Below are 56,189 nucleotides of genomic sequence, written 5' to 3' on the forward strand. Positions count from 1 at the left end.
TCCGGCGTGCTCGCGGCCGTATCCGCCGGCATGACGATGAACTACACGAGCGTCGCGCACAAAGGACCGGTGTCCACGCGCGTGCGCGCAACGAGCACGTGGTCGATGATCGAGTTCGTCTTCAACGGCATGGTGTTCACGCTGCTCGGCCTGCAGTTCCCGGGCATTCTCGGCAAGGCGCTGCTCGACGCGCACCACACGAGCAACGTGCAGATGCTGCGCCTCATCGGCTATATCGCCGCCGTGCTCGCGGCGCTCTACGCCATGCGCTTTGGCTGGGTATGGCTGCTGCGCTGGGTGGCGAGCCGCGGTGCGGCGCGTCACGGCGTGGCGAACGCGGTGCCGGGTTTGCGCACGGTGGCAATCACCACAGTGGCGGGCGTGCGCGGCGCAGTCACGCTCGCGGGCGTGCTCTCGCTACCCGTGGCGCTTGCCAACGGCAGCCCGCTGCCGGGGCGCGACAGCGCCATTTTCATCGCGACGGGCGTGATCCTCGCTTCGCTGCTGGTGGCGATCGTCGGCCTGCCGCTCTTGCTGCGCGGCGTGCGGCGCGGCGCGCAGGGGCCGCACGCGGCCGAGGAGCGCCAGGCGCGCATCCAGGCGGCGCAGGCGGGCATCCGCGCCGTGGACGCGGTGCACGAAAAGGTGAGCGAAGATCTCGACGAATCGCAGGCCACCTACGCCGCCGACACGACCGCGCGTGTGATGGACACTTACCGCCGGCGCCTCGCCTCGCTCGACGCCGACCGCGACCGCAGCGCGCACGCGCGCCGCTCGGACGCGCTGGAGCTGGAAATGCGCCTCGCGGGCATGCGCGCCGAACGCGCGACGCTGCTCAAGCTGCGCAACCAGATGCAGATCAACGACGAAACGCTGGCGAAGCTGATGCGCGAAGTCGATCTCTCGGAAACGGCGATGACGACGCGCGGACGCAATCGCAGCTAAGCGCGAGCCTGATGAGAGTGAGGAAAACGCGGCGCCGAGGACCGGCGCCGCATTAGCGGGGAATAGCGGTGAAGCTTAGACCGCCGCTTCCTGCGCCGGCTTGCGGCGCAGCAGAGCGTAGAGAATGATCGCGCCGAACGTGGCGGTGCCGATGCCGCCGAGGCCAAAGCCGCCGAGCTTGAGCGAAAAGTCGCCCGCGCCGAGCACGAGCGTGACGGCGGCGACGATGAGGTTGCGGTTGTCCGAGAAGTCCACCTTGTTGACGACCCAGATGCGCGCGCCCGTCACGGCAATCAGACCGAACACGACGATCGAGACGCCGCCGAGCACCGGGCCCGGAATCGTCTGAATGACGGCGCCGAACTTCGGCGAGAAGCCGAGCACGAGCGCGATGACCGCGGCGATCACGAACACGAGCGTCGAGTAGATTTTCGTCACGGCCATCACGCCGATGTTTTCCGCGTAGGTCGTCACGCCCGTGCCGCCCGCGAAGCCCGAAACGATCGTGGCGAGGCCGTCGCCGATAAACGCGCGGCCCACGTAGCGGTCGAGGTTGTAGCCCGTCATGGCGGAAACGGCCTTGATGTGGCCGAGGTTTTCCGCCACCAGAATCACGGCGATCGGCACGAGCAGCGTCATGGCGTGCGGGTCGAACACGGGCGCGGTGAACTTCGGCATGCCGAACCAGGCGGCATTTGCGACGATCGAAAAGTCGATCGGCTTGCCGAGGCCCATGCCGTTCGTGATGATCGCGTAAATCACATAAGCGATCAGCAGGCCAACGAGAATCAGCAGGCGCTGCAGCATGCCGCGCGTGAACACGGCCACGCCGCCCACGCAGAGCACGGTGACGATCGCCATCCACGAGTCGAAGGTCGAACTGCTCACGCCCTTCACGGCGATGGGCGCGAGATTGAGCCCGATCACGCAGACGATCGCGCCAGTCACCACGGGCGGCATGAGCGTTTCGATCCACTTGGTGCCGACGGCCGAAACAAGCAGGCCGATCAGCGTATACACCACGCCGCACGCGATGATGCCGCCGAGCGCCACGGGAATGTTGGGATTGGCTCCCTGCCCGCCGTAGCCCGTCACGGCGATCACGAGGCCGATGAACGCGAAGCTCGAACCGAGATAGCTCGGCACGCGACCGCCCACCACCACGAAGAACAGCAGCGTGCCGACACCCGACATGAAGATGCAGAGGTTCGGGTCGAAGCCCATGAGCAGCGGCGCGAGCACGGTCGAGCCGAACATGGCGACGACGTGCTGCACGCCCATGGCGAACATCTGCGGCCAGGCGAGGCGCTCGTCGGGGGCGACGACACCGCGGGTGTCACCCGTCTGCGCGCGCCAGCGGGGGAAATAGGAGTCGGACATGGGTTCCTCTTGTCGGCGTGATTTGCGGTTTTGGTTCTGGTTTTGATTGTTGGCGCCTCGAAGCAATGGCCGCCCTTGATGCAGATCAGGCGGGAGTGTACGGAGCCGCAATCCGCGTGGCAAGCCGGATGTCAGGCGTCCGAAACCATGCCGGCGTTCGCCGATACGAGGTCTTAAGTGAATGCCGAATGGAGTTTCAGACTCCTCCTATATTCGGGGCAGGATACGAGACCTAGACTTTCGTTGCTGCGTGACCCCATGACAGTTCATGCAGAGGTTGTAGGTTGTAAGTTGTAAACTCTCCGACTTCTCCGCTCTCGCTCCCCCGCTTGAGCGGTTTTTTTTGCCCGCTCAATCTGAGTTCCTCTTTGCCCCACTTTGGCCGTTCGTGCGTTCAAGCGAATGCGGCTTGCGCGAACGCCCGCGCATAGTCGCGCACGTCTTCCGGCCAGGGTGCATTCGCCGCTTCGAAACGGCTTCGCTCGCCCGCGTAGAGCGCACGCAACGCCTCCTCATAGTTTGGCAAATTGCCGGCCAGCGCGGTCATGAAGCGATGCGCGGCTTCCTGGGCCGCGCGCACGCGTTCGCGTGCCTCGCTCGCGTGGCGTGCCGAATCCACGAGTCGGCGCAACACCACGGAGGCGCCGCCGGGCTGCGCGCCGAGCCAGTCCCAATGACGCGGCAGCAGCGTCACCTCGCGAGCGACCACGCCAAGCTTCGGGCGGCCGCGGCCGCGCGGGGCGTCTTCCTGTGCTTCTTCGTCTACAGCATTCAGCGCCGCTGCGGCCTGCTCGCTGCTTGCCTGCGCGACGAGTCGCGCCTCGATCTCTCTTTTCGTGCCGCGCAGATCGAACTCCACCGGACGCGCGTCGCGGTCGTCGAAAACCAGCACCGCCGCGCCGTTTTCGTTGCCTTCACGCTCGAGTTCCGCCTTGACCGCCAGCGCCACCTGAAGCGGCGCGCCCCGCGCAATCAGACGCGTGCCCGCAAATGCCGTGCAACTGTTCGCCACCACCATCGTTTTTCTCCTTCTTGATTTCCAATGATGGGCGAATATTACCCGGGTAAATTACGGTGCGCAATATCATCCGGGTAAAATTTGATCGTGGTCAGCCGGTGCGGCCTTCGAGATCCGCGCCGCGCGCGTCGTTGGTCGCTGCCGGCAGCCATGCCGCTACGCGGTTGCGGCCCGAACGCTTGGCCGTGTAAAGCGCCGCGTCGGCGGCGTCGGTCAGCGCGCGCCAGTCTGCAAACCCGCTTTGCGTCGTGCACGCCACGCCCACGCTCACGGTCAGCACGCCGTTGGGGCTATCGGCGTGCGGCAGCGCCAGCGCCTCGATCGCGGCGCGCACCTTCTCGGCCAGCGCGAGCGCCTGGGCCTCGCCCGTTTCGGGCAGCAACAGCACGAACTCCTCGCCGCCGTAGCGCGCAGCACAGTCCGCCGCGCGGCGTGCGTGCGCGCCGAGCGCATGCGCAACGGCTGCGAGCGCGTCGTCGCCCGCCAGGTGGCCGTAGCGGTCGTTGTAGCGCTTGAAGCGGTCCACATCGATCAGCACGAGCGCGAGCGGGCTGCCCGAGCGGCGTGCGCGCGCCCATTCGTGGTCCGCGCGGGTTTCGAAGGCGCGCCGGTTCGCGAGCGACGTGAGCGCATCGGTGCCCGCCTGCACGCGCAACTCCGCCTCCACCGCGCCACGCTGGCGCAACTGGCGCGTGAACATCAACGCGAGCGCGATCAACGAAACGTCCAGCACTGCCGTGAGCGTGCCGATGATCCAGGCGCGTACGCGCCATTCGCGGTAGATGTCGTCCGCCGCGACCGCCACGCTGAACACGAGCGGATAGCCTTCCACGCGTCGCAGCGCGAACCAGCGCCGCACGCCGTCTATCGGGCCGAGCGAGAAAAAACCGGTAGCCTGCGACCGCTGGAAACGCTGGAAGAGTTCGGATTCCGCAATGCTTTTGCCGATCAGTTGTGGATCGTACGGGCGGCGCATGAGCAGCGTGCCGTCTGCGAGCGTGAGCGCCACCGTGCCGTTCGTGCCAATGTTCACGCCACCGAACAGGTGCCGGAAATAATCGAGCCGCATCGTGCCGACCACGACGCCCGCGAACGAGCCGTCGGGGTTCGAGAGACGGCGGCTCATGCCGATCGTCGCGTTGGCGGGACCGTTGCGTGGAATGAACGGATGGCTCAGAAAGAGTCCCGCGTGCGGCGAGTCGCGCTGCGCGATGAAATAGTCGCGGTCGGCCACATTGAGCACGCGCGGCGGCACCGAGCGCGAATCGAAGACCACATCGCCCGCCGCGTTGGTGACGAAGATCGCACCGAGATTCTTTGCCGTGGCCGAGCGGTCGAACAGCACGTTCTGGCGAATGTCGGCGGGCAGCGCGGCGAGACGCGGATCGTCAATGGCGTCGATGACGGCTTGCAGCGAAAGGTCGTAGACGTCGAAATTGCGCGCGGTGTCGCGCTCGAAAAGCAGTGCCATGTTGGAGGCGGAAGCGCGGGCGCTCGCAAGCGCGTCGTGCCGCATTTGCGCCATGACCCACGCGGCGACCAGCGTCAGCACTGCGGCGAGCGCAATGCCGATGGCAAGCACGGCGTTCGGTCGGCGGATGATCATCTCGGGCCTTCGGGGGCTGGCCTTGCACGGGCGCCGGTTGCCAGGCGCTTGCCTGCGCCCGACCGCGGACGATGTCCGGCGCCCCGCGCGCCGGGGTGCAATCGAGTGTACAACGGCCGGCGGACGCATGCTGTGCGTATGCATTCATCCTCGCATGCCGCGTGATGCGTTGCTATGCGGGCAAGTCCGGTTGGGGGTGGTTGTTTGGGGCGGGGCTCGTTTTTTGCGCCCTATTCTCCTGAATAAAGTGTGGTTTCGAGAGGCGCATTGTTTTTGTTATTTTGGATTCCTCTGCTTTATGGCGAGACTCCGTATGAGCGTGTCATGCCGCGTGGTCAGTCGCCGCGCACGCCGACGATTGCGTGCGCCTCGATCCACGCGCGCCATTGACCACCGAAGTCGAAAGCCGGGTCGATGTCGAATGCCTCGGCAAGCGCCTTGTCGAGCGTGGCGCCGTCTTGCAGTGCGACGAACGCTGCGTGCGCGGCGTGCGTGTGCACGAGCACTGTAGGCCGCCATTGCGGCCGGACCACGAGCGCCCACGAGGGCACGTCCACCCGCTCAGGCCATACGCCGTCCGGCTGATGCGCCCGCCAGATCGCCACGGCGTCGAAGCGCAAGGCGAGCGCAGCGCATGCCGGGTGCACCACGAGATGCGATTGCGCAAGACGCTCTGCGCCGAGCGCTTGCCATTGCTGCGCGTCGAGCGGCGCAGCATTCGCTGCATAGTTGGCCGTATGCAACGCCCATTCGAGTCGCGCGACATCGCCGAAATACGCGTAGCGCGCATCAGGCTCGTAACGCTTGATGAATTCAGGCAACTCCGCACCGAAGCGGTTCAGGTCCGCATCGCGCGAAGGATACGCGCGCGCGTACGCTAGCGCGAGTGCTTCGAAGTAGGTCTCGCCAGTTAGGGCCGCGAGGACTGGATAGGCGTTCGCGAGCGCAAGCCGCCGCGCCGCGCGAGCGTTGCCGCGATAAAGGCCCATGCGCTCGTGCAGCAGTGCTGCATCGGCGGGAAGCATCTCGTTGGCGAGCGCCGCATCGCCGTCGGGATCGTCCAACGCGGCGGCGAAGGTTTGCTGCATCGCTTCCAGTGTGTCGCGCGCGGTCATGAGCGCAACTCCTTCGCGATTTGTGCGTGCTTCGCGAACCGTTCGCGCGCGAGACGCGCCTCGTCGAGCAGCACCTCGAGCGACGGTACCGCCGTGTCCCACTCGATGAGCGTGGGCGTCGCGCCAAATCGCTCGAGTGCGGTCTCATACAGAGACCAAACCGCCGGCGCGACGCGCGAGCCGTGATCGTCGATCACGGCGGCAGGCGTTGCGCGATGCCCCGCCAGATGAATCTCGCCGACGATCTGCGGCGGCAGTGCGGCCATTGCCGCCAGTGAATCTTCAGCGTGGTTGCATTGATTCACGTACAGATTGTTCACGTCGAGCAGCACGCCGCAGCCCGTGCGCTGCGCGAGCGCCGCAAGGAATTCAGCCTCGCTGCGGGTATCGCCGCGAAATCGTACGTAGGTCGAAACATTTTCGATCAGTACAGCGCGGCCCAGCGCGTCTTGCATCTGCGAGACGCGCGCGCTCAAGTGATCAAGTGAGACTTGCGTGAGCGGCATTGGCAGCAGATCGTGCAGCGCGCCTTGTGCGCTCGCGCCCCAGCATAGATGCTCGGACACCAAAGCGGGCTCGATGCGCGCCACCAACTGCGCAAGCCTCGCGAGATGCGCCGTATCGAGCGGCGCAGCCGAGCCAAGTCCGAGCCCCACGCCGTGCAGGCTCACCGGCAAATCGCGCCGTACGGTTTCGAGCACATGCAGGTCGTAGCCGCCATCACCGAAGTAGTTCTCGCTGTGGACCTCGACCCAGTCGACGGCAGGCGGCCCCGCCATGAAGGCCTCGAAATGCGCGTGACGCAGGCCGATGCCCACGCCACTCAATGCGCCTCGCGCGCTCACCTTGCGCCCGCTTTTTGGCACACCCGCTCAGCCTCGAGGCTCATTTTTCCGGCGTGCCGCCCAGCTTCGCGCACGTGCCCTTCGGCATGGTCTTGAAGTCGCCCTTGTCGTGATCGACCTTGGCTTGGCCCGCGCAATCGTGCACGCCGGTCTTGCTCGAACAATCGTTCTGGCCGGCCTTAGCGACGCCGTAGCAATTCACGGTGTCGTCCGCGTGGGCCACGCCCGCACCGGCCGTCGCAAGACCCGCCAGCGCGGCGGCAATCAGTGCCTGGCGGCCGAGAGAGTTCTTCATTGCGTTTCTCCTTGAACTTCGAAATGGTTTCGCAGCAAGCAATTGGGATACGCAGCCGTCGCAACGCGCGGCCTCGCGCGCCCTATTTTGCCTCACCACGCGACGCCCGGCCCGGCCGAAGCGCCGCAGGCTCACGGAATTATTGCAGTTCAAGTAATGATGTTTGCTGGATTGCGGTGTTTTTCTTTGAAGTGCACTGCAATAAAGTCTCACTAACGATTCGAGCAACAAGATTGTTACGAACCGACCACATAATTTTCGGAGGTTGTTACCATGAAGAATCTGATTGCTGCTGCACTCGCCGCTACCGTCCTCGCCGCTCCGGCCCTGTCGTTCGCACAAGCCGAGCAAGCGCCCGTGACGCGCGCTCAAGTTCGCGCCGAACTGGTCCAGCTGGAAAAGGCCGGCTACCGTCCGAACCTGTCGAGCCCGTACTATCCGGAAGACCTGCAGGCTGCCGAGGCGCGCGTCGCCCAGCAGAACGGCGCAGCGCAAGCCACGGCTTACGGCGCATCGACGAACGGCAGCGTCCAGTCCGGCACCCGCGCCCCGAACATCAAGCCGACCTACTTCGGCCAGTAATCGCGGCGCACGCGTGGTGCCAGTGCACGACGCGTAGCTTCGCTTGGCGGGCCCGCTCTCCCAATTGAGAGAGAGCGGGCCCGCCGTTCATTTCTAAGCCGCGCGTGCAACGCGCCCGGCGGAAAGAGCGGCACGCCCACGAAAACCTCCGCCGCCGGAAATCCGGTGGCTTTGCCCGGACTGCGGTCCGGGCCTTTTTCCTCCTTCCCTCTCGCGTCGCATGCGGCCCGCTTTCCCAGCGCGGCCGCCCGGCTCAAAAGCCGTGGGTCACGAGCGAGAGCACGGAAAGATCGGGGTGCGTGCCGTCGATGATGCTGCGGCCCACGTGCACCGCCTCTTCGGTGGCGTCCTGCTCGCTGCGCCAGGTTTCGTCGCCGTCCGCGTGATAGGTGACCGTGTGGCCCGGCTTCGCGGGATTCGCGCCGGGATGGCACACGTAGGCCGTATAGGTGTAGCGGTTCGCGCCCTCTTCGGTTGGCGTGGCGCTGACGTGGATCTCGAAGCCTTCGTAGTCGACCTGATGCATCGCAAGCGGTTGAGCGCTCATGGTGACCTCCGGGTGCCGCGGGTGAGCGGCTGCGGGCTATCCGGCCGATGGGTGTGCAGCCGGGCGTTCGGTATTGGGAAGTTTAGGCGATGGGCCCCGGGCGGGTGGCCTACTATTGCATGGCGATCCACCACCCTGGGAGCTTAGCCATGGCATCGAACACCGTCCGCCTGCACCGCGTGCTGCGCGCACCGCCCGAGCGCATCTATCGCGCGTTCCTCGACGCCAGCGCGGTCGTGAAATGGCTGCCGCCCAACGGCTTCACGTGCACCGTCCATGAACTCGACGCGAAAGTCGGCGGCCGTTACCGGATGTCGTTCAAGAATTTCACGGCCGGCCACGGTCATTCGTTCGGCGGCGAATATCTCGAACTCGTGCCGAACGAGCGATTGCGTTACACCGGCGTGTTCGAGGACGAGCACCTGACCGGCACCATGCAAACGACGGTGGAATTGCGCGCGGTGTTTTTCGGCGCGGAAATGACCGTCGTGCAGGAAGGCATACCGGAGATCATTCCGGTCGAGGCGTGTTATCTCGGCTGGCAGGAGTCGCTGGGGTTGCTTGCGAAGCTCGTTGAAGCCGAAATCAGCCAGTAAGTAGAAAGGGGCTCGCGCCCCTTTCTTTTCTCGACCGCGTGCTTGTTCAATACCCGAGCGCGCAGCCATCCTTGCGATGATCGGATGCACCGGTCAACACGCCACGCTCCCAGTCGATACGAATAGCCTGCGAGCCGCCAATCGGGCCGGCTGCCGGCACGAGCTTGAAGCCGCGATCGGCAAGCGCCGCACGCGTGTTGTCCGGCAATGTCGATTCGATTTCCACAGTCCCGGTACCCGGGCGCGGGAAGACGCGCGGCAGATCCATCGCGGCCTGCATGTCGAGGCCGTAATGCAGCACCTTCGAGAGGAAATGCGCGTGGCCCATCGCCTGATAGTGGCCGCCCATCACGCCGAAGCTCATCTGCACGCGGCCGTCGCGTGCAACCATCCCCGGGATGATGGTGTGCAGCGGACGCTTGTGCGGCGCGATGGCGTTGGGATGACCCGGCTCCACCGAGAAGCTCATGCCGCGGTTGTGCAGCATCACGCCGGATTCCTTGCCCATCAGCCCGCTGCCGAATGGATAGAACAACGAATTGATGAAGCTCACGCAGTCGCGGTCGCGATCGACTACGGTGATGTAGACCGTGTCGCGGTGCTCGACCTGGGTGATCGCGGCGGCCGGGTCCAGCACGCTTTCAAGGTCGATGCGGCTACGCAGTTTGTCGACGTACTCGTCGGACAACAGGCGATCGACGTCGACGGCACCATGACGCGGGTCGCCTAGCACGGCGTCGCGCACCGCGTACGCGAGCTTCGCCGCCTCGATCTCGCGATGCAGACGGTCGGCGTCGAGCGGGCTGCCTTCGGCGTCGTATTTGTCGAGCAGGCGGAGCAACAGCAGCGCGATGACGCCCTGCCCCGCAGGCGGACATTCGATCACGTCATAGCCCTGGAATTTCGCGCGGATCGGCGTGACGTACTCGCCGTGGAATTGCGCGAAGTCTTCCAGCGTGTGCAAGCCGCCATGCGCCTGAAGTTGCGCGACGAGATCGGCAGCGACCGCGCCTCGGTAGAACGCGTCGCGGCCCGTTTCGGCGATGGCGCGCAGCGTGTTTGCGAGGCGCGGCTGACGATGCGTCGAGCCGGCGCGCGGCGCGGCGCCATCCACGAGCATGGTCGTGCGCGCTACGGCGTCACGCGAAAGCGTTTCTACCTCTGCGGCCCAGTCGTGCGCGGTGCGCGGCGCGACGGCGTAGCCTTCCTCCGCGAAGCGGATTGCCGGTGCGAGCACGTCGCGCAGCGGCAGGCGGCCGTGGTCGCGATGAAGCGTGGTCCATGCGTCCACCGCGCCCGGCACCGTGACTGCGTGCGGCGAGTGGCGCGCAATCGTTTCTATGCCCATTGCGCGCAAGCGCTCTGCGCTCGCTGCGGCGGGGGCCCAGCCCGAGCCGTCATAGGCGATTACCTCATCCGTGCCGCCGCGCGAATAGAGCGCGAAGCAGTCGCCGCCCACGCCAGTTGAACCCGGTTCGACTACGCACTGCACCGCACACGCGGCAATTGCGGCGTCCATGGCGTTGCCGCCTGCAGCGAGAATCTGCACGGCCGCGAGCGTGGCGCTCGGATGCGAGGTTGCGGCCATACCATTGCGAGCCATGACGAGCGAGCGGCCCGGCGTTTCGAAGTTACGCATCGAAGCGTTCTCCTCTTTGGTGTCCTGATGATGTTTTATTTCACGTGACGCTACATCGCGGCTACGTCTTTTACGCGGACGCGGGCATTGCAGTGCGCAACGTGCGCTTCAAGAACGTCTGCGTGCGCGGATGCGAAGGCGCGGTGAAGATGCGCTCGGGCGGTCCCTCTTCGATCAGCTCGCCCTGGTCGAGCACGACCACGCGATCGGCCACCTCGCGAGCAAAGCCCATTTCGTGCGTGACGACGACCATCGTCATGCCGTCTTCGGCAAGCTCCTTCATCACCTGCAGCACTTCGCCTACGGTTTCCGGATCGAGCGCACTGGTGGGCTCGTCGAAGAGCAGCACCTTCGGCTGCATGGCGAGCGCGCGAGCGATGGCGATACGCTGCTGCTGGCCGCCGGAAAGCTGCGACGGATAGTGGTCGGCGCGATCGGCAAGACCCACGCGCGCGATCAGCGCTTTTGCCTGCTTGACCGCTTCTTCGCGCGGCATCTTCAGCACGTGAATGGGCGCCTCGATCACGTTCTCCAGCGCCGTCATGTGCGGAAACAGATTGAAGCGCTGGAACACCATGCCGATATCGCGACGCTGCCGTGCAAGCTGGCGCCCGGAATCACGCACCAGCGTGCCGTTCGGGCGCTCGACAAAGCCGAGCAGATGGCCGTTCACGCGCACCCGCCCGCTGTCGTACGACTCGAGCAGATTGAGGCAGCGAATGAACGTGGTCTTGCCCGACCCGGACGAGCCGATCAGCACCACCACCTCCCCCTTCGCAACGCTCAACGAAATGCCGTTGAGCACCTTGGTCGCGCCGAACGACTTGTGAATGTCCGACGCCTCGATGACGATTTCGCGTGCTTCGTTCATGTCAACGCTCATGTCAACGTCCCCGCAGCAGTTTCATCGTTTGCGCGCCAAAGAGACGCGTATTCGCAGCCGGCTTCGCCTCGCCGCGGCCGAAGTGCGCTTCGAGCCGCCGCTGCACGAAGCCCCAGAGCGTGGTGAGCGCGAGGAAGTAAATGCCGAGCACGAGATACAGCTCGAACACACGGAAGTTCACCGATGTGATCATCTGCGTGCTGAGCAGCAGTTCCGGCACGCCGATCACGCTCACGAGCGTGGTGTTTTTCAGCATGACGTTGAACTCGTTGCCAAGCGGCGGCACGATGATGCGGAACGCTTGCGGCAGCACGACGCGGCGCATGAGCAGCACCGAAGTCATGCCAAGCGAGCGCGACGCTTCGTATTGGCCTCTGTCCACCGAACTCAAGCCCGCGCGAATGATTTCCGCCTGATATGCCGCCGAATTCATGCCGAGCGCGAGCACGGCGGCCTGAATGTTGCCCGGCAGCGAGATGATGCCGAAGTCGAGATCGTGAAAGTGAAAGATGTTCGCCGCGGCAAATGCGGTGTACAGAAACACGATCTGCATGAGCAACGGCGTGCCGCGCATGACCCAGATATAGCCGCGCGCGAGATACTGCACCGGCAAGCTCGACGAAAGCCGCATGAGCGCGACGATCAGGCCGAGCGTGGCACCGAACACGATCGCGCAAGCGCTGATCGAGAACGTGAGCCACAAGCCGTGCAGATACGCCGGGCTCGGGTCTAGCAGGAATTTCCGGAAGATTTCCCAACTGAAATTCATGGCGTCACCCCGCGCTCACAGGCGATCGTTTTCGAGCTTCCAGGTGGCGAGCATCTTGCTGTAGCGATCGCTCTTCACGAGATCGGCCACGGCTTTCGCGACCGCCGGAGAAAGCGGCTCGCCCTTGCGCGCGCCAATGCCCGTTGCGATGCGATTGAAGCCCGGCACCGCCTCCTCGAACATATCGCCCGAGACCTGCTGGAAGTGCGCAGCGCTTTCCGCCGTGGTGCCGTAAGCGTCGACCTGATTCAGACGGAAGGCCTGAAATGCATCGGCGTCCGAACTATAGACAACGATGTTCATGGGCTGCTTGCCTGCGGCTTTGAGCTTCTCGTTCTCCTTGTCGAGCAGCGTGCTGATGGTCGTACCGTTGAGCACCGCGACCTTCTTGCCGGAGAGATCGTCGAGCGAGCGCACGTGGCGCGGGTTGCCGCGCGGCACCATGATCGACTGGCTCGAATACATGTAGTCGACGATGTCGATGATCTGGCGGCGCTCCGGCTTGTCGAAGAGCTGACCGATCACGAGATCGCATTGCTTCGCTTGCAGCGCCGGAATCTGCCCGCTGAAGGACATGACCTTCCACTCGACCTTGAGATTGCCGAGCTGCTTCGCGATGTCTTGCGCCACGTCGACGGAGAAGCCGCGCGGCTGCTGGTTCTCGTCGTAGGACGCGAGCGGCGGCGCGTCCATGCTCGAACAGTAGGTGAGCGTGCCGCCTTTCACGAGGCCCAGATCGGCGGCGTGCGCTGCTGATGCTCCGGCTGCTTGTGCCAGAACCGCCAAGCCTGCGCAGGCGGCGAGACGAAGACGCTTGAACTGAATTGCTGACATCGAGAGGCTCCTGGCTGAAAGTGAGCTGCTTGAGGTGCGACGACAGTTAGGATGCCGACACGTCATGCTCGTGACGCGGGCGATTCTAGAAACTTGATGATCTGGGGAACGGTTGATTCGAGGTGCTCGCGTAGCGCTTGCTCAGCTTGCGCTGGGTCGCGGGTGCGCAGTGCGTCGATGAGGATCTGGTGGGCGTCGCGTGCGCGTTTGCGTCTGAAGGTGGCTTGCTCGATCCACAGGCGCATGGGGCCTTCTATCAGCGTGTAGAGCGAGTGGATTTGCTGGTAGAGGCGCGTGCGGCCGCTGATTTCACACAGATATTCGTGGAACGCGCAGTGGCGTTGGACCCAGGTGTCTGTGTCGCCTACGCAAGCGTCCATGTCTTCTAGCAGACGCTGGAGTTTGATTAGGTGGGCTTCGGTGCAGCGGGGTGCGGCGACGCGCATGGCCAGGCATTCGAGCGCGATGCGCATGTCGAAGATGTCCTGGACTTCTTCTACTGTGAGGCCGCGGACGATGGCGCCGCGGTTCGGGCGCTGGATTATCAGGCCTTCGGTGTGGAGCCTTTTGAGTGCTGCGCGCACTGGCATGCGGCTCATTGAGAGTTCTTCTGCAACCGTTTCGGCAACGATGCGCTGGCCTGCTGCGTAGCGGCCTTCGATGATGGCTTCCAGCAGGAAGCGGTAGGCCTCTTCTTCGGCCGTTAAGGCTAGGCCGGTGGTGCTGCGGACGCTGGTGGCAGGCATTTTTGTGCGGTGCGGGAGGACGTCGCTTTGGGTTGCTGTTGTGAGGCAGCGTACTACGAGTGGATTTTTGGATCCAGTCTTTCAAAAAAGATTTGCGGGGATGAGCGTGGAAGGCATGAAGGCCACGAACCCTTGGGGGGCCGTGGCCTTCTTCTAGTGGTGCGAGCTTCGGTCTGCGGTGCGGATCAGTCTGTGGTAATCACGAGCCTTTTGTCCTCCACCGTGATTCTTACGCGCTGACCAGCTTCAAAGCCTGCGAGTTCGAGCCATCGGCCAGCTAGTTTGAACCAGGGGTAAAGCGGCGGGTCAGTTCTTGTCCGCGAGCTAAGGCTGCGGTCCCGCCAAGACTGCTGGATGGTTACGCGGCGTTCAGGATAAGCGTGCGATGCATTAAGATTGGCGTCAGCCATGGTCAACTCCTTAGACGAGTTGGTTTTGGTCAGCGGGCTGCGAGTGCTGGTAACACTCACGGCCCGCGCTTCGTTTACCGCATTGAGGCTCCTTCTACTTCCGTGCTTTCGCGAGCACGGCGTCCAACATTTATCAGACAAACTGCTGTTTGATCTTGGGTAGTTGTTCGATCGCTACGATCCGCCGTTGTAGGCGCGATATCGCACTTCCCTTGCTTGATCGTCGTGTAGCTGGTCTGCACAGCAACTCTTCGAAAGAAAACATCAACCGCTCCACTAGCGCCGGCAACAGCGATGCCGGCACGCGCGAGCGGCCGACTTCATGGTGAGCTAGTGTTTGCTGCGCGATTCCGAGCTCTGCGGCTAAGTATTGTTGCGTCATTCCGCGTGCTCTTCGCGCACTGGCAATGCATTCGCCAAGTTCAATAGAAAACTCTTCGTCTTTCTCGTTCACGGCTAAATCCAAGTCAGGCAGCACACAGTTTAATATAGCGCGTTAAATTCATGAAACACTGATCATTGCAGAGAATTTATTATGATTAAATTTGTGAGTTGCTTCTACTTCACTCATTTTTTAAGGGTTGTTAATCACAATCAGGTTTAATATACGTACTACGAATAGATAGAATAAATACCTCCCCCTTGACCCGCCCAAACTATAGAGCACGCTCAGAAGATTCTGAATTTTATCACCTGATTAGTGAGAAAACTTTCAACCACGTATATACGACAGGGCTGGATCGGCTAGTAAAACCTGCGGGCATTGTTCCTCACGATAGGAACACGAGGAAGAGGTTGCCTGATCTCAAAATCGCTCCTATTTAACCGGGGTAGACTGTTCGCATTGAACAAGGAGATAGCATGAGCACCATGTGGATGATTCGGGCTGAAGGAGGGAGTCTTTACGACGATTTTCGTGAGCGAGGTATTGCAGCTATCGGTTGGACCAACCTCGCGCCGCACGTCAAAGCAGGCATGACTCGCGAAGAGTTAATCTCTCTATATCAATTGATCGAACCTGGAGCGAAGGTCAAGACCGCCATTTCGGGTGCATCGCAGGTCTGGCGCTTCATGAATGAAATTAAGATCGATGATTGGGTCGTGACATATTCCCCGGCGAATCGTACTTATCTCATTGGAAAGGTAACCGGAGACGCCCAGTATCATCCGGAGTTGGCAGATTTCGGCATGACTCTCGCGCGGCCGGTGGTGTGGACGGACAAGGAGGTCGAACGAGACAGCTTGAGTGATCCGAGCAAAAATAGCCTCGGATCAACGCTTACTATCTTCGTCGTCGCAGAATTTGCGATGCAGGAACTGCTTGGCGAGGTAGCTGGAAGGCCTAAGAGCCCGCCTCCCGAAGTTCTGGAGGAGCAAGCTGGAGTTGACCCGCTGACTGGCCTCGAAGCTCTCGCGGTTGAACGAATCAAGGACATCGTGAATAGCCTCGACTGGTCCGAAATGCAGGAATTGGTCGCCGGGATTCTTCGTGCAATGGGATACAAGACGCAGGTGTCGCCAGCTGGAAACGATCGCGGCAAAGACATCATCGCGTCCCCTGATGGCTTTGGATTCGAGCATCCCCGAATTATCGTCGAGGTGAAACATCGCAAAGGTCAGATGGGGACTCAGCAGATTCGAAGTTTTCTGGGTGGACGTCACCCTGACGATCGCGGCTTGTACGTCAGTACAGGTGGGTTCAGCAAGGAGGCTTACTACGAGGCAGATCGTGCTTCCGTGCCGCTAACGCTTTGGACTTCGGAGCACGTCGTGCGCACGTTGATCGACCACTATGAAGCTACGGATGCCGAAACGAAACGTCTGGTCCCGCTGAAGCGGACGTATCTGCCCGCTTGATGCTTGGGAGTGGTCATCCTAGTGCGGAGGACTATCAAACTAGCTATTAAAGCCTATTATAACCAAGGATTTATTGAGCCATCCTTCGGAGAATACCCCCAAATCTACCCCCAACCTTACCGCCCTGACCACATCGCTCGCGATCGCGCATCGAAGAAATTGAGCAACACCTCGCCCGATACTCAGCAAAGCCTTGCCAGGCTACGCAAGCGGCGAGCTGGCACATGCCTTACCAGAACAAAAGAATTCTTTTTCACCCAGCGCCCCCTCCCAAGGGGGGCTGCGGACGGGGTGGGCGGGACAGTCTCCATGATATCCCATAGAAAATTTCCATAGAAAGCAGATAGTTACAGATGTTGCTATTGGCGGCCCATTGTCAATTGGGGCGCGGGGCGTGCCGGTGGATTCCGTTCAATCTCTTGCCGAAGGCGGATGCCGCGTCTCTGGGGTTCCGCCCGTCGGGGCACCGAGGAAAAATGCGTACAATCTTGCCGATCTCATATCCGCAAGTCTAGAAAGAGCTTCTAATGTCCCTCACGCTTTCCCAGCTCGAGCGCCACCTCTTCAAGGCCGCCGACATCCTGCGCGGCAAGATGGACGCCTCGGAATTCAAGGAGTACATATTCGGCATGCTGTTCTTGAAGCGCTGTTCGGACATTTTCGACCAGCGACGGGAGCAGGTCATCCGTAACGAACTCGAAGCCGGCAAGAGCGAGGGCGAGGCCCGTGCAAGTGCCGACCTGAAACGGTGGTACGGAGAGTCGTTTTATGTCCCGCCTCATTCGCGGTGGGAATACTTGGTGAACGAGGCACACAACGACGTCGGCGGATTCCTGAACCGCGCGCTCGGCGGTCTCGAGAGCAACAACAGCAGCCTGAGCGAGGTGCTCGAACATATCGACTTCTCACGGAAAGTCGGGCAGGCCAAGATACCTGATATCAAGCTGCGCCAACTGATCACGCACTTCAGCATGTATCGGCTGCGCAACGAGGACTTTGAGTTCCCCGACCTACTCGGCGCGGCATACGAATACCTGATCAGGGAGTTCGCCGACTCTGCTGGCAAGAAAGGGGGCGAATTCTACACGCCGCGTTCTGTCGTCCGTATGATGGTCCGTCTAGTGAAGCCACAGCAGAACCACAGCATTTACGACCCCTGCGTCGGCTCCGGCGGTATGTTGATCCTCTCGAAGGAATATATCGACGAGCATGGGCAAGACGGTAGCCGCGCGGAACTGTACGGGCAAGAGGCTAACGGCACAGTTTGGTCGATAGCCAAGATGAACATGCTGCTGCATGGCATTGCCACCGCCGATCTGCGGAACGAGGACACGCTGGCTGAACCGCAGCATGTTGAGGGCGGCGAACTGATGCGGTTCGACCGAGTGCTGAGCAATCCGCCGTTTTCAATCAATTGGGGGACTGCGGACACGGACAAAGCTGGCCAACCGGTATGGGTGCCGAAGTTCCGCGCCGAGCGGTTCAAGTACGGCGAAGTGTCACTTGGCAGCAAGAAAGCTGACCTGATGTTCCTGCAGCACATGGTCGCGGTATTGCGCGATGGGGGGCAGCTCGCCACGGTGATGCCTCACGGAGTCCTCTTTCGGGGCGGTGAAGAAGGCGCTATCCGCAAGGCAATGATCGAGGCCGATCTGGTCGAAGCGGTTATCGGGCTGCCCGCCAATCTGTTTTATGGCACAGGCATCCCCGCGTGCATTCTAGTAATGCGACAACGGCTCGGGAACGCTAGTGGGAAGCCTGTCGACCGGCGGGGCAAGGTGCTGTTCATCAACGCGGACCGCGAGTACTTCGAAGGCCGCGCCCAGAACTATCTACTGCCCGAACATATCGAGAAAATTGCTGGCACGTTTGACGCATTTACCGAAGTGCCGGGCTTCTCGGCAATCGTTAGCATCGCGGCGCTGCGTGCGAACGATTACAACCTCAACATCCGCCGCTACGCGGATAACGCACCACCGCCCGAGCCCCACGACGTCCGCGCGCACCTTGTCGGCGGCATACCGAAGGCTGAGGTCGAATCAAAAGCGGCGCTGTTTGCGGTTCACGGACTCGACATTGCGGCGCTGTTGGTCACTCGCAGGAACACCGGGAACGACACCCAGTACATGGATTTTCGTCCCGAAGTAGCCAACGGTCGGTCGATCAAGGCGCTGATTGAACGCCACCCCGGAGTCCTCGCTCGAGAAAAATCCCTTTGGGAAACCTTCAACGGCTGGTGGAACGAACATAGTCCGCGCATCCGGGCGTTGGCGGCCGGGCAAGAGTTTGTCGCTGTTCGCAACGAGCTCTTTGACAGCTTCAGTGCAGCTTTGGAGCCGCTCGGTATGCTGGACCGGTTCGAGGTACGGGGCATCATCGCGGGCTTCTGGGAAAGCGCGAAATATGAATTTCAGACGCTGATGGTCCGCGGTGCGAAGGGAGTTGTTGACGCTTGGCGCACTAGTATCCTGACAGCGCTCGACGACGATAAATCGAAGGGCAACGCGTACAAGCATAAGCTCGTGAAGTTCTTGATGGCCGATTTCATCGACGAACTCGCAGAGCTGGATGCGAAGAAGGCCGAACTGGACGTGCAGATCAAGTCCGCGACGGAAGTAAATGCCGATTCCGATGACGAAGAAGCGACCAAGGGCGATGCCGAGCTGGCCGTGGGCGAAGCCCAGATCAGGGAATGGAAACGAGAGCTTTCTGACGTGAGGAAGCGACTTAAAGCCAAAGAGCAGAGCTTCGTACAGCGGTTGAATTCAGCCGTCGACGTGCTGGATGAGGCTGGGGCCGGTACAGTGCTACTGACTATTCTGCATGATGACATGCAAACCGTCGTCGATCGTTATATCAGCGTCCGCCGCAAGACAGTTGTCGCCGCTCTCGAGAACTGGTGGGACAAGTATCGGGTGACATTGGCCGAGATTGCGGGCAAGCGTGACGCGGAAGCGGCAACACTCAAGGAGTTCCTGAAGGGGCTGGGATATGCCTAAGCTCGAATCGCTACTTACTCTTGAATACGGTGCCGCTCTGTCCGCCGAAACGCGAACGGGACAAGGTTATCCTGTGTTTGGCTCGAGCGGCGAGGTTGGCAGGCATAGTTCTTACCTGGTCCCAGAGGCCGGTATAGTAGTTGGTCGCAAGGGCACCGTGGGAAAAGTTACATGGTCTGGGGAGCCGTTCTGGCCGATCGACACTGCTTACTGGGTGAATTGCTCGCGAGAGAACAAACGCTGGCTCTACTGGGTACTTTCATGGTTGCCGCTCGACCGTCTCGATACATCGACCGGGATCCCGGGCCTCAATCGAAACGATGTGTATGCGCTCAGTATCGATTTACCTCCTCAAGGTGAGCGTTGCCGAATTGCAGAGATCCTCGATACCGTCGATACCGTCATCCGCGAGACCGAGGCGATCATCGCCAAGCTCAACCTCATCAAACAAGGGCTGCTGCACGATCTGCTGACGCGCGGAATCGATGAAGGCGGCGAGTTGCGCCAGCCCCGCTCCGAGGCGCCTCATCTGTACAAGGAGTCGCCGCTGGGGTGGATTCCTAAGGACTGGACCCCCGCGCAGCTTGGAACGGTGGCAGCTCTCAAACGAGGCCATGACATCGTCGAAGCCAACTTCGTTCCCGGACCCTATCCGGTCATCTCTTCTTCAGGGATAGGCGGCTACCACAACGTTTCGACGTCAAGTGGTCCCAATGTTGTTGTTGGGCGCAAAGGGTCGATTGGCACAGTGCATTATGTGGAGACCGACTTCTGGGCTCACGACACGAGCCTTTTTGTTACGAATTTTTTCGGTAATGATGAAAGGTTTATTTTTTACCTTTTCACCTACCTGAGGCTCGAACAGTACGGGACTAAGTCTGGCTCGCCGTCACTGAATCGAAATGATGTACACCCTTTGTGGATTGGTCGACCAAATCGGAGTGAGCAAGAGTTGATTGTACGAGTGCTCTTGGCTCACGACGCCACAGCGAGCGACAGCGCAGACGAGCTGGAAAAGCTTGAGCGACTGAAACTTGGTCTCATGGATGACCTCCTTACCGGCCGAGTCCGTGTTACGCCGCTGTTTGCACGGGAAGAATAACAAGCATAAAAAGGGGTAATCGCTATGGGGTGGGAACTCGAAGAAGTTGAAAGGCCGTTCGTGGACCAGCTCGAACAGCTGGGGTGGACGCACAACCACGGAGACATCGATGACCCATCTATTACGGGCCGCATAAGCTTTACGGAGGTTATTCAGGTCCGCGTGCTGCGCGAGCAGCTGCGTGAATTAAACCCCGGCCCGGACGGTACGTCATGGCTTGACGATGCACGCATCTCTGAAGCCATATCGACACTCACTCGCCTCGGCGCGTATAGGCTGATGGAGTGCAATCAAAAGGCCACCGAGCTGCTGATCAACGGCGTGACGGTGGATGGCCTTCCGGGATGGGACGGCGGACGCGGCCAGACCATCCACTACATCGACTGGGAACATCCAGGTCGTAACAAGTTCACCGTCATCAACCAATACCGTGTGGACTGCCCCCCCGGGTTCAACAGCGCCAAGGCGTTTATCGTCCCTGATCTCGTTCTGCTCGTAAACGGTATCCCGCTGGTCGTTGTCGAATGTAAGAGCCCGTCAATTCCCGAACCGCTGGTCGACGCAGTCGACCAGTTGCGGCGCTATACGAACCAACGTCATGCCGATCACGAAGTCGACGACAACGAAGGCAACGAAACACTGTTCCACACAAACCAGCTGTTGATCGCGACGAGTTTCGACGAGGCGCGCGTCGGCACGATTGGCGCAGCGTTCCGGCACTATGCTGCGTGGAAGACGGTCGTCCCGCGGACCGAAGAGGAAGTTGCCACTGCGCTCGGCAAGCCACAGTTATCGGAGCAAGAGCGTCTCATCGCAGGTCTATTGGACAAGCGAACCCTGCTGGATGTCGTCCGCCACTTCATCTTGTTCATGGAGTCCGACGGTCAAACCGTAAAGGCTTTGTGCCGTTACCAGCAGTACCGGGCGGTCAAGCATGCGATCCAGCGTCTTCGGACGGGTAAAACGCGGCTCCAAGATGGCGAGCACGATCGGCGCGGCGGGATCATCTGGCATACGCAGGGTTCCGGCAAGAGCCTGACGATGGTGTTTCTCGTGCGCAAGCTGCGCACCGACCCGAAGCTTCGTCGGTTTAAGGTCGTGATTGTCACCGATCGTACCGACCTCGAAAAACAGCTGTCGGGTACCGCGTCGCTAACGAACGAGACGGTCGAGAAGGCCACGTCCGCTAATGGCCTGCGGCGGCTGCTCAGCGCCCATGGGCCAGCGCTGGTATTCGGCATGATCCAGAAGCAGCGCGGCGGCGACACGACGAGCGATCCCGATTCGGGCGACAACACGCCCGATCTTACCCACGCGGCCCAGCTCGCGACGCACGAGACAATAAACGAGGATGAGACCATCCTCGTGCTCGTCGACGAAGCGCACCGGAGCCAGGCGGGTGACTTGCACGCAGCGCTCCAAGCGGGTCTTCCCAATGCTGCTCGCATCGGCTTCACCGGTACGCCAATATTGATGGGCGAGAAAAAGCGAACGCACGAGATCTTTGGCGAGTTCATCGACCGCTACACGATTCGCGAGGCCGAGGCCGACGGGGCCATCGTGCCCATCCTCTACGAGGGCCGCACAGCGCATGGCGTGCTGAAGGACGGGGCGAACCTCGACGAGCTCTTCGAAGACCTGTTTCGCGACCACACACCCGAAGAACTGGAGGCGATTCGGCAGAAATACGCCACGAAGGGGCAAATCTTCGAAGCGCCTGCGCTCATCGCGGACAAGGCGCGCGACATGCTGCGCCACTACGTCATCAACATTTTGCCGAATGGCTTCAAGGCGCAGGTGGTCGCGTATAGCCGGTTGGCGGTCGTGCGATACCACGAGGCATTCCTAGCCGCGCGAGACGAACTTCTCGCCCAAGCTACAGCACTCAGCCCCGAAGACAAGATGCTCGACGAAGAATCGCTTTGTAGACGGCCCCAGGACATTCAGGCGCAGGTACAGGCATGGCAGTATCGCGAAACATTGGGGGCGCTTGAGTTTGCCCCGGTCTTCTCTGGCAGTAACAATGATGACCCGACATGGAAACAGTGGACCGATGGCAAGGCGCAGGAAAACCGAATTGAACGCTTCAAGAAGCCGCTCACTCATGCGGATACCGGCAAGACCGACCCGCTAGCCTTTCTAATCGTCAAGTCCATGTTGCTGACGGGATTCGACGCGCCGATCGAAGGTGCCATGTATCTGGATCGGCCCATCCGCGAAGCGGAGCTGCTGCAGACGATCGCTCGCGTGAACCGTACGGGATACGGCAAGCGGTTTGGGATCATCGTCGACTATTTCGGGCTCGCGCACCATCTGAAGGAGGCGCTTGCGGTGTACGCCTCCGCAGATGTCGAGGGAGCGCTGCAAAGTCTGAAGGACGAGTTGCCGGTGCTGCGCGACCGGCACATCCGCGTGGTCGATCTGTTCCGCCAACGTGGGATCGAGAACCTCGCCGATCACGAATCGTGTGTCGAGGTCTTGCAGGACGAACGACTGCGCGCGGAGTTTACCGTCAAGCTCAAGCAGTTCCTGGAAATGCTCGACGTGGTGCTGCCTCGTCCTGAAGGATTGCCGTTCGCGCCGGACGCCAAGTTGCTCGCCTTCATCTATGCACGCGCCCGGAATCGCTACCGCGACACGCCTGTGTTAGGCAAGGACGTTGGCGCAAAAGTGCGCAAACTCATTGACGACCATGTTCGCTCGATGGGCGTCGACCCGAAAATCCCGCCAGTGTCTTTGACTGATGCAGATTTTGCAACGAAGTTGGCCCGGGAGCCAAATGATCGCGCCAAAGCATCAGAGATGGAGCATGCGATCCGCGCGCATATCCGGGAGCACATGGATCAGGATCCTGTGGCATATCGAAAGCTCAGTGAGCGGCTTCGTGACCTCCTCAACAAGCTGGGCGAGCATTGGCACGAACTGGTCGCTGCACTGCAGGGTGTAATCAATGAAATTCAAAGCGGACGCGTTGCGCACGACAATCGGCTGCCCGATCTCCCTGAACACTACGGTCCCTTCTTGCGACTGATGGTGGACGCGACAGTCGGGGAGAGCCAGTTGAGTGACGCTGAGCGCCGGCGCCTCGTCGATCTGGCGGTGGAGGTCGTCGACATGATCGCTGCGGAGTTGACCCCGAACTTTTGGCGGCCGACGCGGCGCCCGGCACAGGATGCGTTGAGTAGCCGTATCTTCGAGCTATTGATGCGGTCGCGGTTATTGCCAACACCGGGGATCGAAGCGTTGGTCGACAAACTGATGGAACTCGCCCGTGCCAACCATGCCCAGTTGGTAAGTGTATGAAGATGTTGTCCGTGAACGATCTCCGATTTCAAGTGCGGCGAAGCGCTGCGAGGCGATCGCTCGAAATTACGGTGGATCGCGACGGAGTCCTCATTCTGGCTGCTCCGCCTGGGGTTGATGATGCTGTGCTACGCGACTTCGTGATGCGTAAGCGCATGTGGGTCTACAAGCAACTGGCACGGCGGGAAGCAGTCAGCCGGGAGGTGCGGCGCAAGGAATTCACCGACGGCGAGGGATTTCCTTACCTCGGCCGCAGTTACCGCCTGCGCCTCGTTCCCGAGCTCGACGCACCGGTCAAACTGCAGAGTGGACGTTTCTTGATGTCAAAGTGCGTCGTCCGCGAGGCCAGGCAGCAGTTGATCCGCTGGTATTGCGACCGCGGTGAACGCTGGCTGTCGGAGAAGGTGACGGAATACGCGGCACGGATGGAGGTGAATCCGGCCAGCGTCCGCGTTCAAGATCTCGGTTACAGGTGGGGCTCGTGCGGCAAGGGTTCACGACTCTACTTTCACTGGAAGACGATCCTCCTGCCTGCACGCATTGCCGAATACGTCGTAGTGCACGAAATGGCCCATCTGCACGAGCCCCATCACACCCCGGAGTTCTGGCGGCGAGTTGAGAGGGCGATGCCCGATTTTGAGCGTCGACGCACATGGCTTGCGGAGCATGGTGTCGAGATCGAGGGAGTTTAACCAGCCGCCGAGGAGAGTTTCTTCCGGGGTCGGCCCAATGTACTAGCGGGGAAACATGAGGCCGCGTCAAGCATCCGCGGTGCGGTTCGGGCCGGGCAGATTCACGGATGGAGATCGGTATGGGAAATCCGCTACCTGAAGTCGACCCATCCACGTGGCGCTTCATGCGCAACATATATCGGCGTATCTATCGTGAAAAATCTCTGACAGACTGGCTCAGCAGCATGCGACTTGCGCACGCGGCGCTACACTACGAGGACATCCGGGTGGACCGCTTGCTGGCGCAGTGCATGGCTATTCCTGAATACACGATTATTGCGCGAGCAGGCCATCTTCCCTGTGAGATATCCGACCTTTCGGATGAAGACGATCCAAGCAAAAGCAAAGAGAGACGGACGGCACACGAAAGCGACGCTAGCGACTAGCGTTGTCTAAGTGTTCGCGCGATACGAACTCTGCTGCGGTGGCAACGCGGCCGACGAGCATCTTTCGCTAAAGGAAATGCTGATTGAGGTCACACCACGTCGGACAAGAGTCGAGGTTTCGGGGTCGCCTTCGGTCTCCGGCTGTTCAAAATCATCAGTGAATGGCTAGAGTCAAGTTGAATTTATTTCATCGCAATATGGACCGCGAGACGGAATGAATACGGCTATCACTCCGTCATCTTTCGTCGTATTAGGCCATCGCCACAACAGCTGATTGCGCCGAGACAAATGTAAAATGCTTACCCAGAAATGCCCTGAGGCAAGACGGGCAATTCGAAAATCCGGCCAACTTTCTCATTAAATCATGCTGCGGATCTCCAGGCGCCAATTTTTTAAGAAAGAATACCCGATTTTCCGCCCGAGAATCCTCAAAAATTTCGGATATAAATCTCTTAAAAAAGTCAATTATAAATTTACCTCGACCAAAAATCGCAATACCTTTATCTCGAAACCATTTCAAATGTTCAGCGAGGTCTTCTTCCGAAGGAATATCGGACAACTTAAGGGTTGCGGCCACATCCGAGAGATCGTCGCGATAAATTTGCCTAACTCCAGATAAGGTAACTGAAATCAAAGCCTTCGCATCATGCGGAAATCCTTCGCTATCTATACCCCGCCGCCGAATCCATCTTAGATATCCATTGACTCGAAGCATCGACTCACAAAATTCCTGCATCGATTTTTTAAAAAAATCTATGATCGGCGCCCTCAAGATCTGACGATCACCGATCAACGCGAAATCCTCAATCAAAAGCAGCTCAAGAATTTCAGCCGAGACAAGTATATTTTCAATCGAATAGCTTGGGGTCACATAAGTGTCTGCCCAATCGCGATATTGCGTGAGATCAATATCATCATAATCCATATCTACAAAGAACAATGCTTTGTCGCCACTGTTATCTGACGAGGATCGAATATATTCACGCAATGCAATTACGTTCTCTTTCCCCCTAACCTCAAGAGGTTCGTAAGAAATATCCGTAGAAATTTTGTTGATCCATGTTCGATAAACCGGTATATCTTCTGGACCTTCAAAAATGAAAATATACTTGTTAATATCAACCCTTGATCGCAGCCCTAGATATCTGGTGCGTTGCGTGTGCGGCAACTTGCGCTCCACCCGCATTTTCTCCGCGCGGTCCATATGCAATCAAACCTCCGCGCGCGAAGTTTCCAACGAGCTGGCAAGGTGATCCAGTTCGTTATCAAATATGTAAGGTGAATGAGTAATAGCAAGTAAAGAGCGGCATTTATTTGATTTTACGATGTGAGGAAGGAACAGTCGCTGCCATTCCAGCGACAGCGAAAGCTCCGGCTCATCGATTATGACGAAATAGTCTTCAACTTCATCAAAAAATAACCGAGAGAAAATTGCGACGATCTGTTTTTCTCCGGAGGATAGAACTTGAAATGGAATAGTGCCATTCGTTACATTATTTTTAATGTAAACCTCGACCTTGTACTTATCATACTCCATCGATTTCTCTCTTCCGGCAATATCCCAATATTCATTCACAACTTCCTTGAACCCAAGGATTGCAGCCTCCTTGGGCTGCTGTTCTTTTCCGAGTTTTGCAAGCTCGAGAAGGAAGTAATTCAGGTGATAGTATATGGGTTCGAGAATTGCTCCTGATGTGATCAATTCCTCAATTTTCACTGCCGTCGCATCCCCCTCACCTTTCCCGATCCGAGCAAGAACCAACTTCATGACTTCTATGTCAATAGCGGTGTCGGAGCGAGAAAGCACCTGAGGCTCACCAGTTGCAACCAATTTATCCAAAAAAGACGCGTTCAGTTTGGTATAGGCCGTGAGAGTTTGCACCTTAATCTCATCGGTGATCGCTTTTAGTTTTTGCTCGACATCCGACATTCCAAAAAAAATCAGCCTTTCCTGATTTCCTTCAGATGATTCGGAATCTTCTTGCTTGAAGCTGGTTTCGATTCTTCGATATGTTGGGAGATAAAGAATCTTCGTATTTCCCAGATATTCTGCAATCCTCTTTTTTATTTTAATAAAATTTATTCTAGAAATATATCGCTCCACTGCCTCCTTTAGTTGCCCGACAATTTCCTCATGATCATAAGGTGAGCGCCTAAAATATCGATTATATGCTTCATGCTGAAAGAGGGTGCTTCCATCTGGGGCGGCGATCAATAGCTGCATCATTTCCAGCTGATCAGCTGCAGTCACACCCAAACGACGACCAGGAAAAGAGAATATATCCAACTTTTCGACGTCAAAAGAAAACAATTGACGTCTATCTATTACAACTTCTTGGTCGTTACAGAAAACTACCCTAATTCTGGTAAACTGAATGCTTATAAAATTAATAGCCCGACCAGTGAGCGTCCAATAGAGCATATTCAACAACGTGGTTTTGCCCATGCCATTCTCGGCGACAACAATTTTTGTCGGACCTGAGAAATTAATTGCGACGTTTCTATATCCAAAAAGGCCTTCAACAATAAACTTTCTAATTAATTGATTCCCGTTCGCCATGTGTTTGGTTCCTCTCTTTTGTTTGCTTCCAACTTGTGGCGCGACTATGGTAACAGCGCGAGCTGACAATGCGCTACTGGCCTCCCAAAACGCATGCGATGAACGAAAGTAATTGAGCACCTTCGGTCGGAACATTAATGTCCATCGCGCGTTCTACACAGGCCATCACTAGTTGGCCCGACTTCGTCGATGCGATCGTTGCCGTGTTCACGCTTCGGCACCCTCGCCGGGTCGGCTTCAGCTACATCGATGGAGAACTGGGTAACGTTGGAATGCGGAGATCGTCAGGCACTATTCGGAGATTGAATGGAAGGCGGCCAGCATAGGGGAGTGGTTTGATCTTCGCGTCGATATCGAATCTATTCCCTTGTTTAGCTGATCATTTGCGCGATTACCAAGCTATGGCCGCGCAAACCCGCCGATCCTTCGCGCCCTCATTGGCTGGCTGAGCCGATGCGCCTCCCCGTATGCAGCCCGTTTCGCTCACGACGAAAGTCGGATTGAGGAGTGTCACGTTGCTAACGTCGGCCAGTGACTGCGAGATGCCGAATACCGACGCCATGGTCACCGTCGCGTACCTCAGTTGGCAGGGCGATCGGCAGTTCGACCACCTGAGTTTCGTAGCGTGATCGGCCAACGGCTACGCGCTGCCGCAATAGCCGGTCACGATAAATGCGAAGGACCATTCCAGGTCGAACTCTGTCTCTAGACGTGTCGACCGCCGTTTCGCCAATAGCTCACAACGATGTGCAAGCTCTCGGCGACCACCGTATCTCTTCAGTTCCTCAGCTGAGGCCGTACGCAATGGTGGTGATCTGTTCCCTCAGAGGTTCTCCAGAATACTTGCAGGACTGACGTTCAAGATTCGTGCAAGTTCCAGAAACTCGATCACGTCGAGCCGGCGTTCGCCGATCTCAATTTTTGCGACGAAAGATTGTGGGCGTCCAAGGAGCGACGCAGCTTCCGCCTGACTAAGCCCGCTCGCCCTTCTAGCAGCGATGAGGCGATCAAGGAGCGCACGGTACTGCGGAGTATTTGTAGATTTCACTCAAAGCCGACCGCGGGAACCAGAGAGCCTTGAGTAATTAAACGTCTTTTAGGATAATCCCAAAATAGGATTAAATGGATATTTAGGGCTCGATCTGGCCGGACTAACTCTGTTCATCGCCGACCTACCTTGAAATCCCACACACCGCCATCTTGCTTACGCGAAGCCATCTAGCGCGACGCGGGTAAGAACGAACCACTTCAGTTGCTTTGCGCTGCGGAACATCGATGGTCTACGTCATGTGCATGCTTTCGGCATGGTGTCCATTGCAGTGTTTGCTGCGCATCGACTTTCTAATTCTCCGGCGCCAGAGGAGGTATGGGTCACCGGTTCGCGCTCAGGCGTGGCATGGCAGTTGAAAAAGGAATTTGTGTCAGATTGGCTACCCGAAACCGCTAAGGAGACAGACGATGGTAAAGAAATCCAAAAAAGTGCACCAACAAGTGGAACAAAGTGAGTTAATTTTCCAGGCACCGTCGCCCGAACCGGCGCTATCGACATTTGAAGCTGCACGGCAGTTGCTTGATAGGAGCGCTCCAGAGCCGACGAAGACGGTGTCCTTGAACATTCCGATGCAGGTATATGTGGACCTTCAAGTTCTCGCGCGCTTCGGCCACACGACGATGAAGGATGTGATCGTTAACGCCACAGCCCCTGAGGCGAAGCGAATGGTGGATCAACTCGAAGGTGGAGACGACCTGCGGAGGATTGTGGCAAACATATACGGATACAAAGGCCAAGTCGGCTGAGGAAAGAAAACTGCTCAGAAGGACTTGACGCGTTCTCGCAGGTGACTCCCAGTGCGCGACAGCGCACTGAAGAACCAGTGCGTTTCACTTTGCGTTCCTCCAACGCGTTTCGCTGACCTGCGCTAGTTGCGTAGCTTTCGGCCAGATACGGCACACGCCTACGACATACCATCAATACGGGTGGGGGGCACCCGTAAGCCAGAAACCGATCCGGCACACACGAGCAACGTACGCCAGTCCACCGCAGACCTACTCCTCATCTTTGGTCTCAATCAGTCCGGCACCCCAAACCTCTCCTACTCCGCCAGTGCCACGTGGTGCTTCGATGTGCGGACCGGGCAGTCTCTACGCACGAATGCGCGGCGGCTCCCAATACCGGTGATACTGACCGCGTGAGTTCCAGCGGCGCTTGCGCTGCCAGCCGAGCTCGAGCAACACCGGACTGATGTACTTCCCTTGTGTGCTGAGGGCCACCTCGAACTCGGTCATCGAAAACGGACGATTGCGTGCAATTTCCGGCAGCGAGCTGTACCAGTCAGCGAACTGCTGCTGAAGCGTTGACTTGACCCGCTGGCTGGCCGCCACCCGTAGCTCCAGTTGCTTGATGTATGCACTCACGCTCAACCTCGGTGGTGGTTAGTGATACTTATTACTTGACTTGCTCTCCCGACTGCGTGGTTTGCGTCGTTTTATGGTGATTTCAATAACTTCTCTATGGGAAAGAAGAATAGAAGAAGTTTCTGTATTTGAGCCTCAAACGACGCAAACCACGCACGTCGAAATTCACAGCCAGCTCTGTGCAGCTGCGACCCCGTCCTGGTTCAGTGCTAGACCGCCAATGTGCCGCTTGTCCTGGAGATGCGGAAACTTGCGGTCGCCAAGCCGGCGCGTGAAACGTTGCTGTGCAAGAGGGTGGTGGCCGTTCTCACGGCACCACTTCACGTATGCACGGTACGCGTCGCCCTTTTTTATCCGGAGCCCCGGGCCAGTCGTGCAGTGTTCGCGAATCCATTCACCGAGGATGTCCTGTTCGTCCCGGTAAGCAGCTGTCGCAGCATCTATCACTTTCGGGATTGCAAGTCCATTGCTCAGATACTTCTGCAGGCCCTCCAACGCCCAGTTGAGAATCCCCGCCCCCTCCTGCTTGAGCTTTTCCGGCAACGTCCCGTCTCGTTTGGTCGCTGCGATTGTCACCGCAAACGGCACCAGACAGACGCGTCGCCACATGCCATGGCTGATATCGCTAATTTCTGGCTTGTGATTACCCACGATTGCAAGTTTGTGCGTTGGAGTGAACGTGATGTCGGTCTTGGCGTAGAGGACGCGTCCGGTCAAGGTGTCACCGCCCGTCATGTCCTTGATCCTCGCTTCGGCCAGTTTCCGGCCCTCTTCGGTTTCGTTCGCGTACACAAACCGCATACCCTTCAGGGAAACGATGTCCGGACTGGCGCCCTGCGGATTGCGTTGATGTTGCATGAGCATTTCCGTCGCGATCTTCCTTGCGTAGTCGCCCATCATCCACGCGAATGTCTCGACGAAAACGCTTTTTCCATTCGCGCCGCTCCCGTGCGGAAAGATAAATTTCTGCTCCTGCACGGATCCAGTCAAACAGTATCCTGCCCACCGATGTATAAATTCTCGGACACTAGGGTCGGGCTGAACGTCGACGAGAAAGCTGTTCCAGTGAGGGCAGGCAGCGGCCGGGTCATATGCGACGTTGCAGCGCTTGGTCACTAGCAAATCTGGCGACACAGGCAGCAGCGCGCGGCGCCTCAAATCAAGGACACCGTTCGCCACACCCAGTTGCATTGGATCTGCGTCGAAGTCGTTGATGGTCCGTGTCATGCCGGGCTCAGACTCGGCCATCTTGATCATCGCGACAAGGTTATAGGCCTTGCTGACACGCACCACCTCCGCCATGGCGCGCCTCGTCAGGTCCGAGTGCCGCGCGACTTTGTAGAGTTCGACAGATTCGTTGTGCATTTGATCGCGGATGCACTTCGCTGCCTTCTCGGCCGTACCGGGCGGGGCGAACATCCACCCGGCTTTCTGGTTAAACACGAGCGGATTGCCTATTTCTGGGACAAATTGAATTTGCCCCCGAAAGGTGTCGGCAAAACGGCGTCCGCTTTCAACATCCCCCCCCGTCCACGCGAAACGCTCTGGCTCATTCACCCGGTACCCATTCTGCAGGGCGTACCGCACGAGAGGCCCAAGGCCAATCCCGCGTGTTGGATCAAACGACTTCCATACCGTCCGAAAGGCGGCTTCGTTGAACTTCCCCGATGCGCTCGCACTCCATTTCCGCGCCAGATTTTCCGCGCAGCTCCAGTCCGTGCTGGCGATCGCCCACAATACATTGCGCCATACAGGATAGTCGCAGTCGGCCGGGATTAAAGCCAGCATCGCCTCGACGCGGGAGATTTCCTCGGCAATTTCGGGCGGACGCCGGTCATCGATGCCCGGCAGAAGGTTGCTAGGAACGATGGGCTGAATGACTCGTGCGTTGCGGGCCAGCTGTCCAAAATTCTGCGCGTGAGCCGAAGTGAGAGCTTCCGTGAAAGTGGTGATATCGACGGGCGCGCCGCTCCACTTGATCGTCGCCTCGCGTGGCGTGTCGAGTTTGTGATTCCGCGTCAGCGGCGCGCGCATGACACTTGCCACATCGGCGGTACGCGAGGGATCTGCGAGAAAGCGGTGTGCATCGGCCAAATCCTTGAGCATGCCCGCCACATGCTTCCACTCAGCGGACGTGACCTCGGAGTGCAGCGCCCAGTACGCGTGGATTCCGCCGCCCGAATCGATAACATAGGTTGGTTCAGGCAGGCTGCAGCACTTCACAAAATGAAGCATAGCCGCGACTGCATCTTGCTTCGATGCATATCCTCCACCTGTTGCCGCCTTTGCCTCACCGCAGTCGATATCCATCCATACCGATTTCAGTCCGCGGACATGGTCCCCTCGTCGGCCAGGCAGCCCGCTGGCACTTGCATGCGGCACATAGCGCCCGAGTGCGAAGTACGAGTCTTTCCCGTGGCTGCTCGATTTCAATACTGCGATTGCGAGCTCCTCGTGGGTGCTAGCGTAGGTCTGTTTCATTGCAGACTTTTCGGCGGAATCCTTCTTCGGATAAGGGGAAGCAGCAACGAATACTTCCCCGTCGGTGGGAGCGGGCAATACCGCCCGAAAAAAGGCTACCAACGCGTGATGCGAACTGAACTCCTGCTCACTTTTTTGTGTCGTCACTTCGGCCTCCCTGTTTGGTGGCACCTGAGCGGTGTTCTTCAATGACCATGAAACTGCCCCAGCGCAGTGCCGCTTTGAGCGCAACCTTGATGCTTCCTCCCCCAGCAAAAACCGGCTTGTCGGACTGCCACGGAAATACGAACGGAGATTCGCGCGTCAGGTTGCTGGCGCTTCCGTCAAAGAAAATCACAGCGTTACACACCTCACGGAGGTGGCCGTCTGCTTGCAGCAGCCTGGAAACCAATGGCCACCCCAGCTTTTCGCGAAGGGCGTCTGCTCCGAGCCAGCGGAGCGCAGTCGCAAAGGTCGCCCAGTTTTTCTCCGCCACGAACATTCCGCTTGTTGCACAAACGTGCTTCCACTGATCCAGCGGCGGCAGGGCGGGATCCATGGAGCACACATCGCATACCGACACGATGTCGACGTCTGTAATCATGTCTGGTTCGCCTCTCGCGTGGATGGAAAAGCTGCCACCGCGATGTCCAATCCCACACCGTGCACATGAGATCATCTGGCCGTGTTTCTGGTATTGCGGCAAAGCGACCGGCAGCACTGCTGCGACGTCTTCGGCGAACTTTTCAGCGGTGTAGTTCGAAGGGTTTCGCAAAAAATAGCTCATCCTCTGCTCTCCTTACGATTGCTGGAGGAGCTTGCGGATGTCTTCCACTCTCCAGACCGTGATGCGAGCACCCAGCGTTTTTATGGATTTCGGATAGCGGCCAGAGCGGACACCTGCCCACCATGTCGACTTGCTAACGGGGATGATGGGCGGGATGGGTGGATTTGCATGAGGATCGCCAATGATCTGGCGAAGGCGCAGATAGCCTGTTTCGGGAAGGTAGTGCATGGCAGGTTACTCATGGTCGTTGAAGACCAAAGCAATTTACCTGCGGCCGAAACGCGAAAATACGGAAAGGGTTTCACCCTTGGGGCGTTACCCTTTCCATGAGGCGCGATGGCCTTCGCGCTCGAGGTGTCACCGTTCAGGCGGTCTGCCCGTCGAGGCCCAGTCCGGTCGGATGATCGTTGCGCCTTTGGCAGCTAACGACTGAGAAAAGCCGCGTTCCTCTATTAGCCACCTTTCAACTTCTCTGTTCGACCGGTGCGTCCCTCTGTCGTCTGGATTCGCGTTCTTCCAAAACTTTTCCGCGGCAAGATTCAGTGCGGTCAACTCGTCGGAAATGTATCCACGATCGACGGGTGCGTTACTCTTTTCGCGCTGCTGGCGTATTTCTGCCCTTAGGGACCGAATCAACTCGCCTTCCCGAGCACGATCAGTTTCCAGTGTCTCCTCTAGCCAGTCCTTCACTTCGCGCAGCGCAACCACTGCGTCCGATGCGTTGCGCGTACGCGCCTCTGCAATCTTCTCGGTCAAGACATCGTCAAAAACTTCAAGCTTGAAGTAAATTACCGCCTCATGTTTCGGGTCGTTCAGGTAGTCGCGCTGCGCGACGATGTTGCGCCGACCGGCGACACCTGCTCGATCCCACTCTTCCGAGGTGACCCCAGCGTCAACTAACATGCCCTGATGCCGCATTTCCAATCTGGAGAAATTTTTGGCGTAGTGCCCTGCAAGATTTGTCAGTAAAGGCTCGTAACCTTTTGCATTCCTCTGTAATTCCATGCCCCCTCCATTCACGTTCATCTCGATACGTCAGCGGCATAGACGCACAGATGCGTTCATGTGTGCGCCCCCATGCCGACTGATGGTCCATTGATCCGAATTGGTCCGATTAGTCGGACCAATTCGGATCATAATACATTGTAGTGCTTACTAATAATGAGGAACGACGATATCGTTTTTTCTACGAGCGTCAGCTTCGAATGCCAGGGACGCCGATGGGGATGATCTGTGCGCCAGCTTTCAGCCGGTCGAGATAGTCGGCCCACTCTTGCATCATGACCCGACGCTCGCCCAGAAATTTGGTGCGATTGTATGCGGTGCCCAAGACGTCGCTTACCTTATGGGCGAGCTGGTGCTCAATCACTTCCGGCTTGAAGTGAAGCTCCTCATGCAGAATCGTGCGCGCCATCGCCCGGAATCCATGCCCGGTGATTTCTGTCTTGGTGTCGTACCCGAGGCGCCGCAAGGCGGCGTTGACGGCCGCCCCACTCATTGGCTTGTTCGGATCGCGTCCGGGAAACACGTAGCGCCGATGTCCGGTCTGGGCCTTGAGCTCGCGCAGGGTCGCAACCGCCTGGCTCGGGAGGGGAACAAGATGCTGTGTCTTGGTCTTGGTGACCAGGTAGCGCCACTCCGCCTTGTCGAGATCAAAGGCGGTCCACTCCGCCGTGCGCAACTCGCCGGGCCGTACGAAGAGCATGGGCGCCAACTGCAGGGCGCACTTGACGATCAATGTGCCCCGGAAGGCTTCGATTGCGCGCAGCAACTCGGCGACCTCGCGCGGATCCGTGATGGCTGCAAAGTTCTCATGCCTGACAGGCGCGAGAGCCCCTCGCAGATCGCCTGATGGATCACGCTCCGCCCGTCCCGTCGCCACAGCATATCGAAAAATCTGGCCGCAGTTCTGCTTGGTCCGCAACGCCGTATCGAGCGCGCCCCGTCCCTCAATCCGTCGCAGAACTGTGAGCAGCTCCGGCGCATTGATCTCCGCGACGGGCCGCGCCCCCAACCAGGGGAACACGTCCTTTTCCAGCCGCTGGATGATCTTGCTGGAGTGGGTCTCGGCCCAGGTCGGCTCGAACCTGGCGAACCACTCACGGGCAATCACCTCGAAGGAATTGGCCGTACTCGCCACCGTCGCGGCCTTCTCGGCCTTCCGGTGCTCGCCGGGATCGACGTCGTGCGCCAAGTGCTCGCGGGCTGCGTCCCGGCGCTCCCGCGCAGTCTTCAGACTGACTTCCGGGTAGGCGCCAAGCGCCAGCAGCTTCTCCTTGCCGCCAAACCGATATTTGAGCCGCCACAGCTTGCCGCCGCTCGGCGTAACAAACAGAAAGAGGCCGCCACTGTCAAACAGCTTGCGGGATTTTTCGCCAGGTCTGGCGGTCCGGACGGTGGTGTCGGTGAGAGCCATTGGGGGTATCGTCCTCTGGCGAAACCGGGCGTACCCCAAAAGATACCCCAAATATCGCCGGATTTTCGTGGATCGGACCTCCCATTATAGGACAACAAAAAACCCCGTAAGCCTTGATCTTACGGGGTTCTTTGGACCTTCCTGTCTTTCTTCGGACAAATCCGTTGGTGGAGCGGAGGAGGATCGAACTCCCGACCTTCGCATTGCGAACGCGACGCTCTCCCAGCTGAGCTACCGCCCCAACGAACTACCGATTCTACCCACACAAAATCAGTTTTGCCAAGCGTCAAATTTGACCCCGCGCAAACCTACTTCGAAGGCGCCCCAGCGAGCACCCAGCCCACAACGGACTGAATATCTCCAGCGCTCATCCCAGGATGAGAGGGCATAGGAATAGCCCCCCAAACCCCAGCCCCACCGTCCCGCACCTTCTTCTCCAGCTTGGCCTGCGCGGCAGCATCGCCCTTGTACTTCGCAGCGACATCCTTGAACGAGGGTCCAACAAGCTTGCGATCCACCGCATGGCACCCCATGCAAGCATTAGCCTGAGCCACCTTCAACCCATCCGCGACAGCAGCAAAAGCCGGCGAAGCGACTCCAAAACCCGCCCCAGCAACCACCGCCGCCGCAAGAAAACCACCAACCAAACCTCGCATCACATAGCCCCCGTATTCCCCGGCCGCGTAGCCGAAGAATTCGTCACTGGCGCGGGCGCCTGGTGCTCAATAGGCTGCGAGGTCACCCCCGAATCCGGCACCGCTCCCACCGTCGGTGCATCGGCGGCAGGCGCCGCCGCCGGCGCACTGGCCGCAGCCGCCGTCGCCACCGCCTGTTGCGGATCGATGTACTGATAGCACTTCACCACCTGCGTCACGCCCATCACTCCGGCGGTCGCGTTGGCAGCGATGTTGCCTTCGCCGGGCGTCACAAGCCCCATCAGATAAACCGTGCCGCGCTCGCTCACCACTTTGAAATTGTTCGCGGAGATGTCCTTATAGGCAATCAGTTCCGCCTTCACGCGTCCTTCGAGGTACGAGTCGTTCGCGCGCGAGGAAAACGAGCTAGCCGGCTGCACCGCCAGTTCGTTCACGATCGAACCAACATTCGTCACGGCTCGCACAATGCTCTCGGCCTTCTGCTTCGAGGCGTCGTCAGGCACTTCGCCCGTGAGCAGCACGCGCTGGTTGAACACCGCCACGTTCACGTGCGCCGTATCGGGCAGTTGTTTGCCGAGATCGGCCAGCGCCTTCACCTGGATCTCGCGGTCCTCGGTTTGCGAGCCTACCGTGCGGCGGTCGGTTGCCACCAGCGCCGTGCCGCCCGCCGCGCCCGCCAGCGCCAGGAAGCAGCCCTGCAGGCTTGCGCAGAGCGAGGCTGCGAAGCCGATCGTGAGCGTGGTCCGTGCCAGCGCGCGCGTCATGCCGTATCTGCTCATCAACTTCCCCTCTCTTCGTCTTACGGTGTCAGTCTTCGCCCAGCAGCATCGCGTCGATGCCATCGCACAGGCAGTGGAGTGTTAACTGATGCACTTCCTGAATACGCGCCGTCCGATCGCTCGGCACGCACAGCTGAATGTCGGTATCGGCGAGCACGCTGTTCACGTCGCCGCCGCCCTTGCCGGTCAGCGCGATCACGACCATTTCGCGTTCGTGCGCTTCCTGAATGGCGGCCAGCACGTTCACCGAGTTTCCAGAGGTCGTGATGGCGAGCAGCACGTCGCCCGGCTGGCCAAGCGCGCGCACCTGCTTCGCGAATACCTGCTCGTACGCGTAGTCGTTGGCAACGGCGGTGAGCACCGAGGCGTCGGTGGTCAGCGCGAGCGCTGGCAGGCCCGGGCGTTCGCGCTCGAACCGGCCGATCAGTTCGGCGGCGAGTTGCTGGGCGTTGGCAGCGGAGCCGCCATTGCCGCATGCAAGGATCTTGTTGCTGTTCGCCAGCGCGGCGAACATCGTATCGACCGCGGCGGCAATTGGGACCGCCAGGGTTTCCATGGCCGCGAGCGTAATGGCTGCGCTATCGCGGAAGTGCTGTTGAATGCGTTCGACGGACATCGACTCTCTAATCTGTACTGCGGGTATCGCAGAATTTCCGCATATCGCGGCGTGCCGCAAGTTTAGCGCACTCGAGGGCGTTCATTTTCACCCTTGTTTTTATTGCCTCAGTTTTAGCTGTCGTGGGCTTCTGCATGAAACGCGTCGCGCAGCCACACGAGCCGGCCGCTCTCGAACGCGATCACGTCGAAGCGGCACGCGGGCGCCGTCAGCACTTCACCACTTGCATCGGCGGGTCGCCACGTCGCTAGAAAGTAGCGCGCCGCGCGCAGAACGCGCTGCTGTTTGCGCCACCCCACACTTGCCGCCGCGCCGCCGAATTCCGGCCGCGCGCGTGCGCGGACTTCCACGAACACCAGCGTGCCGTCTCGCTCGCGCATCACGAGATCGAGTTCGCCACCTCGACAATTCACGTTGCGCGCGACAAGCTCCAACCCTTCGCGCCGCAAAAACGCTAGCGCATGCGCTTCGAAACGCGCACCTGTCGCGCGGCGTTTGGCATTCGACTGCGCTCGCGCACTAAAGTTGTCTGCGCGTACGCGTTCGTTCGCGCCGCTTCGCTCGGGTGCGTTCGCGCCCGCGTGGCACAATGTCGGCCTCTTTTCCTGCATTCGCGCGTTCCGTGTCATGACGTCCCTCTCGTCCCCCTTCGAACTCGCACAGGCCCAGCAGTATCCGGCCGCCACGCTGTACGTCGTGGCAACGCCCATTGGCAATGTCGCCGACATCACCTTGCGCGCGCTGCACGTGCTCGGTCTCGTCGATCGCATCGCCGCCGAAGACACGCGCAACACTGGCCAGCTTCTCGCGCGCTACGGTATTTCGAAGCCACTCGTCGCCGTGCACGAGCACAACGAGCGTGAAGCGGCGCAACGCGTGATCGAGTTTCTGCGCGCGGGCGAGCGCGTGGCCTGTGTTTCCGACGCGGGCACGCCCGGCATTTCCGATCCGGGTGCCAAGCTCGTAGACGCCGTGCGCGCCGCCGGCCTGAACGTCGTGCCGCTGCCCGGCGCAAGCGCGCTCGCAACGGCGCTTTCCGCGGCCGGCGACTGGGTGTCGACGTTCACGTTCCTCGGTTTTCTGCCGCCCAAGCCCAAGCAACGCGCAGCCGCTTTGCAGCCGCTCGCCGCGCATACGCACGCGATGGTGTTTTACGAAGCCCCGCATCGCATCGTCGAAACCGTGCAGTCGCTCGCCGATGCGTTCGGCCCCGCGCGCCGCATCCTCATCGCCCGCGAATTGACGAAGCTACACGAGTCGCTCTGGAGCGGCACCCTGGCCGAAGCGCCAACGTGGCTCGCTGCGGATGCAAACCATCAGCGCGGTGAGTTCGTTCTGGCAGTGGAAGGCGCGAGCGAGCAGGCGCAAGGCGAAGCCGATCACGACGCGCTCTTGCGTGTGCTGCTGCAGGAAGTGCCGGTGAAGGGCGCGGCGAAGATCGCGGCGGCGCTCACAGGCGCGTCGCGTAACGCGCTCTACGCGCGGGCGCTGGAATTGAAGGGTGAAGGCGAGGCAGAAGCGGACGACTGAGCCGCCAGCCGATTACAACCAAAAACACGAGCCAGAAAAACCGAAGGGCCGCCTGCGTCAATCAGGCGGCCCTTCGTATATACATCCAACGCTACAAGGCGGTTCAGTCTCAGGCGCGTCGCGGCGCACTCAGCGCCACGCCCAAACGAACACGCTTAGTTGTCGATACTCGAGTTCGCAGCAACCATCTCCGCTTGCGCGGCCTTCGCTTCCTGGCGCGTGAGGCCTTCGATGTCCACCTTCGCCGTACCCGCGTGCTGCACGCCAAGGAGCTTGGCAGCGGCATACGAGAGGTCGAGCACACGGCCACGCGCGTACGGGCCACGGTCGTTGATCTTCACCACCACCCACTTCGACGTGCCGGGCACGCTCACGCGCACGTATGAGCCGAGCGGCAGCGTGCGGTGCGCAGCGGTGAGCGCCTTCATATTGAAGCGCTCGCCGCTCGCAGTGCGGCGGCCGTGGAACGCGCGGCCATACCACGAGGCGCGGCCGGTCTGGTGGAACGAGTGAACGTCCGGGCTGTTCTCGTCGATCGCATCGGCGTTCGCGAGCGAGTTGTCCTTGGCGGTGCCCGACGCGGGCAGCGCGGCGAGCGCGGAGCCGTAGCCCTGCGGCGCGGTGAAGGCGGCGTCCTTCGTGCGAAGAGCGTCGCTCGATGCCTGGTCCTGCTGGGCAGGCGGCATGGCACAACCGGCCAGAATGGACACGGCTGCGAGACTCCCGAGTCTTCGTCGAGTCAGTCTAAGGTTCATAACATTGCCATCACGTGTTCGAAGCCTGTCCCGCGCCATGTGTGCGCGTTGTCGGAAAGGCTTCGGCGGTCGCGGGCAAAGCTACGCCATCGCTCGCCTGGAATGAAAAAGGCGAACGCGTGCCAATGCCCGGATGCAGCCCTATTTAGCCGCTAACCGCTAGTTATCTTTCACGTCTGGCGCAACCTGTCCCCGGCAGCCTGACCAGACCCCACATGCCGCCATCGAACGATGAAACTCGTTCAGGCGCGCCGGAAACTCTCGGCGCACAGGAACGGCGGCGTAGGCCCCACCCAGCGTCACGGCATGTAGGCCGTTGCAGGCGCGTGGCACCTGGCTGGGCAAGACGTGCGGCGTCGAACGGATTCGACACCTGATTTGCTATCTTGTTGTAAGGCAGCCTTCTTCGGCCCGTCTTCAACGACAGCACTGCTTGACGGCGGTGTACGCGACCTCTTTTTTTGCGAAGGTCACACCGCCCTTTGAAAGCACGAATTCCGTGCGTGATGGATCGCATTATACCCAAAAGTTATTCCTGTCACGCCGATGCCCCACAAAACTCCATGATTTTTCACTATTGATGTAACAAAGCCGTTTGTCTTGCGCCGCCGCATCCCTTGTCTGACAAGGGATTCAGGCCACCGCGAGCAGCGTCGGCGGCGCTTCCTGCACCCCGGTACAATCGATCCTTTGGCTGTGGCCACCGACGCGCACCGTCGCTTTCGAAGCGCCGCGGCTTGCGCTCCGCAAGACCTAAGTCGCACAAAACCGCCCACGAACCCCGCATGAAAATCACGCTGATTCCCGTCACGCCGTTCCAGCAAAACTGCTCGCTGCTCGTCGACGAAACGACGAACCGTGCCGCCGTCGTCGATCCGGGCGGCGATCTCGAGCGCATCGAGGCCGAGATCGAGCGCCAGGGCGTGCAGCTGGAAAAGGTGCTGCTCACGCATGGCCATCTCGACCATTGCGCCGGCGCGAAGGCGCTCGCTGCAAAGTTCGGCGTGCCGATCGAAGGACCGCAGGAAGACGAGCGCTTCTGGATCGATCAGTTGCCGCAGCAGAGCGTGCGCTTCGGCTTCGGTCACGCCGAGGCGTTCGAGCCCACGCGCTGGCTTCATGACGGCGACACGGTGCGTTTTGGCGACGAAGAACTCGAGGTCTATCACTGCCCCGGGCACACGCCGGGTCATGTGATCTTCTTTAGCCGCAAGCACCGGGTCGCCACGGTGGGCGACGTGCTGTTCGCGGGTTCGATCGGCCGCACGGACTTTCCGCGCGGCAATCATGCCGACCTGATTCGTTCGATCCGCGAAAAGCTCTGGCCACTCGGCGACGACGTCACGTTCGTGCCGGGCCACGGCCCGGTTTCGACATTCGGCGAGGAGCGCCGCTCCAACCCCTACGTCGCAGATGGCGTACCTGGATGAGAGTGAAAAGTACGATGAATCAAGCTGCCATTGAGGAGATTTACGTCAGCACCGACGTCGAGGCCGATGGTCCCATTCCCGGCCCGCACTCGATGCTGAGTTTCGCTTCGGCGGCGTACACCGCCGACAAGCGTTTGATCGCCACGTTCTCGGCCAATCTCGAGATGCTCGAAGGCGCCGCGCCGCACCCGGTGCAGGCCGCCTGGTGGGAGACGCAGCCCGAGGCCTGGGCCGCTTGCCGCAAGGATCTGCAAGATCCGGCGGCGGCGCTCGTCGCCTATGTGGAATGGGTGGAGGCGCTGCCCGGCAAGCCCGTGTTCGTGGCCATGCCGGCGGGCTTCGATTTCACCTTCATGTTCTGGTACATGATGCGCTTCGCCGGGCGCTGCCCGTTCTCGTGGTCGGCGCTCGACATCAAGACGCTTGCCTTCGCGATGACGGGCCTGCCGTACCGCAAGTGCATCAAGCCGCGCTTTCCGAAGCACTGGTTCGACGACCATCCGCACACGCACGTCGCGCTCGACGACGCGATCGAGCAAGGCGCCCTCTTCTGCAACATGCTGGCCGACCTGCGCGCGCAGCAAGCCGCGCTCGCCGCTGATGGGGACGACTCAGGGCAAAACGCCGCGAGCGCTCCGGCAAATTAGGTAATCTCCCTCATCATTTGCGCTTCGCATTGCGTTCTGTTCTCCTGGCCTCTAACATTCAGGAATACAGCGACGCAATGGAGGCGCAGTTGACACTCGATACGTTCTCTCAGAAGATCCTGCGCCTGCTGCAGCTCGACGCGCGCCGCTCGGTGCAGGAAATCTCCGACCAGGTGGGGCTATCCAGCACGCCGTGCTGGCGCCGAATCAAGGACATGGAACAGTCGGGCGTGATCCAGCGCTACACGGCGCTGCTCGATCGCGAGAAGCTGGGCCTGCACGTCTGCGCGCTCGCGCATATCCATCTCACGCGACATACCGAAGGCGGCGTCGAAGCGTTCGAGCGCGAGATCGCCACCTGCCCCGAAGTCACCGAGTGCTACAGCACCACGGGCGAATCGGACTACATCCTCAAGATCGTTGCGCCCGACATCAAGGCCTATGACGCCTTCCTGCACGAGCGCATCTTCCGCATTCCCGCCGTGGCGCAGGTGCGCACGAGCGTCGTGCTGCGGGAAATCAAGTTCGACACGCAATTGCCGCTTTGAAGCCGCGAAGGCGCGGCGGTGTTTTTTGCCGCGCCGCTTACTCTTCGCGATTCGCGATTCGCGATTCAATCTGTCTCGCGCGGTTTGTCGTGCGTTGCCAGCGTGCCGTGTGCATCGAGCGACTGCATCACGTCGAGCTTGCTCGCGCCCACGCGCACGCGCAGCGCATCCAGGTCCACTGAGGCAAGGCGGCGCGCGTCGTCGGCCGCCGCCAGCACCACCTGAATTTCCAGCCCCGTGCTCAAGTAGTGCAGCGTCACCGCTTCGACATGCACGTCGTGCTGCGCCAGCGCATTACGCAAGCGCTCCGACACGTCGTCGCGCGGCGGCAGATTGGCCACGGAGCGCACATGCATGTCGTCTTCGGGATCGACGTGTATCAGCGCGTCGAGCACGCGTGGATCGGTGAGCAGGCGAGCGCGCGCCGTCTCCGCAATGTAATGCCCTTCCGAAACCGAAATCAGCGGATCGACGAGGATGTGCGCATCCACGAGCGCGAGGTCGCCGGTCTTGCGCGTGCGCATCTCGTGCACGTCGAGAACGCCGGGCGTCCCCATCAGCAGCGCGCGCAAGTCGGCGGCCGCGGCTTCGTCGAGCGCGCGGTCGGAGAGATCCTGCAGCGCGTCCCAGCCGAACACCCAGCCCATGCGCGCGACCATAAAGCCGACAATGGCCGCCGCGATCGGATCGAGCAGCCGCACGCCCGCCAAACTGCCCACAATACCGATCGCCACCACGAGTGACGAAGCCGCGTCCGAGCGCGCATGCCACGCATTGGCGATCAGCATGGCCGAGCGCACGCGCTGCGCCTCGCGCAGCATGTAGCGAAAGAGCCCTTCCTTGGAAACCAGCACGAGGAGTGCAACGACCAGCGCGCTCACGTGCAGCGCCGGAATATCGCCGAGATTCACGATGCGCGTGCCGGCGCGCACCAGCATGCCCACGCCCACCGCAATCAATAATGCGCCGAGGAATAACGACGCGACCGTTTCATAACGGCTGTGGCCGTAGTTATGATCGGCGTCCGGCTTTGCGCCGCTATGCCGGTTGGCCAGCAGCACGACAAAGTCGGAAACAATATCGGCCAGTGAATGTACGCCGTCGGCAATCAACGCCTGCGAATGCGCAATCACGCCGATGACGATTTGCAGCACCACCAGAACACTATTGACGCCAACGCTGACCCACGTGGTCCGGCGCGCGACTTCGTGTTTATCTGATAACGGTGGGGCGACGGAAGCAGTCATGCGCGGCGAGAGAGCAAATTAGGGAATAACCGCGATTGTAGCGACCGGATGCGTCGATTTTATGGATTCCCCTAAAAATCTCTTTTAAATCAGATGCCTACAATACCAAGAAGCATTCTCATTCAAGCCGTGGGTACTGCGCGTTCCCACCTGGCGCGGTGCAGAAAATCAAAAAGCCGCGCGTCCCCGGACTGCGCGGCTTCTTTTTTTCGGAAATCAGGCGATACCTTGCCTGATTCCGCTTCTGCTTCGACTCATGCGCAGCGCGTTCAAACGCGCCGCTGACAAGTTGATTTACTTCTGGATCAGAAAACGATCGCGGTCTTGCCCGGCGATCCAGCGCGGCGGCTTGCCACGGCCCGACCACGTGCTGCCGCTGTCGGGATCGCGGTATTTCGGCGCGACGCTTGCACGCGAGCGGCTGGCTGCCTTTGCGGCCTTGGCGCTGGCGCGGCCGCCACCGAGTTCTGCCAGGGTGATGCCGTAGTCGGCCATTTTCTGCTTGATTTCGTCGAGGACCTCGGCATATTCGCGAGCCTTCGCCTCTTCAATCTGCTTTTCCAGCTTTTCTCGCTGAGCGAGGAGTTCCTTGTAGGAAGACATAGGTGCCCTTGTGGTTTGATCTTAATGGCTACTGATCTCGCGCCAGTATGCCGATTGATAGATGCGCGCCTCGGAAATCGGTGGCGAGATTAACACAGAATTGAATGCCGGGATGCGCGTAAGGAATAAAAATAATTTAAACCAAATTTCGAATCCTGTCGCTTCCAGCAAGCGTCTAACTCATTGTCATTTCGTGCAAATCGGTATTTTTACTAAATCTCGCATTTGCCAGATAAATCCCCATCTCATAATTAGCAGCGGATGAAAATTAAATGCTTTGAAATACGTCAAACATTTCATCCCATGACAACTTTGAGCCAATCAACGGGGACAGAAACGGGTTGCTGCGAAGCAGCATGAGACGACACGCTATATACACGGGCGGATAACGCCCACACGGAACACAAAATCCCGTCAGGGCATATGGCGCTCAATGCAGTCCGCTAGCACCGCATGCAAGGTTTGCAAATCAAACTGCGGCGCATCGAAAACGAAGCGTGTGCGCGCGCCGTCGATCACAAGATCGGCGCCGTAGCGGTCCACCCCTGCCAGATCGAGTCCGGCGCGGCGCGCGGGGTGGGCTTCGAAAAAGCGGATCAGCGTGGTTTCGTCGGCGGGTGCGAGTGGCTCCAGCGTGTCGAGATCGGCGCCCTCCATCCAGCCCATCGCGCCAAACCCGCCGATATAACGCAGCCGCTCAATCTGCATGACCCAGAAGGTGAAGTCGCCGAGTGCGAGATAACGCTCGGCGTCCGGGTGATAGCGCACGTAGCGCCGCGCCAGCGCCTCGTTCGCTTCGCGGTCGGCAGCATCGACCGGTTCGAAGCGGCCGAGCAGCGTGGCGCGCGGCGCGTTCAGCACGTCGGCGTCCGGCGCGTGCGCGACGAGAAAGCCCGCGCGCGGGTCATCGAGCAGATTGCGCGTGTGCTCGGCGAGGCGGCTCACGAGGATCACCGGGCGGTGCCGCGCGTCGGGTGCGAATGGGAGCAGCGTGGGATACGGGAAGCCGCGCGGCTCGCGCGAGTGCGTGGCGAGCGTGCCGGTGGGCGTTTGATGCAGCAAATGCAGCGGGGCGTGGGCAGGAATCTTCAAGGGCGCGTCCTCGAACGGCGGATCCTCTCGATATTAGAGCAGTTGCCTCGGCAAACGCGCTCCGACAGCCGAGTCGCACCTTCGTTAGAATCATCGTTTGCTTTCAGACGCCTTCCTGGTCTCCTCTCTTCCTTCTGCCCGGAATTCCCGTGTCCGACCGAACGACCGATCCCGCCATCTCCGTTGCGAGCCCCGCCGCCCACCATCGGGCGCTGCCCGCCGCCACGCGTCATCGTGCGCGCATCGCGACCATGGCGCTCTTTTTCATCGCCGGCATGATGTACGCGTCGTGGGGCGTGCACGTGCCGACCGTGCGCGACAAGTTCCATTTGAGCGCGGCGCTGCTTTCCTATGCGCTTTTCGCGGTGGCAGGCGGCTCGATCGCGGCGATGACGACCATCGGCGGCTGGATCGCGCGCGTGGGTTCGCGACGCGCGTGCCTCGCAGGCGGCCTCACGATGTCCGTGTGCGGCGCGCTGATCCTGGTGGTTCCGTACTACTGGATGCTGATCGTCGTGCTCGCGTTTTTCGGCGTGGGCATGGCCACGCTCGACGTCGCCATGAACGCCGAAGCGAGTGCCGTGGAAGAAGCCGTCGGCAAGCCGATCATGTCGGGGCTGCACGGCATGTTCAGCCTGGGCGGCATGGCGGGCGCGGCTATTGGCGGCGCGCTGCTCGCGCACGGCATGGCGCCGGCGCTGCACCTCTTTCTGGCGTCGGCGCTTGCGGCGCTCGTGCTCTTTGTCTCGTGCCCGGCCGTCCTGCCGCATGTGCCGCACGCCACGCACGGCGAGCACGCGAAAACCGGCAACCGCTGGCGCACGCCCGCGCTGTGGGCGCTTGGCGCCATCGCGCTCATCGCGCTGATCGCCGAAGGCGCGATGTATGACTGGGCCACGGTCTATATGCGCGACGTCGTGCTCGCAACGCCTGCCCTCGCCAGCGCAGCTTACGCGGCGTTCTCGGGCGGCATGGCCGCGGCGCGCTTCGCCGGCGACGCCGTGCGCGCACGCTTTGGCGCGCCGCAGCTCGTGATGGCGAGCGCCTCGCTGGCATGCGCGGGCATGATCGGCGCGCTGCTGCTGCCGTTCTCGTTCACGGCGCTCACGGGCTTCACGCTCATGGGCCTCGGCCTCGCCAACATGATGCCGGTGCTGTTCGCGGCCGCCGCGCGCGTGAAAGGCATCCACGCAGCCGAAGGGCTCGCGCACGTGGCGGGCATCGCGTATTTCGGCTTGCTGTTCGGGCCGGTGGTGATCGGCGGCATTACGCAGGTGACCAATCTCACGGTCGGGCTCGCCGTCGTCGCGTTGTGCGCGGCGCTCGTGGCATTTGCGGGGCCGAAGGTGTTGCGGCGGCTGGGGATCTAAAAGCGCAACGCGGCGCATCGACTCAAGCGTCACGCGAAACTCCGGACGAAAAAAAGCCCACGGGCCGAAACCCGCGGGCTTTTCCAATCGCGTGAGCGAAATCGCGAAACGCGACTTACATCTTCACGACGTCGAGCAGCGACTTCTTGCCCGACTTGTAGTTGTACAGCGAGATCACGCCGTGCTTGAGGTCGCCCTTCGAGTCGAAGGTCGTCTCGCCAATCACGCCCTTGTAGTCCGTCGTCGGCATGGCGGCGAGGATCTTGGCCGGATCGGTCGAGTTCGCACGCTTCATCGCGTCGACGATGATGTACACGGCGTCATACGTGAACGGTGCGTAGATCTGGATCGGCTGGCCGAAGCGCTTCTCGAACTTGGCTTCGAATTCCTTGCCGCCCGGCATCTTTTCGAGCGCCATGCCGGCTTCCGAACACACGATGTTGTCGGTCGCGTCGCCGGCCAGGTCGGCCAGCTTGTCGGTACAGACGCCGTCACCCGCGAGCACCTTCGCGCGCAGGCCGAGCTGCTTGGCTTGCTTCGCGAACGGGCCGCCGGTGGCGTCCATGCCGCCGTACATGATCGCGTCGGGGTTTTCGCCCTTGATCTTCGTGAGAATGGCGCGGAAGTCCACGGCCTTGTCGTTGGTCGCGTCATGCGACACCACGTTCATGCCGAGCGCCTTGGCGGTCTTCTCGAATTCGTTCGCGAGACCCTGGCCATAAGCCGTCGAGTCGTCGACCACGGCAACGGTCTTGACCTTCAGGTTCTTCGCCGCGTAGTTCGCGAGCGCCGGGCCTTGCTGGGCGTCGGTCGCCACGACACGATAGGTCGTCTTGAAGCCTTGTTGCGTGTAGGCCGGGTTCGTGGCCGACGGCGAGATCTGCACGATGCCCGCATCGCTGTAGATCTTCGATGCCGGGATCGACGTGCCCGAGTTCAAGTGGCCGACAACGGCAACGACCTTGTCGTCGACGAGCTTCTGCGCAACCTGGGTAGCCGTGCGCGGGTCAGCTGCGTCGTCCTGTGCGTCGAGCACGAGCGTGATCTTCTGACCGTTGATCGTGAGGCCCTTCGCGTTGATCTCTTCGACTGCGAGACGTGCGCCGTTTTCGTTGTCTTTGCCGAGGTGCGCAATACCGCCCGTAAGCGGCGCGACGTGACCAATCTTGATCGTTTCGTCGGCGCTCGACACCGTTGCGAACGACGCTGCCAGCATGGCCGCCGCGCTGATCGGCAACAGCTTGTGAAGCTTGATATTCATGTAAGTCTCCAGTTTCGAACCCAAAAGCTACGTAATCGCCCAGTGCTCCCGCGCCCCGAACGTGTCGCTCCCCGTGCGGACGACCACGCAGGATGCATCCTTGATGCACCTGGCCAGTATGTCGAATGACCCGTTCATGGCGGGCCGCCCATCCATACTTGCGCGCAAGTGTAGGTGATCAAATTAATTTGGGGGACTTTTTTCAGATATTGGTGCGAGTACCAATATGCGTCCTGCAACAACAGTTCGAAACCCTGATCAATCGACCGCAAGGCTTATGTAATAAGGCATCCCGACTTTGGATCCAATTATTGGGAGATTCCCTGAGGCGCGCGGCGCGAATCATTTTTGAGATTATTTGACGGGAGTTATTGGTGTGTTAGCGCACGCGTTCCGGGAATACACCAGGACGCATTACGACGATATGAAAATCCCTCGCATTCGCGATAACGTTTGCGAGTTGTATTGCTGCCGGGCACGCGTTTTTGACGCGTGCCGGTTCAAGTAAGTATTCGATTAATTTCGGATGCCGATGCGTTGCCCGCGCCCATCTCATGCGGCTACGTGCCTCACGATTCGTGACTGGGTTTGCCGCTGATTTCGCCACTGATTTCGCCGCTGAGTTTGCCGAGCACCGCGCGCCATTCGGCGTCGAGCGCTTCGACGATCTGGCCTGCGCCGAGACTGTCCTCGCGCGCGCGAGAGAGCGGTGCGCCCTGGCCCGACCACAGCGAAAGATAATCGCCGTCGTTAGCGCGCGCCGCGTGCTGCCGCAACGGTTGCGTGAGCGCGTTCTGCACGGGGTACGGCGCGACCGTCTCGGGCTTCGCTTCGAGTTGCTGCATGAGTGCGTTGCGAATGCCGCGCGCGTGGCGCCCGGTGATCGCGCGCGTAACCGAGGTCGCCGTATCCGTCGATGCACGCAGCCGCACCTTCCAGTCGGCGGGAATCGCGCTTTGCGCACTGCCAAGAAACGCGGTGCCCATCTGCACGCCTTGCGCACCCAGCGCGAGCGCCGCGACGATGCCGCGCCCGTCCATGATCCCGCCCGCCGCCAGCACGGGCAGGCCGGCGGCATCCACCGCATCCACAAGCTGCGGCACGAGCGCCATCGTGCCCACGAGCGCGTGCGGCGCCTCGCCGATGAACGTGCCGCGATGGCCGCCCGCTTCGGCGCCTTGCGCGACGATGGCATCCGCGCCCGCGTCGCGCCAAGCGAGACCTTCGGCCACGTGCGTCGCCGTGCCCATCACGTAGCTGCCCGCCGCGTGCAGGCGCGCGACGTCGGCTGCTGGCAAGAGGCCGAACGTAAAGCTCACGACCGGCACGCGCAGCTCGATCACCGTTTCGAGCTGCGCGCGAAAGTCCGGCGCGTAGCGTGCGAGCGCCTCGCCTGGCGGCAGGCCAAGGTGCGCGGCCACCGGATCGATGGCTTCGAGTGCGCGGCGCACCGTGGCGTCGTCGGGATTCGCCGGCTCGAGCACGAAGAGATTCACGCCGAAGGGCTTGTCCGTGAGCGCGCGAATCGCGGCGACTTCGCTCACGATCTTCTCGGGCGCAAGCGCCGCCCCAGCGAGAAAGCCGAGTCCCCCCGCGTTCGAAACCGCCGCGACGAGCGCCGGCGTGGTCGGACCGCCCGCCATCGGCCCTTGCACGAGCGGCAGGCGCAAACCGAACCGGCGGCTGAACGGGGTGGAAAAGTCGGGCGACGTGCGCAACGCGGGAACAGAATTCATGACGCGATCCTTGTCTGGCTGAATGAGGCGTGACGATGCAAATCGCTCCCGACTCTAGCCAAACCCCGCCTGCCCGAAAAATGAATAATCGAGATCATTACGATCCGCTTGCGAGATTGACCTGCGCTGCAGAGGGTCAAGGGCCTATGGCAAACTGGCTCCCCGATTTCGCGATGCGCCGCGGGCGGCGCGCTGACCCGCTGCCTGCACACGGCCAGCCCACCGCGGCGCATTGCACGACTCCTTAATGAAGACGGAGAAACAACATGAGCGTTTCGACCAGATGGATCGACATTCCCGCCGGCAATGACAGCTTCGGCGCGTATCTCGCGCTGCCCAAGGGCGGCAAGGGCCCGGGCATCGTCATCCTGCAGGAAATCTTCGGCGTGAACGGGCACATCCGCGACGTCGTCGAGCAATACGCGCTCGACGGCTACGTGGCGATCGCCCCCGACGTGTTCTGGCGTGCGGCCCCGCGCGTCGAGCTCGAATACGTGGGCGCGGACCGCGACCGCGGCATCGCGCTGATGCAGAAGACGGACGTCAATCTCGTGGTCGAGGACATCGCCGCGACGGCGGCCACGCTGCGCGCGCTGCCCGAGTGCACGGGCAAGGTCGCGGCGATCGGCTACTGCTTCGGCGGGCGTCTCGCCTATCTCGCGGCCGCGAGCGGCTCGGTGGATGCAGCGGTGTCCTACTACGGCGGCGGCATCCAGAATCAGCTCGACCTCGCCGACAAGGTCACCAAGCCGATCCTCTTCCACTACGCCGAACTCGATCACGGCATTCCGCTCTCGGCGGTGGGCCAGGTGAAGGAGCGTTTCGCGGGCCGTCCGAACGCCGAATTCCACCTGTACCCGAACGCCGATCACGGCTTCAACTGCTCGGTGCGCGCGTCGTACAACCAGCATGCTTCGGCGCTCGCGCACGGCCGCACGCTGAGCTTCCTCGCCGAGCATCTGTAATACCGTTGTCTCGCGGGCGGCGGCCGTCTTGCCGCCGCCCGTCTGTCGTCATGCGCGCGCGTTGATGCGTCGATGCGCGCGCAACGACACACCCGGCGAACGCGCCGCCCGCTTACACTCCTTGCGTACGCTGCCCGTTTCGAGCAAACCCAGCCCCAACCCGACGACGAGGAGTGCGCGCCTTGCAGTCCGACTATCTGGAATACGACGCCATCGGCCTCGCCGATCTCGTGCGCCGCCGCGAAGTGAGCGCGCGCGAACTGCTCGACACCGCCATCTCCCGCGCGGAAGCCACCAATCCCGCAATCAACGCCATCGTCCTCAAGGACTACGAGGCCGCGCGCGAGCGTGCGCTGCGCATCGAGGCGTCCGGCAACGGCGTGAACGCGCTAACCGAAGGCCCGCTCGCAGGCGTACCGTTTCTCGTGAAGGACCTCGGCGCGGCGGTGGCCGGGCTGCGCATGACGCTCGGCAGCCGCCACTACCGCCACTACATCCCTACCGCCGATGCGCCCGTGGTCGCGCGATTTCGCGCTGCGGGCCTGAACATCTTCGGCAAGACGAGCGCCTCCGAACTCGGGCAGATGCCGTACACCGAGCCCGAGCTGTTCGGCCCGTGCCGCAACCCTTGGAACCTCGATCACACGCCCGGCGGCTCGAGCGGCGGCGCGGCCGCTTCGGTCGCGGCGGGCATCGTGCCGCTCGCGCACGCGTCCGACGGCGGCGGGTCGATCCGCATCCCGGCGTCGTGCTGCGGGCTCTTCGGCTTCAAACCGTCGCGCGCGTTCCAGCCGGCGTCCGACGTGCCGCCGCCGCCCGGTGCGCTCGGCGTCGATCTCGCGGTTTCGCGCAGCGTGCGTGACAGCGCGCTCATGCTCGACCTGATCGCCGGCGACCCCGCGCTGCCTGCCGGTGCGCCCGGCACCTTCCTCGACGCCGCGCGCACGCCGCTAGACGGCTCGAAGCCGCTCGCCGTCGCGCTGCTGACCGAGCCGATGTTCGCGGACACGCTCTCGCCCGAAGTGCGCGGCGCGCTCGACGATGCCGCCGCCCTGCTCACCTCGCTCGGCCACCGCGTGGAGCCGTATTCGCTGCCCGTGAATTACGCGGAGGCGCGCGAGGCGTTCCTCATGCTGTGGTCGGTGGTGGCCGAACAGTACGTGCTGCACGCGGACGACATCACGGGCACGAAGCCGCGCCGCCGCGAGTTCGAGATCTCGACGTGGGCCATGGCGCACGTCGGCCAGAAGCTCGGCGAGCGCGAGCTGCCCGCGGCACTCGACGTGCAGCAGCGCATCACGGCGCAGCTCGCCGACCTGATGAAGCGCTACGACGTGCTGCTGTGCCCGACGCTCGCCGCGCCGCCGGTGAAGATCGGCGAACTGAAGCCGAGCCAGAGCGAGCGCATCCAGATGCGCGCGGTCACGGCCATGCCGATGGAAGTACTGATGAGAAAGCTGCTGACCGAAGCCTCGAACAAGGCGTTCGCGTGGGCGGGGTGCACGGAGCTGTTCAATCTGACGGGCCAGCCGTCGATGTCGGTGCCGCTCGCGTGGAACGCTCGCGGGCTGCCGATTGGCGTTCAGTTCGCCGCCCGCGAGGGCAACGACGCCTTGTTGCTGCGCCTCGCTGCGCAACTGGAGGCGGCGCGGCCGTGGTTCAACCGCCGGCCGCCGTTGCTGCAGGCGCGACTCTAGCGCGCTTACGGACGACGCGCGGGCAGTCAGGCGTGTGGGGTCTACGCGCTGCGCCGCCCGCGCCGTTTCATCACGCCTTCTTGTTGTAGGCGCTGCACCAGCCCTTGCCCGCGACCTGCTTGCCGCCGAACATCGGGCACGGCGCGAACGCGTCGGTGGCCTTGCCCTGGTAGAACGTGCAGTTGCTGCAGTCCTGGCCGGCGGCGTACTTCGCGAACTTCGCCTTGTCGACCTTGGTCGCGTCAAGCTTGTAGCCGAGCGCCTGGGAGGTGGGATCGGATTCGGCAGCCTTGGGCGCGTCGGCGAAGGCCTGGCGCGAAAGCGCGAGCGTCGAAGCGACGCCGATGCTCGTAATCAGAAAGCTGCGGCGGGACGATTTCATGTGACTCACTCCAGTATTGTGGCGATTCATTCGCTGGGTTTTCGCGCGGCGACTTTCGTGTGGCGCACGCCGCGCATGCCTCTGAGCCGCTCTGGTGGCGGCGTCGCGAAGAAGCTTAACAACGAAGCAAGCCCCGGTGGCGCTGCAATGCCGGAGATAAGTCAGCGGCATGATGCCGCTTGGGCGGCAATGACGCGCCCACCGATCAATCGAACGAAGCCATCTCGCACACGCGCTGCGCGATCGCGAGCGACGCCGTGAGCCCCGGCGACTCGATGCCGAACAGGTTCACGAGCCCGCGCACGCCATGCGACGCCGCCCCCTGGATCATGAAGTCGGCGGGGGCTTCGCCCGGGCCGGAGAGTTTCGGGCGGATGCCCGCGTAGGCCGGCTGCAGCGCGCCGTCGGGGAGCGCGGGCCAGTAGGTGCGGATCTGCGCGTAGAAAGAATCGGCGCGGCGTGGGTCGACGTCGTAATCGATCGCATCGATCCATTCGACGTCGGGGCCAAAGCGCGCCTGGCCGCCAAGGTCTAGCGTGAGATGCACGCCGAGGCCGGCGTCGTTGGGCATCGGGTAGATGAGGCGCGTGAACGGCACGCGCCCCGAAACGCTGAAGTAATTGCCGCGCGCCAGATAGAACGGCGGCACGTGGCGCGCGTCGAGCCCGCGGATGCGCTTGGCGAGCTTCGTGGCGTAAAGGCCCGCGCTGTTGACCACGCAGGCGGCGCGGATGTCGATCGGCGCGTCGCCGCCCGTCCTCACGGTGAACCCGCCGCCGAGCGCATCGATCGACTCGACCGGCGACTTCAGCGCGATCACGGCGCCGTCGCGCTCGGCGTCGCCTTGCAGCGCGAGCATGAGCTGATGGCTGTCGACGATGCCGGTTTGCGGCGAGTACACGGCGGCCACGCATTCGAGCGCCGGTTCGAGCGCAAGCGCCTCGCTCCCGCTGATGCGCGTGAGGTCGAACACGCCGTTTTCCTTGCCGCGCGCGCGGATCGCCTCGAGTTGCGGAATCTGGTTCGCCGCCGTGGCGACGAGCAGCTTGCCGCAGCGCGCATGCGCGACGTTGCGCGACGCACAGTACTCGTAGAGCATTTCGCGCCCGCGCACGCAGAGCGTTGCCTTGAGCGAGCCGCGCGGGTAGTAGAGCCCGGCGTGAATGACCTCGCTATTGCGCGAGCTGGTGCTGGTGCCGATAGCCTCGGCGGCTTCGAGCACGATCACCTCGCGCCCGCGCGCGGCAAGCGCACGCGCTACGGCGAGGCCGACCACGCCCGCGCCGATCACCACGCATTCGATCTGGTCCATGTCCCTGCGTCCCGCCTTCGCCGCGCCGGCAGACTGGCCGGCTGCGTCGCGATCCTCTCTGCCATGGGGCCAGCGGCGCAAAAATCGCGCCGCCGTATGACAAAAATTGTACGCTGCCCGGCGGCGAGGCTACGCCAGACTCTCGCCTGGAAAGAGCGGAAGGGAACAAAGAACGCGGCAGCTGGAGCGTCAGTTGGCGGCGCCGCGAACGTGGAAGAAGCCCGCCGCGACCTGCTCGCGCGGCGCGGTATAACCGCCCATCGCATATTGCTGCGGATACGCCGGGGAATTCGGGTCCAGACTCAGTTCGCCGCCGTGAGCACGGGCGCTGGCCAGTTCGGCCTTCACTTCGGCGCGCGTCTTCGGGGCGGTGTTCGTGGCGACGGCCGCGACGGACAGCGATTGAACCGCTGCAGGCGCCGACTCGCCGCTCGCGAATGCGGGCGCGGCGGCAAGGACGGTGGTGGCGCTGACCAGCAGGGCAGCAAGCGTGACGGACGTCTTCATGGCGAGGTTCCTTCGAAGCGATGCCCGGCAAGCTTTGCAACAGATGCTGGCCAACCGGCGGATTCCGAACAACGTGTTGGACACGTCGAAGCCAGTGTAAACACGAGCTATCGAAAAACCATCCCGATAAGGAACAAGTCTGCGTTGCAGCCACGACAACAATTTGTGACGAATCACCCCATATGACTTATGGTTGTTGCGCTTCATTAACTAATCGCTCGGTGCGCCACGGTTGAAGCGTGCCCGCCGCGTCCCCATCTCTGGGTGAACTGCTGCGGTCCGGCGTTTGCGAACCCGGTATAGGATCGATGGTCAGAACGTATCCGCCCCACCGTAGCGTTGCCGACACTGTCGCTTCGCGCGGCGCCGTGCACGGAGCCAGTCCTATGAAGTTGTGGAAACATCGCCTTGCCGTGACGCTGTTCGCCGCCCTCGCGGGAACAAGCGCGTGCGCGCCGGCGCAAGCCCCGACGGCCTCACCGCCGCCGCCCCCGCCGCAAACCGCCTCCGCTGCGTCTGCTGCGTCTGCTGCGTCTGCTGCGTCTGCTGCGTCTGCTGCGGCGCCAGCAACCGCACCTGTTACGCAGGGCGCTGTGCAGTGGGAACTGCAAGTCATGCGCGACGGCCAGCAAATCGACGCGTTCAATGCCACGACCTCGATCGGCCAGGCGCACACCGACACGCATCACAAGGTCGTCTCGCACAGCGTGGGCTGCAAGGACCAGCCGGCAGGCAGTATCGATCTGTCGCGCACGATCACCGTTTCGCCGCTGCAGGTGCGCGCGAACCAGGTCATCCTGTCGATCGACGCGCAGGAAACGCTCGAAACCGACGCCGCGCCGAGCACGCCCGAAGGCTGCCGGCTGCCGCCGCAGCCGCGCCAGGTGAATGCGAGCCATCCGGGACTGATCGTGCCGGACGGGCAATGGGTGAGCTGGCAGATCGTCGACCAGAACCCCTCGCTTGCGTACCGGGTGCGCGCAACGCTGGCGCCGCCGTCCGCGTCCGCGCAGTGATACCGCACAGTGAGAACGCGCAGAGGCTAAGCACGACCCGGCGTGACCCAATCCGTTAGAAAAAACGCATGCGAAATCCCGAACAACCGCTCATCGACACCTCGCAGAGCAAAGACTTCGTCGCCGTGAGCTGGAATCTGCACAAGGGCCGCTCGCCGCTGGGCTTCGAGGCCTGGGAGGCCATGCGGCGCTGGGTGCAGTCCACCCACGCCGACGCCTGGTTTCTCCAGGAAGCGATGGCGCGCCGCCTGCCGCAGCCGGTGCTGGCCTCCGCCTTCGGCGCGCAGCTGGGCGACCCGCTCGACGACGTCTGGCACTGCCAGGCCACCGAAATCGCCACCGCGCTCGAATTGCAGATCGCCCTCGGGCCCAACGTGTTCAAGCCGTCGTGGCGGCACGGCAATGCGATCCTCTCGCCGCATCCGCTCGATCTGGGCGGACGCTGGGACATCTCCGCGCACCGCTTCGAACGTCGCGGGCTGCTCGTTGCGCGCGCAAACGTCGCCGGACAGTCCGTCACGCTGCTGTGCGCGCATCTTGCGCTCACGCGCAGCGCGCGGCTGCGGCAGATGAACTGGATCGCGCACTGGATCGTGAAGGAGGCGCCGCAGGGGCCGCTCGTGCTGGCGGGCGACTTCAACGACTGGCGCAACGACTCCGTGCCGCTGTTTGCCGAGCATGGCCTGCAGGAAGTCGCGACGCTGCTTGGCGAACCGGCGCGCACTTTCCCGGCGTTCTCCCCAGCGCTTGCGCTCGACAAGATGTTCGTGCGGGGCCTGAAGCCCGTCGAACTGATCCAGCCCGCGCAGGAAAC

The 56,189-nt window shown here is 61.3% G+C and carries 55 protein-coding genes and 1 tRNA gene (2 of these 56 cut by a window edge); 19 read left to right on the top strand and 37 right to left on the bottom strand.

Annotation, left to right across the window (positions count from 1 at the left end; genetic code table 11):
* Positions 1–945 carry the 3' portion of a Na+/H+ antiporter gene (locus tag U5A52_RS07585; protein ID WP_321907473.1) on the top strand. 723 nt of this gene lie to the left of the window's left edge, so 945 of the gene's 1,668 nt are visible here — the last part of the coding sequence; its start codon lies beyond the left edge, outside the window; its stop codon occupies positions 943–945.
* Between the two features lie 75 nt (positions 946–1,020).
* Here U5A52_RS07585 and U5A52_RS07590 read toward each other — a convergent pair whose 3' ends face one another.
* The 6 genes from U5A52_RS07590 to U5A52_RS07615 all read right to left on the bottom strand — a co-directional run bounded on the left by U5A52_RS07590 (position 1,021) and on the right by U5A52_RS07615 (position 7,204).
* On the bottom strand, positions 1,021–2,325 hold the full coding sequence (locus U5A52_RS07590; RefSeq protein ID WP_321907472.1) for a solute carrier family 23 protein: 1,305 nt from the start codon (positions 2,323–2,325) through the stop codon (positions 1,021–1,023).
* Positions 2,326–2,719: 394 nt separating this feature from the next.
* Positions 2,720–3,343, bottom strand: a complete 624-nt coding sequence (locus U5A52_RS07595) for a DUF2239 family protein (RefSeq protein WP_321934398.1) — start codon at positions 3,341–3,343, stop codon at positions 2,720–2,722.
* A gap of 91 nt (positions 3,344–3,434) precedes the next feature.
* On the bottom strand, positions 3,435–4,949 hold the full coding sequence (locus tag U5A52_RS07600) for a sensor domain-containing diguanylate cyclase (protein WP_321934399.1): 1,515 nt from the start codon (positions 4,947–4,949) through the stop codon (positions 3,435–3,437).
* Positions 4,950–5,284: 335 nt separating this feature from the next.
* Positions 5,285–6,064, bottom strand: coding sequence for a putative DNA-binding domain-containing protein (locus U5A52_RS07605; RefSeq protein WP_321934400.1), 780 nt, complete (start codon positions 6,062–6,064; stop codon positions 5,285–5,287).
* Complete coding sequence (locus tag U5A52_RS07610) at positions 6,061–6,930, bottom strand: DUF692 domain-containing protein (RefSeq protein WP_321934401.1); 870 nt, start codon at positions 6,928–6,930, stop codon at positions 6,061–6,063. Before U5A52_RS07610 ends, U5A52_RS07605 begins: the two co-directional genes overlap by 4 nt.
* A 19-nt stretch (positions 6,931–6,949) precedes the next feature.
* A complete protein-coding gene (locus U5A52_RS07615; RefSeq protein ID WP_321907464.1) occupies positions 6,950–7,204 on the bottom strand; it encodes a DUF2282 domain-containing protein in 255 nt (84 codons plus the stop codon).
* A 273-nt stretch (positions 7,205–7,477) separates the two neighbouring features.
* On the opposite strand from U5A52_RS07615, the gene U5A52_RS07620 reads away from it, so the two are divergent.
* Positions 7,478–7,786, top strand: a complete 309-nt coding sequence (locus tag U5A52_RS07620; RefSeq protein ID WP_233879016.1) for a DUF4148 domain-containing protein — start codon at positions 7,478–7,480, stop codon at positions 7,784–7,786.
* 253 nt (positions 7,787–8,039) lie between these two features.
* On the opposite strand, the gene U5A52_RS07625 is transcribed toward U5A52_RS07620, so the two are convergent.
* Entirely contained in the window at positions 8,040–8,333 is a 294-nt protein-coding gene (locus U5A52_RS07625; protein WP_158756737.1) for a hypothetical protein, read from the bottom strand.
* A gap of 149 nt (positions 8,334–8,482) precedes the next feature.
* On the opposite strand from U5A52_RS07625, the gene U5A52_RS07630 reads away from it, so the two are divergent.
* Positions 8,483–8,929 (top strand): SRPBCC family protein, encoded by a 447-nt coding sequence (locus U5A52_RS07630; protein WP_158756736.1) that lies wholly within the window; start codon positions 8,483–8,485, stop codon positions 8,927–8,929.
* Between the two features lie 46 nt (positions 8,930–8,975).
* Here the strand turns inward: U5A52_RS07630 and ggt are convergent, their stop codons facing one another.
* From ggt to U5A52_RS07665, 7 genes are all read right to left on the bottom strand, one after another.
* Positions 8,976–10,568, bottom strand: coding sequence for a gamma-glutamyltransferase (ggt, locus tag U5A52_RS07635; RefSeq protein WP_321934402.1), 1,593 nt, complete (start codon positions 10,566–10,568; stop codon positions 8,976–8,978).
* Positions 10,569–10,638: 70 nt separating this feature from the next.
* Entirely contained in the window at positions 10,639–11,439 is an 801-nt protein-coding gene (locus U5A52_RS07640) for an amino acid ABC transporter ATP-binding protein (RefSeq protein WP_321907459.1), read from the bottom strand.
* 13 nt (positions 11,440–11,452) lie between these two features.
* A complete protein-coding gene (locus U5A52_RS07645; RefSeq protein ID WP_321907456.1) occupies positions 11,453–12,220 on the bottom strand; it encodes an amino acid ABC transporter permease in 768 nt (255 codons plus the stop codon).
* Between the two features lie 15 nt (positions 12,221–12,235).
* Positions 12,236–13,054, bottom strand: a complete 819-nt coding sequence (locus U5A52_RS07650; protein WP_321907453.1) for an ABC transporter substrate-binding protein — start codon at positions 13,052–13,054, stop codon at positions 12,236–12,238.
* Positions 13,055–13,116: 62 nt separating this feature from the next.
* Positions 13,117–13,800, bottom strand: a complete 684-nt coding sequence (locus tag U5A52_RS07655; RefSeq protein ID WP_321934403.1) for a GntR family transcriptional regulator — start codon at positions 13,798–13,800, stop codon at positions 13,117–13,119.
* A gap of 185 nt (positions 13,801–13,985) precedes the next feature.
* Positions 13,986–14,210 (bottom strand): SymE family type I addiction module toxin, encoded by a 225-nt coding sequence (locus U5A52_RS07660; RefSeq protein ID WP_321934404.1) that lies wholly within the window; start codon positions 14,208–14,210, stop codon positions 13,986–13,988.
* Between the two features lie 133 nt (positions 14,211–14,343).
* Entirely contained in the window at positions 14,344–14,664 is a 321-nt protein-coding gene (locus tag U5A52_RS07665) for a helix-turn-helix transcriptional regulator (RefSeq protein ID WP_321934405.1), read from the bottom strand.
* Positions 14,665–15,071: 407 nt separating this feature from the next.
* On the opposite strand from U5A52_RS07665, the gene U5A52_RS07670 reads away from it, so the two are divergent.
* From U5A52_RS07670 to U5A52_RS07695, 6 genes are all read left to right on the top strand, one after another.
* Positions 15,072–16,067, top strand: coding sequence for a restriction endonuclease (locus U5A52_RS07670; RefSeq protein WP_321934406.1), 996 nt, complete (start codon positions 15,072–15,074; stop codon positions 16,065–16,067).
* A gap of 527 nt (positions 16,068–16,594) precedes the next feature.
* Complete coding sequence (locus U5A52_RS07675) at positions 16,595–19,066, top strand: N-6 DNA methylase (protein ID WP_321934407.1); 2,472 nt, start codon at positions 16,595–16,597, stop codon at positions 19,064–19,066.
* Positions 19,059–20,168 (top strand): restriction endonuclease subunit S, encoded by a 1,110-nt coding sequence (locus U5A52_RS07680; RefSeq protein WP_321934408.1) that lies wholly within the window; start codon positions 19,059–19,061, stop codon positions 20,166–20,168. Before U5A52_RS07675 ends, U5A52_RS07680 begins: the two co-directional genes overlap by 8 nt.
* Positions 20,169–20,192: 24 nt before the next feature.
* The gene (locus U5A52_RS07685) at positions 20,193–23,471 is read left to right on the top strand and encodes a type I restriction endonuclease subunit R (RefSeq protein WP_321934409.1); all 3,279 of its coding nucleotides are present in this window, start codon (positions 20,193–20,195) and stop codon (positions 23,469–23,471) included.
* Entirely contained in the window at positions 23,468–24,163 is a 696-nt protein-coding gene (locus U5A52_RS07690; protein WP_321934410.1) for a SprT family zinc-dependent metalloprotease, read from the top strand. Before U5A52_RS07685 ends, U5A52_RS07690 begins: the two co-directional genes overlap by 4 nt.
* A gap of 119 nt (positions 24,164–24,282) precedes the next feature.
* Entirely contained in the window at positions 24,283–24,588 is a 306-nt protein-coding gene (locus tag U5A52_RS07695; RefSeq protein WP_321934411.1) for a hypothetical protein, read from the top strand.
* Positions 24,589–24,838: 250 nt separating this feature from the next.
* On the opposite strand, the gene U5A52_RS07700 is transcribed toward U5A52_RS07695, so the two are convergent.
* From U5A52_RS07700 to U5A52_RS07710, 3 genes are all read right to left on the bottom strand, one after another.
* Positions 24,839–25,792 carry a DUF4435 domain-containing protein gene (locus U5A52_RS07700; RefSeq protein WP_321934518.1) on the bottom strand — a complete coding sequence of 318 codons (954 nt, stop codon included), beginning with the start codon at positions 25,790–25,792 and terminating at the stop codon, positions 24,839–24,841.
* 6 nt (positions 25,793–25,798) lie between these two features.
* A complete protein-coding gene (locus U5A52_RS07705) occupies positions 25,799–27,148 on the bottom strand; it encodes an AAA family ATPase (protein WP_321934412.1) in 1,350 nt (449 codons plus the stop codon).
* 823 nt (positions 27,149–27,971) lie between these two features.
* Complete coding sequence (locus tag U5A52_RS07710; protein ID WP_321934413.1) at positions 27,972–28,196, bottom strand: helix-turn-helix transcriptional regulator; 225 nt, start codon at positions 28,194–28,196, stop codon at positions 27,972–27,974.
* Between the two features lie 410 nt (positions 28,197–28,606).
* Here U5A52_RS07710 and U5A52_RS07715 point away from each other — a divergent pair, with 410 nt between their 5' ends.
* A complete protein-coding gene (locus U5A52_RS07715; protein ID WP_321934414.1) occupies positions 28,607–28,945 on the top strand; it encodes a hypothetical protein in 339 nt (112 codons plus the stop codon).
* A 345-nt stretch (positions 28,946–29,290) separates the two neighbouring features.
* Here U5A52_RS07715 and U5A52_RS07720 read toward each other — a convergent pair whose 3' ends face one another.
* From U5A52_RS07720 to U5A52_RS07770, 11 genes are all read right to left on the bottom strand, one after another.
* The gene (locus tag U5A52_RS07720; protein ID WP_321934415.1) at positions 29,291–29,563 is read right to left on the bottom strand and encodes a hypothetical protein; all 273 of its coding nucleotides are present in this window, start codon (positions 29,561–29,563) and stop codon (positions 29,291–29,293) included.
* Between the two features lie 165 nt (positions 29,564–29,728).
* Positions 29,729–32,233: a phage/plasmid primase, P4 family gene (locus U5A52_RS07725; protein ID WP_321934416.1), complete on the bottom strand. Its 2,505-nt coding sequence runs from the start codon at positions 32,231–32,233 to the stop codon at positions 29,729–29,731.
* Positions 32,172–32,810 (bottom strand): hypothetical protein, encoded by a 639-nt coding sequence (locus U5A52_RS07730; RefSeq protein WP_321934417.1) that lies wholly within the window; start codon positions 32,808–32,810, stop codon positions 32,172–32,174. The genes U5A52_RS07725 and U5A52_RS07730 overlap by 62 nt, the downstream gene beginning before the upstream one ends.
* 12 nt (positions 32,811–32,822) lie before the next feature.
* Positions 32,823–33,038: a transcriptional regulator gene (locus U5A52_RS07735; protein ID WP_321934418.1), complete on the bottom strand. Its 216-nt coding sequence runs from the start codon at positions 33,036–33,038 to the stop codon at positions 32,823–32,825.
* A 129-nt stretch (positions 33,039–33,167) separates the two neighbouring features.
* Positions 33,168–33,815 carry a hypothetical protein gene (locus U5A52_RS07740; protein WP_321934419.1) on the bottom strand — a complete coding sequence of 216 codons (648 nt, stop codon included), beginning with the start codon at positions 33,813–33,815 and terminating at the stop codon, positions 33,168–33,170.
* Positions 33,816–34,005: 190 nt separating this feature from the next.
* On the bottom strand, positions 34,006–35,226 hold the full coding sequence (locus tag U5A52_RS07745; RefSeq protein ID WP_321934420.1) for a tyrosine-type recombinase/integrase: 1,221 nt from the start codon (positions 35,224–35,226) through the stop codon (positions 34,006–34,008).
* A 165-nt stretch (positions 35,227–35,391) separates the two neighbouring features.
* Positions 35,392–35,467, bottom strand: a tRNA-Ala gene (locus tag U5A52_RS07750).
* Between the two features lie 67 nt (positions 35,468–35,534).
* The gene (locus U5A52_RS07755) at positions 35,535–35,882 is read right to left on the bottom strand and encodes a c-type cytochrome (RefSeq protein WP_321934421.1); all 348 of its coding nucleotides are present in this window, start codon (positions 35,880–35,882) and stop codon (positions 35,535–35,537) included.
* Entirely contained in the window at positions 35,882–36,661 is a 780-nt protein-coding gene (locus tag U5A52_RS07760; RefSeq protein ID WP_321934422.1) for a BON domain-containing protein, read from the bottom strand. The genes U5A52_RS07755 and U5A52_RS07760 overlap by 1 nt, the downstream gene beginning before the upstream one ends.
* Positions 36,662–36,689: 28 nt before the next feature.
* Entirely contained in the window at positions 36,690–37,277 is a 588-nt protein-coding gene (locus U5A52_RS07765; RefSeq protein WP_233878971.1) for a phosphoheptose isomerase, read from the bottom strand.
* Positions 37,278–37,390: 113 nt separating this feature from the next.
* Positions 37,391–37,867: a YraN family protein gene (locus tag U5A52_RS07770; protein WP_415773666.1), complete on the bottom strand. Its 477-nt coding sequence runs from the start codon at positions 37,865–37,867 to the stop codon at positions 37,391–37,393.
* A gap of 37 nt (positions 37,868–37,904) precedes the next feature.
* Here U5A52_RS07770 and rsmI point away from each other — a divergent pair, with 37 nt between their 5' ends.
* Positions 37,905–38,807, top strand: coding sequence for a 16S rRNA (cytidine(1402)-2'-O)-methyltransferase (gene rsmI, locus U5A52_RS07775; protein ID WP_321934424.1), 903 nt, complete (start codon positions 37,905–37,907; stop codon positions 38,805–38,807).
* A gap of 155 nt (positions 38,808–38,962) precedes the next feature.
* On the opposite strand, the gene U5A52_RS07780 is transcribed toward rsmI, so the two are convergent.
* Positions 38,963–39,562 carry a septal ring lytic transglycosylase RlpA family protein gene (locus tag U5A52_RS07780; protein WP_321934425.1) on the bottom strand — a complete coding sequence of 200 codons (600 nt, stop codon included), beginning with the start codon at positions 39,560–39,562 and terminating at the stop codon, positions 38,963–38,965.
* A 785-nt stretch (positions 39,563–40,347) separates the two neighbouring features.
* Here U5A52_RS07780 and U5A52_RS07785 point away from each other — a divergent pair.
* The 3 genes from U5A52_RS07785 (at position 40,348) to U5A52_RS07795 (ending at position 42,187) form a co-directional block, all read left to right on the top strand.
* Positions 40,348–40,992 carry an MBL fold metallo-hydrolase gene (locus U5A52_RS07785; protein WP_158756708.1) on the top strand — a complete coding sequence of 215 codons (645 nt, stop codon included), beginning with the start codon at positions 40,348–40,350 and terminating at the stop codon, positions 40,990–40,992.
* Between the two features lie 14 nt (positions 40,993–41,006).
* Positions 41,007–41,639 carry an exonuclease gene (locus U5A52_RS07790; protein ID WP_321907423.1) on the top strand — a complete coding sequence of 211 codons (633 nt, stop codon included), beginning with the start codon at positions 41,007–41,009 and terminating at the stop codon, positions 41,637–41,639.
* A 77-nt stretch (positions 41,640–41,716) separates the two neighbouring features.
* A complete protein-coding gene (locus tag U5A52_RS07795; protein WP_174479506.1) occupies positions 41,717–42,187 on the top strand; it encodes an Lrp/AsnC family transcriptional regulator in 471 nt (156 codons plus the stop codon).
* A 65-nt stretch (positions 42,188–42,252) separates the two neighbouring features.
* On the opposite strand, the gene U5A52_RS07800 is transcribed toward U5A52_RS07795, so the two are convergent.
* From U5A52_RS07800 to U5A52_RS07810, 3 genes are all read right to left on the bottom strand, one after another.
* Complete coding sequence (locus U5A52_RS07800; protein WP_321934426.1) at positions 42,253–43,434, bottom strand: cation diffusion facilitator family transporter; 1,182 nt, start codon at positions 43,432–43,434, stop codon at positions 42,253–42,255.
* A gap of 294 nt (positions 43,435–43,728) precedes the next feature.
* Positions 43,729–44,037, bottom strand: a complete 309-nt coding sequence (locus U5A52_RS07805; RefSeq protein WP_069265202.1) for an H-NS family nucleoid-associated regulatory protein — start codon at positions 44,035–44,037, stop codon at positions 43,729–43,731.
* A gap of 414 nt (positions 44,038–44,451) precedes the next feature.
* A complete protein-coding gene (locus tag U5A52_RS07810) occupies positions 44,452–45,129 on the bottom strand; it encodes a HugZ family protein (protein WP_321907418.1) in 678 nt (225 codons plus the stop codon).
* A 149-nt stretch (positions 45,130–45,278) separates the two neighbouring features.
* Here U5A52_RS07810 and U5A52_RS07815 point away from each other — a divergent pair, with 149 nt between their 5' ends.
* Positions 45,279–46,499, top strand: coding sequence for an MFS transporter (locus U5A52_RS07815; RefSeq protein WP_321934427.1), 1,221 nt, complete (start codon positions 45,279–45,281; stop codon positions 46,497–46,499).
* A gap of 115 nt (positions 46,500–46,614) precedes the next feature.
* On the opposite strand, the gene U5A52_RS07820 is transcribed toward U5A52_RS07815, so the two are convergent.
* Positions 46,615–47,760: a branched-chain amino acid ABC transporter substrate-binding protein gene (locus tag U5A52_RS07820; RefSeq protein ID WP_321907416.1), complete on the bottom strand. Its 1,146-nt coding sequence runs from the start codon at positions 47,758–47,760 to the stop codon at positions 46,615–46,617.
* 569 nt (positions 47,761–48,329) lie between these two features.
* Positions 48,330–49,496 (bottom strand): nitronate monooxygenase, encoded by a 1,167-nt coding sequence (locus U5A52_RS07825; RefSeq protein ID WP_321934428.1) that lies wholly within the window; start codon positions 49,494–49,496, stop codon positions 48,330–48,332.
* Positions 49,497–49,762: 266 nt separating this feature from the next.
* On the opposite strand from U5A52_RS07825, the gene U5A52_RS07830 reads away from it, so the two are divergent.
* Together U5A52_RS07830 and U5A52_RS07835 are read left to right on the top strand one after the other, a co-directional pair.
* The gene (locus U5A52_RS07830; RefSeq protein ID WP_321907414.1) at positions 49,763–50,461 is read left to right on the top strand and encodes a dienelactone hydrolase family protein; all 699 of its coding nucleotides are present in this window, start codon (positions 49,763–49,765) and stop codon (positions 50,459–50,461) included.
* A 182-nt stretch (positions 50,462–50,643) separates the two neighbouring features.
* On the top strand, positions 50,644–52,158 hold the full coding sequence (locus U5A52_RS07835; RefSeq protein ID WP_321907412.1) for an amidase: 1,515 nt from the start codon (positions 50,644–50,646) through the stop codon (positions 52,156–52,158).
* A gap of 70 nt (positions 52,159–52,228) precedes the next feature.
* Here the strand turns inward: U5A52_RS07835 and U5A52_RS07840 are convergent, their stop codons facing one another.
* The 3 genes from U5A52_RS07840 to U5A52_RS07850 form a co-directional block, all read right to left on the bottom strand.
* The gene (locus U5A52_RS07840; protein ID WP_028203157.1) at positions 52,229–52,540 is read right to left on the bottom strand and encodes a high-potential iron-sulfur protein; all 312 of its coding nucleotides are present in this window, start codon (positions 52,538–52,540) and stop codon (positions 52,229–52,231) included.
* 205 nt (positions 52,541–52,745) lie between these two features.
* Positions 52,746–53,852: an NAD(P)/FAD-dependent oxidoreductase gene (locus tag U5A52_RS07845; protein WP_321934429.1), complete on the bottom strand. Its 1,107-nt coding sequence runs from the start codon at positions 53,850–53,852 to the stop codon at positions 52,746–52,748.
* Positions 53,853–54,041: 189 nt separating this feature from the next.
* Positions 54,042–54,359: a DUF4148 domain-containing protein gene (locus U5A52_RS07850; protein WP_321934430.1), complete on the bottom strand. Its 318-nt coding sequence runs from the start codon at positions 54,357–54,359 to the stop codon at positions 54,042–54,044.
* 386 nt (positions 54,360–54,745) lie between these two features.
* Here U5A52_RS07850 and U5A52_RS07855 point away from each other — a divergent pair, with 386 nt between their 5' ends.
* Positions 54,746–55,375, top strand: coding sequence for a hypothetical protein (locus U5A52_RS07855; protein WP_321934431.1), 630 nt, complete (start codon positions 54,746–54,748; stop codon positions 55,373–55,375).
* Between the two features lie 68 nt (positions 55,376–55,443).
* Positions 55,444–56,189 carry the 5' portion of an endonuclease/exonuclease/phosphatase family protein gene (locus U5A52_RS07860; protein ID WP_321907407.1) on the top strand. It continues 55 nt past the right edge of the window, so 746 of the gene's 801 nt are visible here — the first part of the coding sequence; its start codon is at positions 55,444–55,446; its stop codon lies beyond the right edge, outside the window.

Origin of the sequence: Paraburkholderia sp. J8-2 (genome assembly GCF_905220195.1) — a bacterium.
Taxonomy (GTDB): domain Bacteria; phylum Pseudomonadota; class Gammaproteobacteria; order Burkholderiales; family Burkholderiaceae; genus Paraburkholderia.

What these genes read in the sequence shown, in the direction of transcription:
- U5A52_RS07705 (WP_321934412.1), bottom strand. Translation starts at nt 27,148, where the DNA reads ATGGCGAACGGGAATCAATTAATTAGAAAGTTTATTGTTGAAGGCCTT.
- U5A52_RS07625 (WP_158756737.1), bottom strand. Translation starts at nt 8,333, where the DNA reads ATGAGCGCTCAACCGCTTGCGATGCATCAGGTCGACTACGAAGGCTTC.
- U5A52_RS07630 (WP_158756736.1), top strand. Translation starts at nt 8,483, where the DNA reads ATGGCATCGAACACCGTCCGCCTGCACCGCGTGCTGCGCGCACCGCCC.
- U5A52_RS07780 (WP_321934425.1), bottom strand. Translation starts at nt 39,562, where the DNA reads ATGAACCTTAGACTGACTCGACGAAGACTCGGGAGTCTCGCAGCCGTG.
- U5A52_RS07745 (WP_321934420.1), bottom strand. Translation starts at nt 35,226, where the DNA reads ATGGCTCTCACCGACACCACCGTCCGGACCGCCAGACCTGGCGAAAAA.
- U5A52_RS07605 (WP_321934400.1), bottom strand. Translation starts at nt 6,064, where the DNA reads ATGACCGCGCGCGACACACTGGAAGCGATGCAGCAAACCTTCGCCGCC.
- U5A52_RS07700 (WP_321934518.1), bottom strand. Translation starts at nt 25,792, where the DNA reads ATGGACCGCGCGGAGAAAATGCGGGTGGAGCGCAAGTTGCCGCACACG.
- U5A52_RS07845 (WP_321934429.1), bottom strand. Translation starts at nt 53,852, where the DNA reads ATGGACCAGATCGAATGCGTGGTGATCGGCGCGGGCGTGGTCGGCCTC.
- U5A52_RS07670 (WP_321934406.1), top strand. Translation starts at nt 15,072, where the DNA reads ATGAGCACCATGTGGATGATTCGGGCTGAAGGAGGGAGTCTTTACGAC.
- U5A52_RS07820 (WP_321907416.1), bottom strand. Translation starts at nt 47,760, where the DNA reads ATGAATATCAAGCTTCACAAGCTGTTGCCGATCAGCGCGGCGGCCATG.
- U5A52_RS07660 (WP_321934404.1), bottom strand. Translation starts at nt 14,210, where the DNA reads ATGGCTGACGCCAATCTTAATGCATCGCACGCTTATCCTGAACGCCGC.
- U5A52_RS07690 (WP_321934410.1), top strand. Translation starts at nt 23,468, where the DNA reads ATGAAGATGTTGTCCGTGAACGATCTCCGATTTCAAGTGCGGCGAAGC.
- U5A52_RS07715 (WP_321934414.1), top strand. Translation starts at nt 28,607, where the DNA reads ATGGTAAAGAAATCCAAAAAAGTGCACCAACAAGTGGAACAAAGTGAG.
- U5A52_RS07595 (WP_321934398.1), bottom strand. Translation starts at nt 3,343, where the DNA reads ATGGTGGTGGCGAACAGTTGCACGGCATTTGCGGGCACGCGTCTGATT.
- U5A52_RS07830 (WP_321907414.1), top strand. Translation starts at nt 49,763, where the DNA reads ATGAGCGTTTCGACCAGATGGATCGACATTCCCGCCGGCAATGACAGC.
- U5A52_RS07795 (WP_174479506.1), top strand. Translation starts at nt 41,717, where the DNA reads ATGGAGGCGCAGTTGACACTCGATACGTTCTCTCAGAAGATCCTGCGC.
- rsmI (WP_321934424.1), top strand. Translation starts at nt 37,905, where the DNA reads ATGACGTCCCTCTCGTCCCCCTTCGAACTCGCACAGGCCCAGCAGTAT.
- U5A52_RS07800 (WP_321934426.1), bottom strand. Translation starts at nt 43,434, where the DNA reads ATGACTGCTTCCGTCGCCCCACCGTTATCAGATAAACACGAAGTCGCG.
- U5A52_RS07760 (WP_321934422.1), bottom strand. Translation starts at nt 36,661, where the DNA reads ATGAGCAGATACGGCATGACGCGCGCGCTGGCACGGACCACGCTCACG.
- U5A52_RS07730 (WP_321934417.1), bottom strand. Translation starts at nt 32,810, where the DNA reads ATGAGCTATTTTTTGCGAAACCCTTCGAACTACACCGCTGAAAAGTTC.
- U5A52_RS07615 (WP_321907464.1), bottom strand. Translation starts at nt 7,204, where the DNA reads ATGAAGAACTCTCTCGGCCGCCAGGCACTGATTGCCGCCGCGCTGGCG.
- U5A52_RS07765 (WP_233878971.1), bottom strand. Translation starts at nt 37,277, where the DNA reads ATGTCCGTCGAACGCATTCAACAGCACTTCCGCGATAGCGCAGCCATT.
- U5A52_RS07840 (WP_028203157.1), bottom strand. Translation starts at nt 52,540, where the DNA reads ATGAAATCGTCCCGCCGCAGCTTTCTGATTACGAGCATCGGCGTCGCT.
- U5A52_RS07785 (WP_158756708.1), top strand. Translation starts at nt 40,348, where the DNA reads ATGAAAATCACGCTGATTCCCGTCACGCCGTTCCAGCAAAACTGCTCG.
- U5A52_RS07790 (WP_321907423.1), top strand. Translation starts at nt 41,007, where the DNA reads ATGAATCAAGCTGCCATTGAGGAGATTTACGTCAGCACCGACGTCGAG.
- U5A52_RS07685 (WP_321934409.1), top strand. Translation starts at nt 20,193, where the DNA reads ATGGGGTGGGAACTCGAAGAAGTTGAAAGGCCGTTCGTGGACCAGCTC.
- U5A52_RS07680 (WP_321934408.1), top strand. Translation starts at nt 19,059, where the DNA reads ATGCCTAAGCTCGAATCGCTACTTACTCTTGAATACGGTGCCGCTCTG.
- U5A52_RS07735 (WP_321934418.1), bottom strand. Translation starts at nt 33,038, where the DNA reads ATGCACTACCTTCCCGAAACAGGCTATCTGCGCCTTCGCCAGATCATT.
- ggt (WP_321934402.1), bottom strand. Translation starts at nt 10,568, where the DNA reads ATGCGTAACTTCGAAACGCCGGGCCGCTCGCTCGTCATGGCTCGCAAT.
- U5A52_RS07755 (WP_321934421.1), bottom strand. Translation starts at nt 35,882, where the DNA reads ATGCGAGGTTTGGTTGGTGGTTTTCTTGCGGCGGCGGTGGTTGCTGGG.
- U5A52_RS07600 (WP_321934399.1), bottom strand. Translation starts at nt 4,949, where the DNA reads ATGATCATCCGCCGACCGAACGCCGTGCTTGCCATCGGCATTGCGCTC.
- U5A52_RS07850 (WP_321934430.1), bottom strand. Translation starts at nt 54,359, where the DNA reads ATGAAGACGTCCGTCACGCTTGCTGCCCTGCTGGTCAGCGCCACCACC.
- U5A52_RS07650 (WP_321907453.1), bottom strand. Translation starts at nt 13,054, where the DNA reads ATGTCAGCAATTCAGTTCAAGCGTCTTCGTCTCGCCGCCTGCGCAGGC.
- U5A52_RS07825 (WP_321934428.1), bottom strand. Translation starts at nt 49,496, where the DNA reads ATGAATTCTGTTCCCGCGTTGCGCACGTCGCCCGACTTTTCCACCCCG.
- U5A52_RS07655 (WP_321934403.1), bottom strand. Translation starts at nt 13,800, where the DNA reads ATGCCTGCCACCAGCGTCCGCAGCACCACCGGCCTAGCCTTAACGGCC.
- U5A52_RS07645 (WP_321907456.1), bottom strand. Translation starts at nt 12,220, where the DNA reads ATGAATTTCAGTTGGGAAATCTTCCGGAAATTCCTGCTAGACCCGAGC.
- U5A52_RS07620 (WP_233879016.1), top strand. Translation starts at nt 7,478, where the DNA reads ATGAAGAATCTGATTGCTGCTGCACTCGCCGCTACCGTCCTCGCCGCT.
- U5A52_RS07675 (WP_321934407.1), top strand. Translation starts at nt 16,595, where the DNA reads ATGTCCCTCACGCTTTCCCAGCTCGAGCGCCACCTCTTCAAGGCCGCC.
- U5A52_RS07590 (WP_321907472.1), bottom strand. Translation starts at nt 2,325, where the DNA reads ATGTCCGACTCCTATTTCCCCCGCTGGCGCGCGCAGACGGGTGACACC.
- U5A52_RS07695 (WP_321934411.1), top strand. Translation starts at nt 24,283, where the DNA reads ATGGGAAATCCGCTACCTGAAGTCGACCCATCCACGTGGCGCTTCATG.
- U5A52_RS07805 (WP_069265202.1), bottom strand. Translation starts at nt 44,037, where the DNA reads ATGTCTTCCTACAAGGAACTCCTCGCTCAGCGAGAAAAGCTGGAAAAG.
- U5A52_RS07640 (WP_321907459.1), bottom strand. Translation starts at nt 11,439, where the DNA reads ATGAACGAAGCACGCGAAATCGTCATCGAGGCGTCGGACATTCACAAG.
- U5A52_RS07740 (WP_321934419.1), bottom strand. Translation starts at nt 33,815, where the DNA reads ATGGAATTACAGAGGAATGCAAAAGGTTACGAGCCTTTACTGACAAAT.
- U5A52_RS07855 (WP_321934431.1), top strand. Translation starts at nt 54,746, where the DNA reads ATGAAGTTGTGGAAACATCGCCTTGCCGTGACGCTGTTCGCCGCCCTC.